Origin of the sequence: Pelomonas sp. Root405 (genome assembly GCF_001425165.1) — a bacterium.
Lineage (GTDB): Bacteria > Pseudomonadota > Gammaproteobacteria > Burkholderiales > Burkholderiaceae_C > Pelomonas.
The window spans coordinates 562,498-620,168 of record NZ_LMDU01000001.1; the positions used below are offsets into that span (position 1 = coordinate 562,498).

Sequence of the window (57,671 nt, forward strand, 5' to 3'; positions counted from 1 at the left end):
CACGCTACAAGTACGACCGGCCGGTCAGCCTCGGCCCACAGGTCGTGCGCCTGCGGCCGGCGCCGCATTGCCGCACCCCCGTGCTCAGCTACTCGCTCACCATCGAGCCGGCGGGGCACTTCATCAACTGGCAGCAGGACCCCTTCGCCAACTACCTGGCGCGGCTGGTCTTCCCCGAGAAGACGACCGAGTTCACCGTCACGGTGGACCTGGTGGCGGAGATGTCGGTCTACAACCCGTTCGACTTCTTCCTCGAAGAGCACGCCCAGACCTTCCCCTTCACCTACGACGAGGTGCAGCAGATCGAGCTCGCGCCCTATCTGCAGGTCGAACCGCTGACGCCCTTGCTGGCGGCCTACCTGAAGGACGTCCCGCTCGACCGGCGCTCGACGAATGATTTCCTCGTCGAGCTCAACCAGAAGGTGCAGCGCAGCGTCTCCTACCTGATCCGCATGGAACCGGGTGTGCAGACGCCGGAGGAGACGCTGACCAAGGGCTCGGGCTCCTGCCGCGACTCCGGCTGGCTGCTGGTGCAGTTGCTGCGCCACCTCGGCCTGGCGGCGCGCTTCGTGTCGGGCTATCTGATCCAGCTCACACCTGACGAAAAGGCGCTCGACGGCCCGAGCGGTACCGAGGTCGATTTCACCGACCTGCACGCCTGGTGCGAGGTCTATCTGCCGGGCGCCGGCTGGATCGGCCTGGACCCGACCTCGGGCCTGCTGGCGGGCGAGGGCCATATCCCGCTGGCCGCCACGCCCACGCCCGGCAGCGCAGCGCCCATCAGCGGGGGCGTGGACGAGAGCGAGGTGGAGTTCGGCCACGAGATGAGCGTCACGCGCATCTACGAGTCGCCCCGCGTGACCCGTCCCTACACCGAGACCCAGTGGGCCGAGGTGCTCTCGCTGGGCGAGCAGGTCGACCGCGAGCTGGTGGCTGGCGATGTGCGCCTGACCATGGGCGGCGAGCCTACTTTCGTTGCCATCGACGACCGCGACGCCCCCGAATGGAACATCGATGCGCTGGGCCCGACCAAGCGCGTTTACGCCCAGCAGCTGACGCACAAGCTGCGCGACGAATATGGCCGCGGCGGTTTCCTGCATTTCGGCCAGGGCAAGTGGTATCCGGGCGAGCAACTGCCGCGCTGGGCGCTGTCCATCTACTGGCGGGCCGACGGCCAGCCTTGCTGGCGCAACCCCGACTGGTTTGCCGACGAGCGCGAGGCCCACGCCTACACCAGCACGCATGCCGAGCACTTCATGAACGTGCTGACGCGCCGCCTGGGACTGCCGGCGACGCATGTGCAGCCCGGCTACGAGGACACCTTCTACTACCTGTGGCGCGAGCGCCGCCTGCCGGTCAATGTTGATCCCTTCGATGCGCGCCTGGACGACGAGATGGAGCGCACCCGCCTGCGCCGCGTCTTCGACCAGGGCCTGTCCCACGTCGTCGGCTATGTGCTGCCGATCGCCCGCGCGGGCGAGGAAGGCACGCCGCTCGGCGGCCCGCGCTGGCTGACCAGTCCCTGGTACTTCCGCGACGAGCGCCTCTACCTGCATCCCGGTGACTCGCCGATGGGCTGGCGCCTGCCGCTCGACGCGCTGCCCTGGGTCAGCAAGGGCGACTACCCCTATCTGATCGAGCAGGACCCGTTTGCGCCGCGCGGCATGCTGCCCGCCGCGGCCACCTTGCGTGCCCAGGTGCAGGGCGTGACGTCGGCCGGACCGACGCCGGGCCTGCGCAGCGGCGTCAGCTCGGCGCCCGCAGGTGCCGGCGCTGCTGGCGCTGCTGTCGATGCGGCGGCCAGCGCGGCGGCCATGCCGGCTCGCTTCCAAAGCGCCGCCGAACTCGCGCGCACAGCGCTCTGCGTCGAGGCCCGCGACCCCCGACGGGCCAACGGTCCCTCGGCCGAAACCAAAGGCAAGGCCAGCGGCGTCCTGTACGTCTTCATGCCGCCGCTCGAAAAGGTCGAGCACTACCTGGAGCTGCTCGCCGCCGTGGAAGGCGCCTGCGAGGACACCGGCTACCCCATCGTGCTGGAGGGCTATCCGCCGCCGCGCGACCCGCGCCTGAAGCTGCTGCAGGTCACGCCCGACCCCGGCGTCATCGAGGTCAACATCCACCCGGCGCACAACTGGCGCGAGCTGGTGGCACACACCGAGTTCCTCTACGAAGCCGCGCGCGTCACGCGGCTGTCGAGCGAGAAGTTCATGATCGACGGCCGCCACACCGGCACCGGCGGCGGCAACCATTTCGTGCTCGGCGGCGCCACGCCGGCGGACTCGCCCTTCCTGCGCAGGCCTTCGTTGCTGGCCTCGTTGCTGGCCTACTGGCACAACCACCCCTCGCTGAGCTACCTGTTCAGCGGCCTCTTCATCGGTCCCACCAGCCAGGCGCCGCGAGTCGACGAAGCGCGCAACGACCAGCTGCGGGAACTGGAAATCGCGCTCGCCGAGATTCACAAGGCCGAGGCCAGCTACGGCAGCGCGATGCCGCCCTGGGTCGTCGACCGCACGTTGCGCAACGTCCTCGTCGATGTGACCGGCAACACCCACCGCAGCGAGTTCTGCATTGACAAGCTTTACTCGCCTGACTCCGCGACCGGCCGCCTCGGACTGCTGGAGCTGCGCGCCTTCGAGATGCCGCCGCACGCGCGCATGAGCATCGTGCAACAGCTGTTGCTGCGGGCGCTGGTCGCGCGCTTCTGGAAGCAGCCCTACCGCGCGCCGCTGGTGCGCTGGGGCACCGAGCTGCATGACCGCTGGCTGCTGCCGCATTTCATCCGCGACGACTTCAACGACGTCATGCAGGACATGCAGGACGCCGGCTATGCGCTGGACGCTGGCTGGTTCGCGCCGCATTTCGAGTTCCGCTTCCCGAAATACGGCGAGTTCGCCGCCCGCGGCGTGCACGTGACGCTGCGCAGCGCGCTGGAGCCCTGGCATGTGATGGGCGAGGAGGGCTCGGCCGGCGGCACCGTGCGCTATGTGGACGCGTCGATGGAGCGCATCGAGGTGCATGTCACGGGCCTCATCGACACCCGCCACCGTGTGACCGTCAACGGCGTGGCCCTGCCGCTGCAGCCCACCGGCCGTGTCGGCGAGTTCGTCGCCGGCGTGCGCTACCGCGCCTGGCTGCCGCCCTCGGCCCTGCACCCGACCATCGGCATCCACGCGCCGCTGACGGTCGACCTGGTGGACACCTGGCAGGCCAAGAGCCTGGGCGGCTGCCGCTACTCGGTCGCCCACCCGGGCGGGCGCAGCTACGAGACGCTGCCGGTCAATGCCTACGAGGCCGAAAGCCGGCGGCTGTCGCGCTTTGTGGCGATGGGGCACACGCCGGGCAAGGTCGAGGCGGCCGAGCCGCAGCGGAGCCTGGAGTTCCCGTTCACCTTGGACCTGCGCAAGCTGGGTTGACCGGCTTCAGGCAAACTCGCGACATGCCCATCGATCTCGCCGAACTCCGCAAGCTGTCGGTCGCCGAGCGCATCCAGCTCGCGGAGGATCTGTGGGACAGCATCGCCCTTGACGCCTCGGCGCTGCCCGGCTTGACGCAAGCCCAAAGCCAGGAGATCCAAAGGCGGCTGCGCGCTCACGATGCCGATCCCTCGACCGCCGTGCCCTGGGAAGAGGTGCGTGTTGAGCTGATGGCAGGGCCGAGACCGCGCTGAACGATGCGCGTTCTCTTCCGGCCTGAGGCGCGGATCGAGCTGCTTGACGCTCAGCACTGGTACGAGGCCCGCGCGTTGGGCTTGGGGCTGGAGTTTGCCCGCGCCTTCGAGGCGGCGCTGCAATCCGCCTGTCGACATCCGGCCGGCTTTGCCGAAGTGGAGCCAGGCTGCCGTCGCGTCGTGTTGAGGCGCTTCCCGTATTCGCTCTACTACCGCATGACCGGCGAAGAATTGCTCGTTACGGCGGTCTTCCACCACCGGCGCCCGCCGTCTGCACGGCAAGGGCGCGGCTGACCACCCCCATCCATGCGCATCGAAATCCAACCCGGCATCCGACTCTTCGTCGACATCGAAGGCCTCGGCCATGAGCCCGACGGCCCGCAGCTGCGCGAGAAGCCCACCCTGGTCCTGGTCCATGGCGGCCCGGGCTTTGACCACACCGCCTTCCGGCCCTTCTTCAGCCGGTTCGCCGACATCTGTCAGGTCGTCTACTTCGACCTGCGCGGCCATGGCCGCAGCGACCCACGGCCGGCCGAGGAATGGGTGCTGGATGTGTTTGCGGACGACATCGTGCGGCTGTGTGATTCGCTGGGGGTGGTCAAGCCCATCGTGCTCGGCCAGAGCTTTGGCGGCTTCGTCGCACAGCGCTATCTGGCGCGACATCCTGAACATCCGGGCAAGGTCGTGCTGTCCAGCACCTCCCACCACTTCGGCCTGGCGCGCAAGATCGAGCGCTTCGGCGCCCTTGGCGGGCCTGATGCTGCGGCCGCCACGCGCGAGTTCTGGGAGAACCCCGGCCCGGCGAGCTGGGCGGTGTACGAGAAGCACTGCCGCCACCTCTACAACACTCAGCCCAGGAATCCCGATGCCGGCGGCTGGATGATGTTCAAGCCCGAGATTCTGTTCGCCCACACCCGCACCGAGCTGCGCGACATGGACCTGCGCCCGGGCCTGTCGCAGGTGCAATGCCCGGTGCTGGTCATGGCGGGCGAGGCCGACCCGGTCACGCCGCCCGAGGACGCCGAAGAAATCGTCGCGGCGCTGCCGGCGCAATGGGTGCAGTTCGAGCGCTTTGCCGGCGTGGGCCACGGCGCCTGGCGCGATGACCCGGTGGCGGCGGAGCGCGTGTTGCGCGCCTTCCTGTCGAACCGCGCGCAGTCCAGCGGCAGCGTCGTGCCCGACGCCCTCTAGGGTCGAGGACGCACGCGGCGCGAAATACGGGCGTTTGCCCGGGTCGGCCCCCAGGGCTGCGGCGCGGACATTGCTTGACAATGCCTCTCCGCCCAATGCGCCGCATGCCCGCCCCCGACCGACCCGCGATGTCTGAGCTGACACCCAGCCAGTGGAGCCTGCTCCCCGATGAGCCCGACGAACCGTCCGCCCCCGACCCGCTGGTCCAGGCTGCGTCGGCCGCGCTGCGCAGCCGCGACGGGCACTTCTACGAGCTGACCGGCCAGGTCAACCGCCCCGGCGAGCCCCAGGCCGGCCTGGCCGAGCGCTGGCGGCGCTTCTTCGCGGCGGGCGGCTCGGCCGGCTGGCAGGAGCTGTCGGCCAAGGCGCTGCGCGTGCAGCGCCGCGTGCTGGAGGACGGCGCCAGCTACAACGTGCACAGCGACGCCCCGCCGCTGCCGGGCCAGGACGAGCGCGACGGCACGCCGTTGGCGCGCCATTGGCCGCTCGAACTGCTGCCCATGCTGATCGAGCCCGACGAATGGCGCGACATCGAGGCCGGCATCGTGCAGCGTGCGCGCCTGCTCGACGCCGTCATGACCGACACCTACGGCGAGCGCCGCCTGCTGCAGAAGGGCCTGCTGCCGGCGTCGCTGGTGCTGGCCCATCCGCAGTACCTGCGCGCCATGCATGGCAGCCAGCCGCGCGGCGGCCACCTGCAGGTGCTGGCCTTCGACCTGACGCGCTGTTCCGACGGCAAATGGTGGGTGGTCGGGCAGCGCACCCAGGCCGCCTCGGGCCTGGGCTATGTGCTGGAAAACCGCCTCATCATTGCCCAGCAGTTCCCCGAGGCTTTTCGGCAGATGGCCGTACAGCGCCTGGCCGCCAGCTACCGTGACTTCATCCAGGCGCTGACCAGGCTGTCGCCCGCTGGCGAGCGCAGCCGCGTTGCGCTGCTGACGCCGGGGCCGCGCAACGAAACCTATTTCGAGCAGGCCTTCCTGGCCCGCTACCTCGGCATCACCCTGGTCGAGGGCGCCGACCTGACCGTGCGGGCCGACAAGGTCTACCTCAAGACGCTGGCTGGCCTGGAGCGCGTGCATGTGCTGCTGCGGCGCGTCGACGACACCTGGCTCGACCCGCTGGAGCTGCGTCCCGATTCCATCCTCGGCGTGCCGGGCCTGCTGCAAGCCGTGCGCGCTGGCGAGGTCGTGCTGGCCAATGCGCCCGGCTCGGGCTGGCTGGAAAGCCCGGGCCTGACGGCCTTCTGGCCCGGTGTGGCCGAGGAACTGCTGGGTGAAGACCTGCTGCTGCCCGCCATCCAGAGCTGGTGGTGCGGCGAGGACAGCGCCTGGCGCCGGTTGCGGCCGCGGCTGGCGGAGTTCATCGTCGTGCCGACCTTTTCGGCCAGCAGCACGACGAGTCACTTCGCGCCCATCGTGGCCGCCGAGCTGACGGCCGAGGCGCTGCGCGCCCTGGCCGAGCGCATCGATGCCGACCCCACCGCCTACACGCTGCAGGCGCGCGTCAAGCCGACGAAGTTGCCGGTCTGGACGCGCGGCGCGCTGGAGCCGCGCGTGGCCGTGCTGCGCGTGTTTGCCATGACGGATGGCAAGGCCGGCTGGAAGGTGCTGCCCGGCGGCCTGGCCCGCGTGGCGCCCAAGCGCGACCCGCTGGCCGATGCCTGGCTGTCCATCCAGCGCGGCTCGCTCAGTGCCGACACCTGGGTCATGACCGATGGCGAGGTCGACAAGACGACGCTGCTGTCCCAGCCGCTGCAGCCGGCCGACCTGCGCGACGTGCACTGGACAGTGACCAGCCGCGCCGCCGAGAACCTCTTCTGGCTGGGCCGCTACACCGAGCGCGCCGAGAACAGCGCGCGACTGGCGCGCCATGTCATCGAGGCCAGCGTGATGGTGCAGCGCGGCGCCATGCCGCCGCCCATGCTGCCGTTGCTGGACGAACTGGCGCGCCGCCATGGTCTGGTCGGCGCCGAGGCGCCCGCGGCCGAGGACGATCCGCGCGGCTTCGAGCGCGCGTTGCTGGCGGCGCTGTTGCCCAGCTCGGGCGCGCACAGCGTCGGCTGGAACCTGCGCGCGCTGCAGGGCTGCGCCCAGGCGCTGCGCGAGCGCCTGTCGCCCGAGGCCTGGAAGCTCATCCACGAGACGGCGGCGCAGTTCGAGCAGCATTTGCGCGCCGTGCTAGACCGCCCGGGTCCGTCGGCGTCGATGAGCGACGTGCTCAACGTGCTGGCCCGCGCGGACACGCACCTGGCCGCCATCACCGGCGCCCAGACCGACCGCATGACGCGCGATGACGGCTGGCGGCTGCTGTCCATCGGCCGCCAGATCGAGCGCCTGTCCTTCCATGCCGAGGTGCTGGCAGAGACCTTCGAGCACGACCTGGCACTGACCGAGGACGGCTTTGCGCTGCTGCTCGGCGTGTTCGACTCCACCATCACCTACCGCGCCCAGTTCCAGGCACGCCGCGAGGCACCGCCGCTGCTGCACCTGCTGGTGCACGACACCGACAACCCGCGCTCGCTGGCCTGGGTGGCGCGCACGCTGCGCGACCGCTTCGCCAAGCTGGCACGCCACGACCCGGGCTGGGCGGCCGACATTGCCGCCGACTTGCCCGTGCCCGAGGCCTGGTCGCTGGCCGAACTGGCCGCGCCCGGCCCGGCCCTGGTCGAGCACCTGCAGCGCGCTGCCGCCCAGGCCGGCGAGCTGTCCAGCCTTATCAGCCAGCGCTACTTCGCCCACGTGCTGGGCGCCGAACAGAGGGTGTGGCTGTGAGCCCAGCGCAAAACGTGCAGGGCGTGCAGGGTGTGCGATTGGCCGTGCACCACGTCACCGAATACACCTACGAAGCTTCGGTGGAATGGGCCCACCATGCCGCCTGCCTGGCGCCTCAGGGCACGCCCTGGCAGACGATCAGCGGCTGGCGGCTCAACATCACCCCGCTGCCCGACGGCTGGGGCACGGGCTGGAACGACGTCGGGCTGGAACTGGACGCGGCCGAACTGGCCGGCCACCTGCGCCGCGACCCCTGGGGCAACGGCCACCTGAGCTTCGGCCATGCGCGCGTGCATGAACGCCTGGTCGTCGACAGCAGCTTTGAAGCCGCGCTCAAGCCCCGGCCCCTGCCCGAGCCGACGCGCGGCCCGGCCTGGGAGGCGGTGGCCGCCAGCCTGCGCTACCGTGCCGGCCGGACCCTGCAGGCCGCGGACGAATTCGCGCTGGCGTCCACCTATGCCGCGCCCGATGCCACGCTGGCGGCCTATGCGCGCCGCGCCTTCTCGCCCGGCCGCACGCTGGCGGCGGGCGGCCTGTCGCTGATGCACCAGATCCACGCCGACCTGCGCTATTTGCCGCAGAGCACGACGGTGGCCACCCGCGCCGCCGACGCACTGGCCCAGCGCAGTGGCGTCTGCCAGGATTTCGCCCATGTCTTCATCGCCGCCTGCAGGGCGCTCGGCCTGGCGGCGCGCTATGTGTCGGGCTATCTGCTGACCCGCCCGCTGCCCGGCCAGCCGAAGCTCGTCGGCGCCGATGCCTCGCATGCCTGGGTGGAGCTGTGGTGCCCCGAGCAGGGCTGGCTGGCGCTGGACCCGACCAATGCGGTGCCCGCCGGCCTGGACCATGTCACGCTGGCCTGGGGCCGCGACTACGCCGACGTGGCGCCGCTGCGCGGCGTGCTGCGCGGCGGCGGCGTGGCCACGCTGCGCGTGGGCGTCAGCGTGGAGCCCGTCGGCGCCTGATCCGGTCAGGCCCGCAGCAGCGGCAGCACCGACACCACCATCAGCGCCGCGGCGCCCCAGTTGAAGGCCTGCAGTGCGCGCGGCCGGTGCAGCCAGCGGCGCATCTGTTCGCCCAGTAGCGCCCACGAGCCGCAGCAGGGCAGGTTGACGAGCACGAAGACGGCGGCCAGCGCGGCAATGCCGAGTTCGCCGTAGGCCGTCACGGCGGTCAGCGACATCGCCCAGGCTTTGGGGTTGACGGCCTGGAACAGGGCGGCGGCGCCGAAGCCCATGGGCCGGCCCTGGCCGCTGGGGTCACCGGCCGTGGGCGGCGCCGCGGTCGCCACCTTGTAGGCCAGGTAGAGCAGATAGGCCAGGCTGGCCCACTTCAGCACGTCATGCAGGCCGGGGTAGCGCGTGAACACCTCGCCCAGGCCCAGGCCGACCAGCACCAGCATGACGGCGAAGCCGAAGCTGATGCCCAGCAGGTGCGGCAGGCTGCGCCGCCAGCCGAAGTTGGTACCCGAGGCCAGCAGCATCAGGTTGTTGGGGCCGGGCGTGATCGAGGTGACGAAGGCGAAGCCGACCAGGGCATGCAGGGTGGCGGGGGTTTCCATGGCGTGCAACTTTAGGCAGGCTGGCATCGAATGGGCTTGCGTTTTGCGGTGGTGTTGCGGTCAGGCGTGCAATCATCGGCGGCCATGGATGCCATCGACGACAAGATATTGCGTGAACTGGTCCGGGACGGCCGCCTGACCAATGCCGAACTGGCCCAGCGCATCGCGCTCAGCCCTTCGGCCTGCCTGCGTCGCGTGCAGGAGCTGGAGCGGCTCGGCGTCATCAAGGGCTACCGGGCGGTGCTGGACCCGCTTCGGCTCGGCCAGGGCTTTGTCGCCTACGTGGCCATCGGCCTGTCGCGCCACACGCTGGACGAGCAGCTGAGCTTCGAGCAGGCGATGAGGGACTGCCCGGTCGTGCGCGAATGCCACAACGTGACCGGGGCGTTTGAATACCTGCTGCGCGTCGAGGTGGCCGACCTGCCGGCCTACAAGCGCTTCCATGCCGACGTGCTGGGCGGCCTGCCGCAGGTCAGCATGATCACGAGCTACATCGTGATGGACTCGCCGAAGGATGAGCGAGGCTAGGGGTCTTCCGGGTGCGAACGGCGACGCGTGAACTGCTTCACATGAGGTCGTGAAGTCGACGTCCGGCGATTGCTGCCCGTCAAACCTCAAGCCCCGGGATTCGGCATCCTGGGCTTGTGTGCACGTGCCGAAACGCCGCTTCGACGTGACGCCAGCAAGTCGAAGAAGGGACGGACCATGCTTTCACTCGGCGTTCGAGCGCAACTCGTCGGCTTGGCCGTCGTTTGCGCCATTCCCGGCGTCCTTGGCCTCGGGCTGTTCGCTGTGAACACCTGGAACGGCGCCATCGACACCGCCCACGTGCGCTCCCAGGCCGTGGCAACGCGGGTGGCCTCGTCCCTCGACCGAGGATTCAACGAATACAGCTACCTGCTGGGTCAATTGGCCAATCGGCCCGCCGTCCGGGCGTTGAATGCCAGCGCGTGCGACCCCCTGATCAGGGAGTACCCACCGCTGCATCCCGAATTGACGGCGATCACGCTGCGCGACCTCGATTCGAACCTGATCTGCACATCACTTGCCAACGCCACCAAGACGCTGGGCCCGAAGGAAGCAGGCCTGGCGGCAGACGGCGCGCGGTCAGGCGCATTCAAGGTGGTTGCGGTTGCGCGGGGTGAAGTCAGCGGGCGCACGGTGGCCAGAATGGTCCAGCCGGTGAAGAACGCTCAGGGCGTGATCGCCGCGCAACTGCTTGCCCCTCTGGATCTGCGGATCTACGGTGATCGGATCCTCAGCGACCTCCCCGAAAGCATTGTGGTCAGCGTCTTCGACACGGAGGGAACCATCCTCATGCGGTCACGCTCGGCCAGAGCCTGGGATGGCAGGCCGGTTCCAGCAGCATTGTGGAAAGTGCAAGACCGTAGGGAGGGCCGCGTCCGCGCGGAGGATGTCGAGGGTGTTCCCCGCATCGGCGCCTATGTCACGGTACCCGCCTCGCACTGGATCGTCGCGGCCAGCATGTCGGAAGCCGAGGCATTGGGGCCGCATCGCGTCGCCACCATGCTCGCGGCATCGGCCGCGCTGTTGTGCTTCTTCGTCGCCGTGCTGGCGGCATGGTTCATCGGGCGCAACGTCTCGGTTTCCATCGAGCGTCTCATCGAGGTCACGGGGCGAGTCATGTCGGGCGGCACGTCGGCTCGTGCAGCCGAAGGAGGCCCGCGTGAGATCAGGAAGCTGATCCGTTGCCTGAATGGCGTGTTTGACCGCATCGACGCGCGCAAGTAGCGGCCGCATGCAACACCCCCGCCTGCGTGACGGCGCATTCAATTAGGCCGTTGTCCCGGTGCTCATCGTTCTGGGGGCGATGGCGTCTATCGCGCTTCCCATCGTCCTGTCGATTCAACTTGCACGCACGCAAGGCTTGGACGAGCAACTTGACCTGGCACGTGCGTACGCCGAAGGCCTGGTTCAACGGGCGGACGCCGCCGCGGATGGGATCGATGAAGCCGTTCACACGCTGGCGGCGATCGCGGACACGGATCGGTGTTCCGGGGCACACCTTGCCGCCATGCGGGACATCCTGGTATCCCAGAGCCACCTTCAAGTCGTGGGGGCGGTATCGGGCGACGCCATTGTTTGTTCGTCGCTGGGCCGCACGGAGCCCATTCCCATCGGCCCGGTCAGCCTCGTCACGTCAAGAGGTGTCGGCATTCGGCCCTCGGTGACGCTGCCGTTCGCGCGTGACCAGCAGTTCCTGGTGGTCGAGGCAGGCGGCTTTGTGGCGGTGCTTCGCAAGGAGCTTCTGCTGGACTTCACGACGGTAGCGCCCGACGTCTCGCTCGCGCTGTACGCCCGTTCGACGGGGGCGACGCTGTCCGCCCGAGGGCATCTGGACGAAGATTGGGTCAAAGCGACGCGCAATGGCGCCAGCCTGGCTGCGCCGATGAATGGCTATGCAGTCGCCACCCATGCTTCACGCCGCTACGAGACGGGCGCCATCGCGGCCATTCCACTGGACCATGCGCATCAACGCTCGGTTCGGTTCGGGATGGTCCTCGTGCCCGTCGGCCTTCTGGCGGGGGTGTGCCTGGCCGGGGCTTTCCTGTATCTCTCGAAGCTGCGCTTGCGCCCAGCCACCGGCATCAAGCTGGCATTGCAGCGACGCGAGTTCTTCATGGCGTACCAGCCGGTCGTCGAACTCGCGACCGGACGGTGGATTGGCGCTGAGGCCCTGATTCGGTGGCGGCGGCCGAACGGCGAGATCGTCCGGCCAGATCTCTTCATTCCCATTGCCGAAGAGTCAGGTCTGATCGTCCAGATCACGCAGCGCGTGATGGAACTGATCGGACGTGACGCGAACCGTCTGTTCGGCGCGTTTCCGGATTTCCATATCGCGATCAACCTGTCCGCGGCTGACCTGCACGACATCGACATGCCCCAGCGCCTCAGGCGGCTCGCGGCCAAGACGGGAGCACAGAACAGCAACCTGATCGCCGAGGTGACGGAACGAGCCTTTGTGCAGGTTGACCGGGCAAGAAGCGTGTTGAGCGAGCTTCACCAGTTCGGGGTCGACATAGCCATCGACGATTTCGGGACGGGCTATTCCAGCCTGGCGCACCTGGAGAGCCTGAAACTCGACTATCTGAAGATCGACAAGTCGTTCGTCGATTCGCTCGCCACCGAGTCCGTCACCCGCCACGTCATCGATCACATCATCGAGATGGCGAAGTCGCTCGACTTGAAGATGATTGCGGAAGGCGTCGAGACCGAAGCTCAAGCGCAATTCCTTCGCGAGCACGGTGTCCAGTACGCGCAAGGGTGGCTGTTCGGAAAGCCGATTGCCTTCAGAGAGCTGGTCGACAGGCTCAAGCTCCAGAGCCTCGATCCGGAACTTCCTTGCCTAACGGCTCAACGCCCGTGACCGCCCCGCGCGCTTGTTGGCGAACATGGCTTCGTCGGCATGCCGCATCAGCGCATCGGGCGTGCGGCCGTCGGTCGGGAAGTGGGCCAGGCCCAGGCTGCTGCCCACGGCCACCTGTTCGCCGGAGCTCAGCGTGACCGGCTGGCTCAGCGCATCGAGCAGCCGGCCCAGCACGGGCTCGGCATCGGCCGGCGCCTGTTGCGGCGTCAGCAGCACGACGAACTCGTCACCACCCAGCCGGGCCACGGTGTCGCTGGCGCGCAGGCCGGCGTGCAGGCGCGACGAGACGGCCTTGAGCACCTCGTCGCCGGCATCGTGGCCGTGGTTGTCGTTGATCTGCTTGAAGCCGTTGAGATCGAGATAGGCCAGCGCAAACACATGGCCGTTGCGCTCCGCGCCGGCAATGGCCTGCTTCAGGCGGTCACCCAGCAGCAGGCGGTTGGGCAGGCCGGTCAGCGCGTCGTGCAGGGCTGCGCGCTCCATGCGCGCCTCGTGGGCCTTGCTCTGCGTGATGTCGACCATCATCCACAGTGATTCGCCGCCCCGATCACCGGATGCACCGGACAGCTCCACGCCGGACAGGTCCACCCAGATCAACGTGCCGTCCTTGCGGCGCATCTGCAACTGCGTGCGGAAGCGCCCGCCCGCCCTGAGCTGCGGGTATGCCAGCGCGCCGAGGGTCGCATAGGCGGTGTCGTCGGGATAGAGCAGGCGTGCAGGCTGGCCGAGCAGCTCGCCGTCGTCATAGCCGAACATGCGCTCCAGCGCATGGTTGCGCCAGACGGTCATGCGGTCGCGCAGCTTGGCGATGCCCACCAGGTCGCTCTCCAGCATGGCCTCCTGGTCCAGCGTCAGCTGGTGCAGCTGCAGGCGGATGCGATAGGTCTCGCTGATATCGAACATCACCGAGCGGCCGCGCAGGAACTCGCCCTCAGCGCCATAGACAGCCGTGGCCGACAGGCTGACGCGCCGCATTTCGCCATGGCGGCCGGTGATGTTGAACTCCAGCCCCGAGATGCGGCCGTCCTGCTTCAGGCCTGCATAAGCCTGGGCGAACAGCAGGCGGCCCTCTTCGTCGAAGAAGTCGGCCGGGCCGGCCTTGCCGACGAGCTGCTCGGCTGTGCAGCCCAGCCATTTCAGGCCGAGGGCATTGATCTGCAGGAAGCGAGCGTCGGGGTCCAGCGAGTAATAGGCGCAGGGCGCGTTGTCGTAGAGGTCCTGCAGGCTGGCGCGCGCCTCGTCGGCCTGGGCCTGCAGGGCCTTGCGCGCCGTGATGTCGGACTCGATGCTCATGAAGCCGGTAAGTTCGCCAGCCTCGTCGCGCAGCGGCTGGATCTCGATCTGCACCCAGTAGTCGCGGCCGTCCTTGCGGCGCTGCAGCAGTTCGGCCTCGCAGCCCAGGCCCACGTTCATCGACTCGCGCATGCCGTGCACCGTGTCGGCATGGGTCCGCTCGGAATGCAGCAGATCGCTGGGCTGGCGTCCCAGCGCCTCGGCCGGCGTGTAGCCGCTGATGCGCGTGAAACCGTCGTTGACCCAGGTGATGCGACGCTCGCCGTCGGTGATCATCACGGCGTTCGTCGTGTGGCTGGCCACTGTCGCCAGCCGGGCCAGGTCCGCCGTCATGCCGCGTGCGATGCGCTCGGCGCGTGACCGCCCGGCGGCCAGCAGGTAGACCGTGATCGCGAGCAACACGCTCAGCAGCGCGCCGCCCAGCTCCACGCCCAGGCCCGACAGACCCAGCAGGCGCTGGGTGGCTTCTCGCGTCAGGGCGGCTTCAAGGCGGAACTCGCGCCCGGCCGTCGTGAAGTGGGTGGCACTCGCCGTGGGCGCATCTTCAAGTACAAAGTCGACCGTCTCGGTCAATGGCAAGGCTGCGCCATCGTGCATGGCCAGCAAGGGGTGGAACTCGCTGTCCAGGCCACGCACCGACAGCTTGAGGTCCAGCAGCGCCGCCGCGGGCTCGGCAACGCCATGCAGCAGGTCCTTGGCCACCAGCGGCGCATACAGCAGCCCGAGCAGCGCCGCCCGACGGTCGGCCGGTGCGCCTGGGTCATGCCCCTGCCTGTAGACCGGCACCAGCAGCAGGAAGCCGGGCCCCTTGAGCGGGTCATGGACCAGGCGCACCGAGCTGGAGAGCGTCTCCTCACCGCTGTCGATGGCTTGTTCGATGGCCTGGCGGCGCACCGGGTCGGCGCCCGAGTCCAGCCCCCAGGCGGAGAAGTTGCGCGAGAACGGCGAGATCTGCGTGACGATGTAGAGCGTCTCGTTGGTGCCTGAGCCATGCACGCGGAACTGCGTGGCGCCGTCGCGCTGGCGGGCGGCGACAAAGCGGTCCAGGTCGCGGCGCGCCACCCGCTCGATGAGACCGAAACCACGCACGCCGGGGAACTCCTTGGCCAGGTCGCGCGATTCGACGTAGGCGTCAAAGGCGGCGCGGGTCACCTTGCCCTCCAGCGCTGCGAGAGCGCCGCGTGCACCCTTGAGGCCGTAGACGGGCATGGTCAGGCGCTTGACGAGGTCGGCCTGCAGCCGCTCCACCTGGCGCTCCTGCAGCGTGCGCGCCTCGGCGGCGGCGCGTTGCTGCTGCCAGATCGCCGCGCCGGCAGTCAGCGCCAGCCCAAGGGACAACACCGCGGCAGCAGCTACCCACGCCGTCGTGCTGACCATCTCTGGCCCGGTATAGCCGTCTCCGATGCGCAAGTTGCCTCTTTCGTCGCTTGGTTCTTTTGGCGCACGGGGATTGAAGCATGCCCGGCTGACGCCGTCAGCCCCGGCACCGCGCCGGCCCGCGCACAATCTCCGGCCATGCAGCTATTTCTGACCCAGGCCCGCGCCAACCGCCTGGCGAACCGGCGACTGCTCGCCGCCGTGGCCGCGTTGCCTGACGCCGAGTTCCATGCACCCCGCACCAGCTTCTTCCCCAGCCTGGCGCTGACCTTGAACCATGTGCTGGCCGTGGACCATTACTACCTCGCCGCCCTGCATAGCGACCCAGCCATGGTGAAGGTGTGGTCGGGCTATGTGCCGGCCGGAACGGCGTCCGAACTGGCGGCGCGGCAGGACGACAGCGACCAGCGGCTGATCGACTTCTGCGCCAACCTCGCGCCGGACGACGCCGAGCGCATCGTCGCCTTCGACCGCGGCGCCGGCATCGCGGCCGGGCCGCGGGAACCGGTGTGGCGCGTGCTGGCTCACCTCTTCATGCACCAGACCCACCACCGTGGGCAGGCCCATGCGATGTTGTCCGGGACGGCGGTCAAGCCGCCGCAGCTGGACGACTTCATCCTGCTGGGGGATTCGGTGCACCGTGGGGGCGACATGCTGGCCCTGGGGTGGGAGGAGCCTGTGTGAAGCAGGAACGAACCTGCTGGGCGATCACAGCTCCGCCACACCCTTGACCCGGACCGGCATCGCCACCGGCTGCGCAGCCACCTCGACCGCGCGGCCGTGGAAGCGGTCCAGCAGCGTCTGCCACTGCTGCTTCACCGCGACGACGTTGGCGTGCTTCACATGGCCGTAGCCGCGGATCTTCTCGGGCAGGCGGGCGAGGTCGACGGCGGCGTTGAGCTTGTCGGCCGTCAGCGAGGCCAGGATCTCGTCGATCAACGCCTCGTAGTCAGCGATCAGCTGCCGCTCCATGCGGCGCTCCTCGGTCTTGCCGAAGAGGTCGAGCGCCGTTCCGCGCAGGCCCTTCAACTTCGCCAGCCACTTGAAGGCGGTGAAGGTCCACGAGCCCAGCTCGATCTTCTTCGCGCGGCCATCGGCACCGGGCCTGGAGATCAGCGGCGGTGCGAGGTGGAAGCTCAGGCGCTCCCAGTTCTCGAACTGGTCCTTCATCGCCTTCTCGAAGCGGCCATCGGTGTACAGGCGCGCCACTTCGTACTCGTCCTTGATGGCCAGCAGCTTGGCGTAGTAGCGCGCCACGGCCTGGGTCAGGCGCTGGCCCTTGCCGAGCTTGGACTCTGCCGCGCGCACGCGGTCGACCAGCGTCCGGTAGCGCTGGGCATAGGCCGCGTCTTGATAGTCGGTCAGGAATTTGACGCGCCGCTCGATCAGGCCGTCAGGCCCGTCGAGCTGGTCGAAGTTGAAAAGCTTGACGACGTTGACGTCGCCAGCCAGGCGTGCAATGGCGTCGGGCGCGGCGATGGCCAGGCGGCCGAGCGCGAAAGCGGTCTTGTTGGCCTCGGCCGCCACACCGTTGAGTTCGATGGCGCGCATCAACGCGGCCTCGCTGACGGGGATGAGACCACGCTGCCAGCAGGCGCCCAGCATGATGATGTTGCTGGGCAAGGTGTCGCCCATCAGTTGCTTGGCAATGTCCTGCGCATCCACGGTTTCCAGCGCACCCTGCTCGCCGACAGCGAACTTCATCTTGGCCAGCAGCGAGTCGCCCTGCAGTGACGCATCCGGGTTGCGCACGAAGCCGGCGGTCGGCAGCTCGTGCGTGTTGGCCAGGATGACGGTACGGCCGGCCTTCACCGTGCCCAGTGCATCGGGCGATGCGCCCACCACCATGTCGCAGGCCAGCAGCACGTCGGCCTGCTGCGTGTCGATGCGCACCTGGTTGAGCAGGTCCAGCGTCGGCGCCACGCGCACGAAGCTCAGCACCGCGCCGCCCTTTTGTGCAAAACCCATGAAGTCCAGCACCGAGGCCTGCTTGCCTTCCAGATGCGCGGCCATCGTGACGAGCGCGCCGACCGTGACGACGCCGGTGCCGCCGACACCGGTGACCAGCAGGTCGAATGGGCCCGTCCACTGCCACGTCGCCGGGGGCGTGATGGCGGCCAGCTCGCGCGCCAGGTCCTGCGCCGTGTAGCTGGCGCCAGCCTTCTTCTTCAACACGGGTTCGTGCACCGACACGAAGCTCGGGCAGAAGCCGTTCACGCAGGAGAAGTCCTTGTTGCAGCTGGACTGCTCGATGGCGCGCTTGCGGCCCCAGTCGGTCTCGACTGGCACGACGCTCAGGCAGTTGCTGGCCACGCCGCAGTCACCGCAGCCTTCGCAGACCGCCTCGTTGATGAAGATGCGCTTGGGCGGGTCGGCGAACTCCTTCTTCTTGCGGCGGCGACGCTTCTCCGCGGCGCAGGTCTGGTCGTAGATCAACGCCGTGACGCCTTCTATTTCTCGAAGCTCGCGCTGCACGGCATCCATCTCGCTGCGGTCGTGGAAGGTGGTGCCGGCGGGGAACTGGCCGTGATGGCCGTCGTACTTGTCGATCTCGTCGGACACGACGCAAAGCCGCCGTACGCCCTCGGCCTCCACCTGCCGCGCAATCTGCGGCACGCTGGTCTGGCCGTCCACGGGCTGGCCGCCGGTCATCGCGACGGCGTCGTTGTAGAGGATCTTGTAAGTGATGTTGGTCCGGGCCGCGATGGCCTGGCGGATGGCGAGGTAGCCCGAGTGGTAGTAGGTGCCGTCGCCCAGGTTCTGGAAGACGTGCTTCTCCTTTGTGAAGCGCGACTGCGCCGCCCAGTCCACGCCTTCGGCGCCCATCTGGATGAGGCCGGACGTGCCACGCTCCATCCAGCTCGCCATGAAGTGGCAGCCGATGCCGGCCAGCGCGCGCGAGCCTTCGGGCAATTTCGTCGACGTGTTGTGCGGGCAGCCCGAGCAGAAATACGGCTGGCGGCGCACGCCGTCGGCGGCGTTGCTCAGCAGGCAGGGCGTCAGGAAGTCAACGACGAGATGGCGGCGGTCCAGCGCGGGGTTGAGACGCGCCAGCCAGTCGGCCACCGTGCCCATGATGCGGCTAGGGCGCAGCTCGCCGAGGGCGCTCAGCACGGCAGCGCCTTTCTCATCGGTCTTGCCGACAACGCGCGGGCGTTGGAAGTCGGGCAGGTGGTAGAGCAGCTCCTTGATCTGCCGCTCGACGACCGGGCCCTTCTCCTCGATGACCAGCACGTCGGTCAGGTTGCTGCAGAACTCGACGATGCGCGTCGGCTCCAGCGGGAACACCAGACCCACCTTGTAGACACGCACGCCGGCCGCGGCCAGCGCGTTCGGGTCCAGGTCGAGCCGGCGCAGCACTTCCATGAAGTCGTAGTGCGCCTTGCCGACCGTCACGATGCCGAGCGTGGCGGCGGGGCTGGTGACGATGTGCTTGTCGATGCTGTTGACCTTGGCGAAGGCGCGCACCGCGTCGAGCTTGTGCGCCAGTCGTGATTCCAGTTCGAGTGACGGCAGGTCCACCGAGCGGATGTGCAGGTCGGTCGGCGCCACGAAGTCGACCGGGTGCTCGAAGTCCAGCGCCACCGCGTCCAGGTCGACCGTCATGCCGCTCTCGACGACTTCGGAGATCGCCTTGAACCCGACCCAGGCGCCCGAGAAGCGGGACAGCGCCCAGCCATAGAGGCCGAACTCCAGGTATTCGGCCACGTTGGCCGGATGCACCAGCGGCATGCTCCAGGCCTGCAGCGCCTGGTCGCTCTGGTGCGGCGTGCTGCTGGACACGCAGCCGTGGTCGTCGCCGCAGACGACCAGCACGCCGCCCAGCGTGCTCGTGCCATAGACGTTGCCGTGCTTGAGCGCGTCGCCGGAGCGGTCCACTCCCGGGCCCTTGCCGTACCACATCGCAAACACGCCATCGACCGTGCGCTGCGGGTCAAGCCCGACGCGCTGCACGCCCAGGCAGGCGGTGGCGGCCAGGTCCTCGTTGATGGCAGGCAGGAACTCGACGTGGGCGGCGGCCAGGAACTTCTTGGCCTTCCACAACTGCTGGTCCACCATGCCCAGCGGCGAGCCGCGGTAGCCGCTGACGAAGCCGGCCGTCTTCAGCCCGGCACGCTCGTCCTGTACCTTCTGCGCGAGCAGCAGGCGCACGAGGGCCTGGGTGCCGGTCAGGAAGACCGCGCCGGTCGTTGCGGCGAGGTTGTCGCTGAGCTGGTAGGGGCGCAGGCTGGGCGTGGCAGTGGCGGACATCGGGGCTCCAGAAGAGGGAGAAATTCTTCCGCCTAGGGCGCGGAGGAACTTGCCTCAATGCCGGTCGAATGCCGGGTCAATGAGATGATTCTTCTCCAACTGAAGGAATTATGGAAACGAACGAGTTCGACCGCGCCAGCCTGCAGATCCTCGAAGCACTGCAGACGGACGCGCGGCTGTCGGTGCAGGCCCTGGCCGAGAAGGTCGGCCTGTCCGCCACGCCGGTGTGGCGCCGCGTCAAGGAGCTGGAGGATCGCGGCGTCATCCGCAGCCAGGTCGTGCTGGTGGACCGCGAGAAGGTCGGCCTGTCCATCCTCGTGCTCGCCCATGTCAGCCTGGTGCGGCACAGCGAGGGCGCGGTGGACCAGTTCGAGCGCCTCATCGGCAGCCGGCGCGAGATCATCGAATGCCATGCCATCACGGGTGAGGCCGACTACGTCATCAAGGTGGTGGCGGCCGACATGAAGGCTTACGACCTTTTCCTGCAGCAGCACATCTTCAAGCTGCCCGGCGTCTCCAGCGTGCGCAGCAACGTCGTGCTGCGCGAGGTCAAGTACGAAACCGCGCTGCCAGTCGGCTAACCTTGGCGGCGGCAACGCTAACGACCCAAGACATGGACTCCTTCTTCGCCCAGCTCTCCGAATCGGTCTCACGGGCCCGCACGCTGGAAGAACTGACCCGGCCGCTGCTGGAGATGCTGGAGGCCGTCACGGGCCTGGAGTCGACCTATCTGACGACCATCGATGTGGCCGAGGGCCTGCAGCACGTCGTCTATGCGCGCAACTCGCGCGACCTGCAGATCCCGGAGGGCCTGTCCGTGCCCTGGGGCGACACGCTGTGCAAGCGCGCGCTTGATGAAGGCCGGCCCTTCACCGACGACGTCGCCGGCATCTGGGGCGACTCCGGCGCGGCACGCGATCTGGGCATTCAGACCTATGTCAGCACGCCGGTGCGCACCGACGACGGCGGCCTGTATGGCACGCTGTGCGCAGCCAGCTCCCAGCGCCGCCCCTTGAGCGACACGGCCGAACATGCGCTGCGCTTGTTTGCCCGCCTCATCGAACAACACGTGACGCGTGAGCGCCTCGTCGAGAAGCTGCAGCATGTCAACGCCGAGCTGCTCACGCAGGCCCTGACCGACCCGCTGACCGGCCTGCCCAACCGGCGCGCGTTGATGCAGGAGCTGGCACGCCTCAAGTCACTGGCCCAGCGCACCGGCAGCTGGTTGCTGGCCGGCGCCATCGACCTGGACGGCTTCAAGCAGGTCAACGACAGCCATGGCCATGACGCCGGCGATGAATTCCTGTGCGGCATTGCCGCGCGTCTGAACACGGCGCTGCGCGGCGGTGACGTGCTGGCGCGCATGGGTGGCGACGAGTTCGTCGTCATCGGCCTGGGCCCCACGCTGGGCGCCGACGGCATGGCCGCGGCGCGGCTGCTGCAGGACAGGCTGGCCGCGGCCACCGTGGGCCGCTATGCCGCGGCGGCGGTCAGCATCGACTACGCCGGTGCCAGCGTCGGCGTGGCCTGCCTTGACCCGCATCAATGCAGCGCCGAGCAGGTGCTGCGCGATTCCGATGCGGCGATGTACCGCGTCAAGCTGTTGCGCCGTCAGCAGGGCTGAGACAGCGCTCAGAGCTCGCCGTAGCTGTGCAGCCCTGAGAGGAACATGTTGACGCCCAGAAAGGCGAAGGTCGTCACCAGCAGCCCCACCAGCGCCCACCAGGCCGACACGGCACCGCGCAAACCCTTCATCAGCCGCATGTGCAGCCAGGCCGCGTAGTTCAGCCAGACGATCAACGCCCAGGTTTCCTTGGGGTCCCAGCTCCAGTAGCCGCCCCAGGCCTCTGCCGCCCAGAAGGCGCCCAGGATGGTGGCGATGGTGAAGAAGGCAAAGCCCAGCGCGATGGCCTTGTACATGAGGTCGTCGAGCTGGGGCAGCTCGGGCAGGCGCGCACTCAGCCGGCCTCGCAGTGCGACGGCCAGCCCCAGGAACACGGCGACGCCGGCGATCTTGCGCGCCCAGCCGTCCATGCCGGTGATGGTGGCGGCCTCCAGCGTCGCGCCGAAGCGCACCGCCAGGATCAGCGCGACGATGGCGATCGGCATGGCGATCAGGCCGATGACGAGGGCGCGCGTCGTCGCCGTCTTCAGCAGATAGGCCAGGGCCACCATGGCCGCCAGCGCGAACGCGCCGTAGCCGACAAAGTTGGCAGGCACGTGGATCTTCATCCACCAGCTCTGCAGGGCCGGCACCAGCGGCTGGATCTCCTGCGCGCCACGCTCCAGCGTGTACCAGAGCAGGAAGGCGACCGCCGCGCTGACGACGAGCATCACATAGGCGCCCAGCGCACGCGTCGCAAAGCGCTGCTCGTAGTAGAGATAGAACAGCGTCGTCATCCAGCAGAACAGCACGAAGACTTCGTAGAGGTTGCTGACGGGGATGTGGCCGATGTCGGCGCCGATCTGGTGGCTCTCGTACCAGCGCACGAGGGTGCCGACCAGGGCCATGAAGACGCCGCCCCAGGCCAGCTTGGAGCCGATGGCCTCGGCGGCGCTGCTGTTGCCGGCGCGCGTGAAGAAGCCGCCCCAGTAGAAGAGCATGCTCATCGTGAAGAGCAGGCTCATCCACAGGATGGCGCTCTGGCTGGACAGCATGTATTTCAGGAAGAACACCTGCTCGCCCGCGGCGAGGTCGGCACCGAAGCCGTCGGTCTGCCTGGCGTACAGCGCGATGGCCAGCAGCGTGGCGGCACCGACCGCCAGGCTCAGCGCGCGCAGCGGTTTCCAGAACCAGCCCAGCGCGATCAGCGAGGGCAGGGCGAACAGCAGGATGCCCTGCTCGTAGACGTCCATGCTGCCGTTGTAGCGGCTGAAGGCATAGCCGCCACCAAGCAGCACCAGGGCGGCGAACAGCCAGTCGAAGACGTCGCGGCGCTGCAGCGCATGGCGGCGCGGCAGGTCGAAGGTGGTGGTATTCATGCGGAGTCCTTCAAGACAGCAGCCTTGATCTGGGCGAAGAGCGTAGCGTTGTCGGGCGATTCACGCGTGCTCGACATGGCCATACGGATATGCGAGCTGCCCGGGTCGGCACTGGGCGCGATCCAGACCCACAGCCGCCGCTCCTTGATGTAGAGCATCGCGAAAACGCCAATGATGAGCAGGATGGCACCCAGGTAGACCAGCTTCTGGCCGGGTGCGCGCGCGATCTGGAAGACGCTGGCCTGCACCTGCTCGAAGTCCTGCAGTTGCAGCAGCATGGGCGCTGGGTAGTAGAGGCTGTCGGACAGCGACAGCACCGCCTGCGTCATGAAGGCCTGCGTGGTGGTGTCGGCCGTGGCCGGCTTGAGGCTGGCGCGTTCGCGAGCGAGCTGGTTCAGCTCGAACAGGCTGCCGTTGAGGATGCGCAGCAGCACCTCGGAGACGCGCTGGCGGTCGGCCTCGGGCACGTCGCGTTCGATGAACTGCGACAGCGCGGGCAGGCCGCCCTTCACCTCGTCGCCAGGCTGGGCGGCGGCGCCGGAGAAAAGCGTCAGTGCGCGCTGGGCGGTGAGCTGCAGCTGCGGCGTCAGCTGGGGCTGATTGGGTGGCGTGGCCGACACGGCGTAGCGGCGCGCGGCGGCGTCGCGCAGGGCCGGCTCGGCCAGCGCCTGGCGCAGGCGCAGCCAGCCGGTCAGGTCGCCGTTCTCATCGGCCGGCATGCGCAGATAGCGGAAGTTCTCGGCCGGCGTGTCGCGCATGCCGGCGAGGAAGAGCTTCTGGCCGTCGAGCTCGACCGGCAGCATGTAGTTGCTGTATTCACGCGCCTGGCCGGCGGCGTCGCGCAGCTTGTAGCTGAAGCTGGGTCCGACGTTGTGCAGTGTCTTGGTCGTGTCGCCCTTGGCACCGCTGCCGAGGTGCTTGCTCAGGCGTTCGCCGAGGTCGACCTTGCGCACGTCGACGCCGCTGGGGTTGGCGCTGTCGCCGGCCAGGTTCTCGACGTTGATGACGCGCAACCCGTCGAGCTCCAGCGTCTGGTCGCCGAATGCCATCTTGCTGCCGACGCGGCCCTCGATGGGGCCGGGCTTGCCGCCCGTGAGCGGCAGCACCTGCAGCTTGAGTTTGGAACCGCCGTCCTCGAAGCTGCTCTGGTAGATGGCCAGGCCCTTGTGGATGACCGGCTCGTTGACCTTGACGGTGGCCTCGCGCCGCTCGTCGCCGTCATGGATGACGATGTCGCTGGCAAAGCTCTTGGGCATGCCGGTGGAGTAGTAGTCGACGTTGAACTTCTTGAGTTCGATGTCGAAGGGCAGGTCCTGCAGCACGACGCCGCTGGGCAGGCTGAGCACGGCGATGCCCTGGCGCTGTTGCTCGGTCACCGAGACATTGCCGCGGAAGCTCGGGTTGGCGGTGGACAGCCGGTGCTCCGGCTTGATCTCGGCGACGAAACCCGAGCCGGTGTAGAGCTGCTTGTCCTGCAGCCACATTGCCAGCTGCACCATGGCGTTGCCATCCAGCACGCCGCCGATCAGGATGAGCACGATGGACGAATGGGCCGCGAGGTAGCCGATCTTGTTGGCCGCGCCGCGTCGCGCCGCGATCATGGTGCCGTGGTCGCGCTGCTGGACGCGGGCCTTCCAGCCGAACTGGGTCAGCGTCGCACCGATCTCGGCCAGCGCCATCGGCGGGTTGCTGTGCACCTCGCCGATGGCCTTGTGATGGTGGGCCTGCAGCGACTGCTCGCGCACGCCTTCCTTGTAGCTGCGCAGGTCGACCAGGATCTTGGGTGCATTGCGGGCGATGCACAGGCTGGTCGACAGCACCAGGAAGGCGAGGATGGCGAGGAACCAGGGCGCGCTGTAGACGGTGTACAGGCCGACGCGCCCGAACACCTCGGCCCAGAACGGGCCGAACTGGTTGATGTAGTTGCCCATCGGCTCGCTCTGGCGCAGCACGGTGCCGATGACCGAGGCGATGCAGATCACGCTGAGCAGCGTGATCGCGAAGCGCATGGACGACAGCAGGTCCAGCAGTTCGCGGGCGATGGGGGGGTGGGAGGTGGTGGAGGACATCAAACGCGGTGGCGGGTAGCGGGCCCAGAAAAAAAGGCCGGTGCGGAACACCGGCCTTCGTTCCGCGAGGCGGTCGCGAGGTTCAGCGCAGGCCGGCGATGTAGTCGGAAACGGCCTTGATTTCCTTGTCGTTCATCTTGGAGGCGACGGTCGTCATCACCGGGTTGTTGGCGCGCGCGCCACTGCGGAAGGCCGTCATCTGCGCCTCCACATAGTCGCCATGCTGGCCGCCCAGGCGCGGGTACTGGGCCGGCATGCCGGCGCCGTTGGGCGCATGGCAGCCTGCACAGGCCGGCACCTGCCGGTCGGCGATGCCGCCGCGGTAGATCTTCTCGCCCAGGGCGACGCTGTCCTTGTTCTTGGCAAAACCCGGCTTGGCGGTCTTGGCCGCGTAGAAGGCCGACACATTGCGGATGTCCTCTTCCGACAGCGGTGCCGCCATGCCCTGCATGATGGGGTTCTTGCGCTTGCCGGTCTTGAACTCGACCAACTGCTTGACCAGGTACTCGGCGTGCTGGCCGGCGATGATGGGGTTGGCGGGGCTGCCGCGCGTGCCATCGGCCGTGTGGCAGGCCGCGCAGACCTGGGTGGAGATGGCGCCGCCCTTGGCGAGGTCGGGCTTGGCCATGGCGGCGGGCTCGTTCGCAGCCTGGGCCGTGGCGGCCAGCAACAGACTCGACAGGAGGAAGGCGACAGTCTTCATGGATTTATTCGGTCTCAAAGGGCGCAACCCGAGAATTTTACAATGCTGAATCACAGCCTCCGACCTAGCCATGACCGAACCCATTCCCGAGGCTGAAGCCATCACCGACAACACGCCCGAGATCGTCACCGAGAAGCTGGCCCTGGGCTGGACGCACACAGCGCGCTTCCTGACCACCGCCAGCCAGCTCGTGCACCTGCCGGCCACCGACCTGCCTGAGATTGCCTTCGTCGGCCGCTCCAACGCCGGCAAGTCCACCGCCATCAACACACTGGCGCAGCAGAAGCGCCTCGCCTTCGCTTCCAAGACGCCCGGCCGCACCCAGCACATCAACCTTTTCGAACTCGGCCCCAAGGACGCGGCCGACGCGCTGTTCGCCGACCTGCCGGGCTACGGCTACGCGGCCGTGGCCAAGGCCGCCAAGCTGCGCTGGCAGAAGGTCATGGCCGATTACCTGGAAGTGCGCCGCAGCCTGTCTGGCGTGGTGCTGATGGTGGACTCGCGCCTGGGCCTGACCGATCTCGACAAACAATTGCTGGAGTTCGTTGCGGCTCGCGTCGCGACGGGCGAGATCCGGTTGCTGGTGCTGCTGACCAAGTCCGACAAGCTCAACCGCAAGGAAGCCGACGCGGCGCTGCGCGCGACGAGCGAGTTCCTGGCCGGCATGACGACCGAGCATTCCGACGTCGCCGTGACGCTGTTCTCGGCGCTGAAGAAAAGCGGCGTCGGCGACGTGGCCGTTGCGCTGCGTGAATGGGTGCTGGCGCATCGGCTGCCCGAAGCCGTGCCGACGGCGGAGGCCGATCAGCCGGCCGACTGATCGGAGCGCGTCTAGCCGCCGTCGAGGTCGCTCATCAGCGTGTCGACAGCGCGCTGGACGACGCTGTCGTCTTCCAGCGCCGTGATCAGGCCGTTGGCCAGCAGCGCTTCGAGCGCGCGGCGGGTCAGCGGCATGCGCGCGTCGGCATCGCGCCCGACGAAGAGCATGAACTGACGTCCCTCGCTGATCCAGGCGACCTGCGCGGTGTGCCAGTTGCCCTGGATGAACATGTGGCACCACCGGCCGATCTGCAGGCCGTCGATCCAACGCTGAAGCGCGGCGCGGGCATCGGGCGAGTCATGTTCGTTGTAGAGCTGAACCGGCACCGTGGGCAGCTCGCCGCGGTCGACGTCGGCACTCAGCCAGTGCGACGGCACCTGGGAATCGCGCTCTTCCATCAGGCGCTGCACGATCTCGTCGGCCGACGGCGCGGCGCTCGGCGAGGCGGCCGTCTTGGGCTTTGGAGGCCGGTGCTCGGCCGGCTCGACGGCGGGCAGTCCGCGCAGCAGGCGGGCATGCTGGGCTGCCAGCTCGGTCAGCGGCGGCTCACGCTTGGCTTCGGGCAGTTGGATGCTGTCGCAGCCGGTGACGAGGCGCTCGACGAGCACCGGCAGTCGCATGCGCAGGGCATCGCGGTCGCCGAGGTCGCGCGGCGTGGTGAGGCTGTCGAGCACGGCATCGACCATCTCCATGGCCGCCTGCGCCTCGCGCGAATCGCGGCCGTGGCGCACCATGGCCGTGACGATGACGTCGACCCAGCTCGTCTGCAGGAAGCGATGCATGCGCGGGCCCAGCGGCGCATCGGCGATCTGGTGGTCGATCTGCTCGCGCAGTAGTTCGCGCCAGTCGTGGCGCTGATGTTCGCGTTCCAGCGCCGCCAGCGCGACCGCATTGCGCTCGCTGCTCTGGCGGGCCTGCGCATCGATGCGCGCATCGACACGCGCCAGTACTTGCTGGAACAAGGCCGCGGTGGGCGTCGGTGCATCAACGAGCAGCTGCGCCTCGGCGTCCATGAAGCGCACGAAGTCGACGAGGCGGTCGTCGTCGGCGCGCTCGAAGGCCATGCCGTGGGCGGCGACGCGGTTCAGCAGCGCCCAGGTCGGGTGGTCCTGGCGGCGCAGCAGCATGGCGTCGCTGCGCGCCAGGCGCACGACGGCAATCTGGAGCCGCGCGAGCAAGGCCTTCATCGGCGGCAGCAGGCGCGGATCGGCCAGGATCTGGTCATAGAGCCGGCTGAGCATGTCCGGCCCGGTAGTGCGCACGAAGGGCGCCGGCGCCAGCGGGTCGCGCTGTGTGGCCGCGCCGAAACCGCTCAAGCCTTGAGGCCGCGAGTTGACGACGTCGACACGGCGCAGCAGGCCGTCCAGCGTGCCGTGGGTTGTCGGCCGCGTGCTGACGCCGCGCGCGGCGGCCAGGCGTTGATGGGCCAGCGGATCGGTCTGGGCGTGGCCGTGCGAGGCCACCATGTCGCTGATGTCGGCATCGCGCAGCGTGGCGCAGGCCTCGGTGTAGAGGCGGTGCAAGGCGCGGGCCAGCGGCATGGCCGCGACGCGCATCAGCTCGTACTGCGCCTGGGCGGCGAGCGGGCTGGACGCCAACGCATGGTGGAGCGCATGGGCGTAGAGGGCGGGGCGCAGCGGGTTGTCGCGTTCGCGGGCCCGCGCGATGCCCCGCAGCGCGGCGAAGAAGTTGCCGATCTGGTGCAGCTCGGCCCGGCTCAATTCCTCGGACGTGCGCGCGACATGGGCGATGGCGACGTCCTGCAGCGCCTGATGCTCGTCGACGAGGCTGAGGCTTTCCAGCCCGCCCAGCTGCGAGGATGCGCGGTGCAGCGGGTCGTCGCCGCGGCGGCCGGCCTGTAGCATCTCGATCAGCCTGCCTTCAAAATCGGCCGCGAAATGGCCGCGCGCCTTGCGCCAGCCCTCGCGCAGCGGGTAGTGCTGAGGCTGGGCGTCTAGCTCGTCCTGCACGACGTTCAGCAGTTCGCGGGCCAGAGGGCCGGCCTCTGTCAACGCGTGGTCGAGCAGTTCGTGAGGATGCAGGCTGGAGCGCATGGGTGGCGTTAGGGCGGGGCGATGCGATTATCCGGCGCCAACCTGGTGCGCTCCGGCGTGTTGCCCTCTCTTACCGACCCCCGAACCATATGGCAGACGCCGCAATTCAGGACCTTTTCACGCTTTTTCAGGCTGGGCGGCATGCCGAAATGGCCGCGCGGGCGCGCAGCCTGCTCGCTGGGCGGCCGCAGGACGGCGAACTCTGGAAAGCCCTGTCCGTCGCCCAGCAGATGCTCGGCGAGGACGCGCTGCCAGCGTTGGAGCGCGCGATGACGCTGCGGCCGGCCGACGCTGAGCTGGCGGCCAATCTGGGCGCCCTGCTGGCGGGCCGAGGCCGCTGGGCCGAGGCGCGCAGGTCCTACGAACAGGCGCTTCGCCTGCAGCCGCGGCTGGCCGGCGCGCACAACAACCTGGGCAACGCCCTGCTGGCCCTGCAGGAGCCGGCCGAGGCGCTGGCTGCCTTCGACCGGGCGCTGGCCTTTCAGCCTGGGCTGGTGGCGGCATTGGGCAACCGCGGACGGGCGCTGCTGGCGCTCGGGCGTCATGTGGACGCCGCGCTGGCCTTCGAACAAGCCGTCGCTGCGCAGCCTCGCGATGCCGGCCTGCATGTGCATGCCGCAACGGCACTCGCCGCAGCCGGGCGCCCAGTCGATGCGATCACTCGGCTGCGCCAAGCCGTCGCCCTGGCGCCAGAACGCCCGGAGCCCTGGTTCATGCTCGGCAACCTGTTGAACGAGAGCGGGGCTGCTGACGCGGCAGCCCAAGCGTGGGAACGCGTGCTGGCCTTGGACGCCGGCCATGCGGAGGCGGCCTGCAACTTGGCGCTGCTGCAGCCATCGCGCGGCGAAGCCGTGCTGGGCGCGGCGCTCGCCATGGGGCTGACCGGTGAACGGCGCGCGGCCGTGCTGGGCAATCTGGGCGGGCTCCGGCTGCGGGACGGCCGCGTCATCGAGGCCGTTGCCGCCTATCGACAGGCCTTGGCCGAGACACCCTTGTCGCCGCAGGCGCTGAGCAATCTGGCGCAGGCGCTGAAGCGGCGGGGCGATCTCGAAGAGGCCGATGTCGTGCTGAGCCGCCTCATCGACACCGACCCGGCGCTGCTGACCGCGCGCAGTGACCGCCTGCTGTTGAGGGCCTATCGGCAAGCGCACGCCGAGGACGCGGGGCCGCTGAAGGATGAAGCGGGGCGCTTTGGGCAAGTGGTCCAGGCGCCGGCCGTCGTGCGACCCGCTCGTGCGCCGGGGCCGCTGCGCGTCGGCCTGGTGTCGGCCGACCTGCGCAGCCATCCGGTCGGTCGCCTGGCCGAGGCCTGGTTGCCGGCACTGGCGCAGCGTTGCGAACTGCATGTCTACGCCAGCCACCGCGCCGACGACGCGCTGACGCAGCGACTGCGCGCCGCCGCGCCGCGCTGGCAGGATGTGGCGGCTTGGGACGATGCGACGCTGGCATCGCGCATCGCCGCCGAGGGTGTCGACTTGCTGATCGACCTGAGCGGCCACACGGGCGGCCACCGGTTGGGTGCGTTTGCGCGCCGGCCGGCGCCGCGGCAGTTCAGCTGGCTGGGCTACGCCGGGAGCACGGGGTTGGCGGCGATGGACGGCTTCATCGGCGACCGCTGGCTGCTGCCGCCGAATGCCGAGGCTGGGTTCGTCGAGCGGCTGCTGCGTCTGCCAAACAGTTTCACGGTCTACGCGCCGCCGGCTGATGCGCCAGCGGTCACGCAGCGCGACGGCGAGCTGTGCTTTGGCAGCTTCAACGCGCTGCACAAGCTGGGTGACGAGGTGCTGGCGCTGTGGGCGCGGTTGCTGGATGCCGTGCCCCACAGCCGGCTGCTGCTGAAGGCGCCCGGCCTGCAGCACGAGGCCGAGCGCGCCGCGTTGATCGCCCGCTGGCCCGGAGACGCAGCGCGCTTGGTGCTGGAGGGTCCCGGGCCGCTGGCCGACTACCTGGCCGCCTTCGGCCGTGTCGACATCGCGCTCGACCCCTTCCCGCACGGTGGCGGCATGACGACGCTGGACGGCTTGTGGATGGGCGTGCCGGTTCTGACGCTGCCTGGGCCCGCGCCGATTTCGCGACAGGGCCTGAGCTTCATGCAGACCTTGGGCTTGGGACAGGGCTGGATCGCGACCGACGAGGCGGACTTCCTGCGGCTGGCGCAGGCCCGGTCACAGGATCGTGTGGGGCTCGCAGCGCTGCGCGCGGGCTTGCGTGAGCGCATGGCGACCAGCCCGCTCTGCGATGCTGATCGCCTCGCTGACGACCTGCTGGCAGCGATGACGGCATGATGCGGCGTCACCTCAACCGCATCGCCATGAAACCTCTACTGCTTGCCGTGAGCTTCGTTGCCGCCACGGCCCACGCCGACGACGGCGCCACGCCGCGTCGCCCGGATTTGCCGCTTTGGGAATTGGGTGTCGGCGCGGTCGGCGTCTCGCAACAGGCCTACCCCGGGTCCGACCAGCAGGCGCGGCGGGCGCTGGTGCTGCCCTACCTGATCTATCGCGGCAAGCTGCTGCGCGCCGACGGCAATGGCGCCGGGTTGCGCGCCGTGCGCACGGAGAGTTTCGAGCTGGACGTGTCATTCGGCGGGTCGCTGAGTTCTGGATCCGAGACGCTGCGCGCGCGCGAAGGCATGGCGCGGCTGGGTACGCTGCTGGAGGCCGGGCCGGTGGCGCGCTGGTTTCCTAACGGTCGCAGCGCCCGTGACCGCATCACCGTGGAGCTGCCGCTGCGAGCTGTCTTTGAGGCCCGCAACCCGGGCCGGCATCGCGGCTTCAGCTTCGAGCCGGAAGTCGGCATCCAGCGACGCACCGACTCGGGCCGGTGGGGTTATGGCGCCAGCGTGGGCGCGGTGCTCGGTGACCGGCGGTTGGGAGCGACGTTCTACGAGGTTGACGCGGGCGACGTGCGGCTGGACCGACCCGCCTTCGAGGCACGCGCCGGTCTGATCGCCTGGCGATTGGGCGCCAGCCTGAGCATGAATGCCACACCGGACCTCCGGCTCTATGCCTTTGGCCGCCTCGACAGCGTGGCCGACGCCGCCAACCGCGCCAGCCCACTGGTGCGGCAGACGACGGGCGCCAGCTACGGCATCGGCCTGGCCTATACGCTGAAGCGCTCGGCCACGCGCGCCAACGATTGAGCTTCAAGCGTCAATGGAAAAGGGGCTGCGCGAGCAGCCCCTTTTCGTTTGACACGACAGTCGCCAAGCGACCCGGTCGGTGCGGCAGTCGGCGTAGCGAGCAGGTGCTGGGCGGTGTGAAGCGCGGAACCGCACTCTCGTGCGGTGAGCACTGCAGCGCCGTCCAGCGCCTGCGCAGTAGCCGAATGCCGTACCGATTACATGTCCATACCGCCCATGCCACCCATGCCGCCCATGCCGCCAGGCATGCCGCCGCCAGCAGCTTCTTCCTTCGGCGACTCAGCCACCATGGCTTCGGTCGTCAACATCAGCGACGCGACGGAGGCAGCGTTCTGCAGGGCAGTGCGCGTCACCTTGGTCGGGTCCAGGATGCCCATTTCGATCATGTCGCCATAGGTGTCGTTGGCGGCGTTGAAGCCGTAGTTGCCCGAACCGGCCAGCACGGCGTTGACGACGACGGAGGCTTCGCCACCGGCGTTGTAGACGATCTCGCGCAGCGGCGCTTCGATGGCGCGCAGGACCAGCTTGATGCCGGCGTCTTGATCAGCGTTGTCGCCCTTGATGGCGCCAGCGGCTTGCTTGGCGCGCAGCAGCGCGACGCCGCCACCGGCCACGATGCCTTCTTCAACGGCTGCGCGCGTGGCGTGCAGCGCGTCTTCGACGCGGGCCTTCTTTTCCTTCATCTCGACTTCGGTGGCAGCGCCGACCTTGATGACGGCAACACCGCCGGCCAGCTTGGCCACGCGCTCTTGCAGCTTCTCGCGGTCGTAGTCGCTGGTGGCTTCCTCGATCTGGATGCGCACTTGCTTGACGCGCGCTTCGATGTCGGCAGCAGCACCGGCGCCGTCGATGATGGTGGTGTTTTCCTTGCCCACTTCGACGCGCTTGGCCTGGCCCAGGTCGGCCAGCGTGACCTTCTCGAGCGTCAGGCCGACTTCTTCGGCGATGACCTTGCCGCCCGTCAGGATGGCGATGTCTTCCAGCATGGCCTTGCGGCGGTCACCGAAGCCAGGCGCCTTGACGGCGACCACCTTCAGGATGCCGCGGATGGTGTTGACCACCAGCGTTGCCAGGGCTTCGCCTTCGACTTCTTCGGCAATGATCAGCAGCGGGCGGCCGGCCTTGGCCACTTGCTCCAGCGTGGGCAGCAGGTCGCGGATGTTCGAGATCTTCTTGTCGAACAGCAGGACGAAGGGGTTGTCCAGCAGCGCGGCTTGCTTCTCGGGGTTGTTGATGAAGTAGGGCGACAGGTAGCCGCGGTCGAACTGCATGCCTTCGACGACGTCCAGTTCGCTGTCCAGGCTCTTGCCGTCTTCAACGGTGATGACGCCTTCCTTGCCAACCTTGTCCATCGCCTCGGCAATGATGCGGCCGACTTCGGAGTCGCTGTTGGCCGAGATCGTGCCGACCTGCGCGATTTCCTTGGAGGTGGTGGTGGCCTTGGAGGCGGCCTTCAGCTGGGCGACCAGGGCGGTGACTGCCTTGTCGATGCCGCGCTTCAGGTCCATCGGGTTCATGCCGGCGGCCACGTACTTCATGCCTTCGCGGACGATGGCCTGGGCCAGGACCGTGGCGGTGGTGGTGCCGTCACCAGCGTTGTCAGACGTCTTGGAAGCGACTTCCTTGACCATCTGCGCGCCCATGTTCTGCAGCTTGTCCTTCAGCTCGATTTCCTTGGCCACGGACACACCGTCCTTGGTCACGGTCGGGGCGCCGAAGGAGCGCTCCAGCACGACATTGCGGCCCTTGGGGCCCAGGGTCACCTTGACCGCGTTGGCCAGGATGTTCACGCCTTCAACCATGCGGGCACGAGCCTCGCCGCCAAAGATCACGTCTTTTGCTGCCATTTGTATTCTCCAAATCTAGTGGGGTCAGAGTCGATGTGTCGACGTCCGAATCAGTGAGGAGAGAGCATCACCAGGTAGGTGACGGTCTGCCCTCGACGCATTACTTCTGAACGACGGCGAAGAGGTCTTCCTCGCGCATGACCAGCAGTTCGTCGCCGTCGACCTTGACGGTCTGGCCGGAGTACTTGCCGAACAGCACGCGGTCGCCAACGACGACGTTCAGCGCCACGAAGTCACCCTTGTCGTTGCGCTTGCCCGGGCCGACGGCCAGGACTTCACCCTGGTCGGGCTTCTCGGCGGCGTTGTCGGGGATGACGATGCCCGAGGCGGTCTTGGTTTCTTGCTCCAGACGGCGAACGATCACGCGATCGTGCAGGGGGCGCAGCTTCATGGAATCTCCTTCAAGGTTGTAACGCGGTGGTCGCAGCTTCTAGCTTCGACTTGCCGAAAGAACTGGGCTCGGAAATCCGCCCGATTCGTTAGCACTCACGATTGGTGAGTGCTAGCAGCAGAGGATTATAGGGATGAGATGTGGCGATTCAAGTCCTCTGATGCGGCCGACGACAACTGCGCGGCACAAAGAAAAACGACCGCCGCGGCGGTCGTTCTAGAAGTGAAGCGCTCTCAGCGCGTGGCGCGTTTGCGAGACCAGGCTAGGGCGCCCAAGGCGCTGATCGCCAGGGCCATGCTGGCCGGCTCGGGCAGTTCGCCGGAAGGGGCATCTCGCGTGACGAACCGCAAATCGTCCATCATCAGGCCCTGGTCGACACCAGTGACCATGATCGACTTGGCCACACCGCTGAACTTGATGCTGGTGGAGTACCAGTTGGGCTCGCAAAAGCTCAAAACGCCGGTGTCACAGGCGTCGCCGCTCAGTCCGTTCAACGACTGCAAGAGGTGGCCCTTGCCGTCTAGGGCGTCGAATACCTCGATTGTCACGTTGGATATCGACACAATGCCGTAGACAAACGAGAAGTCGACGATGTCTTTAGTGAAGTTGATCGTGAAGCTGGCATTGGTGCCTGGGGCGTCCAGCGGGTTGACGCCAAGTAGCAGCCCACCGCAACTGCCGGTGCGCGAGAAGGACGCAATGCCGGGGCAGCGGTTCTGGTTCGAACCAATCGACCATGCATCGCCGGTGAAAGTAACGCCTTGGGCGGCGTAGAAATTGCCGACCTTGCTGACGGAAGTTTCGTGCTCGAAATCGAGCGACACCACCCCCGCGACCGCCGGTTGCAGGGCTGCCGTCAAGGCGAGTGCCAGAATTTTGCTCGTCGCGCGCATGGCGTTCTCCGTCCAGGGTTTGTTTGAGTTGGGTTTGTGTGCCGGACTGTAAACAAGCGACCTCCTGTCCGGCCTGGCTGCGCCCCTTCAGTTGAGGGGGACGAGGCAACCTAGGGGCCGCGCTTAGGGGGGTGGGTTGGCGACGCTCGAAGAAGCCGCCCGGTGGGCCGTGATTGGCCATCGCTACACTGCCTCCGGTGGAAACCAAATGGCTTGAAGACTTCGTCAGCCTGGCCGAGACGCGCAGCTTTTCCCGCTCGGCTCAGCTGCGTCATGTGACCCAACCGGCGTTCTCGCGCCGCATCCAGGCGCTGGAGGCGTGGGCGGGGGTCGATCTCGTCGACCGCTCCTCATATCCGACACGGCTGACTGCGGCTGGCACCACGCTGCTGGCGCAGGCGGTCGACCTGCTCGGCAACTTGCAGGCGACGCGCAACATGTTGCGCAGCCACCAGGCGTCGGATCTCGACATGATCGAGTTTGCCGTGCCGCACTCGCTGGCCTTCAGCTTTTTTCCGCACTGGCTGATGGGCCTGCGCCGGGGCTTCGGCGCGATCAAGTGCCGGCTCAACGCGGCCAATGTGCATGACGCGATGCTGCAGCTCAGCGAGGGCAATTGCGACCTGCTGCTGGTTTATCACCACGCCAGCCAGCCGCTGCAACTGGACCCGGAGCGCTACCAGATGGCGTCGCTGGGTCATGAGACGCTGTCGCCCTACGCCAGGGCCGACGCGCAGGGCGAGCCGTTGTTTCGCCTGCCGGGCAGGCTGGGCCAGAAGATTCCCTTCCTGAGCTACGCAGCCGGCGCCTATCTCGGCCGCCTCGTTGAGCTGATCGTCAAGGAAGCCGATTGCGCGCTGAACCTGGATGCGATCTACGAAACCGACATGGCTGAAGGCTTGAAGGCGATGGCACTGGAGGGCCACGGGTTCGCCTTCTTGCCCGCCAGCTCGGTGCAGAAGGAACTGGTCAGCGGCCGTCTGGTGCCGGCTGCGGCACCTGGATCTTTCAGCGTCAGCATGGAGTTGCGCATCTACCGCGAGCGGCCCGAAATGTCGCGCCGCCAGAAGCCCGCGGCTCAAGCGCTGTGGGACTATCTTTCATCCGCGGCATGACCTCATCCCGCATGTGCATGCATCGTGTAAACCCGTATTCGGCCTGACCTTATGGCGTGGTCTGCTCACGGCTGTTACCGATATCCACTTCCTGTTGTTGGAGTCTCCATGAAGAAAGTTCTGCTCGTCGCAGCCCTGGTGGCCGGCGTGACCGCCGTGCATGCCCAAGACACCTTGAAGAAGATCAAGGACAGCGGCGTGATCACGATGGGTGTGCGCGAATCCTCCGGTCTTTCCTACACCATCGGCGATGGCAAGTTCGTCGGCTACCACATCGATGTCTGCGAGCGCGTCGTGGCCGACCTGCGCAAGCAGTTGGGCGGCAAGCTCGACATCAAGTACCAGCCGGTCACGTCAGCCAACCGCATCCCGCTGACCGTCAATGGCACGGTCGACCTGGAATGCGGCTCAACGACAAACAACGCGGCCCGCCAGAAGGATGTCGCCTTCGCCGTGACGACCTATGTCGAGGAAGTGCGCATCGCCGTGAAGGCGAACTCGGGCATCACCGGCATCAATCAGCTCAACGGCAAGACCATTGCCACGACGACGGGGACGACCTCGGTGCAGACGCTGCGCAAGCATGAGCGCGCTGCGAGCGTGGACTTCAAGGAGGTCTACGGCAAGGACCACGCCGACAGCTTCCTGCTGCTCGATTCGGGCCGCGCTGACGCGTTCGTCATGGACGGCTCCATCCTGGCCAAGAACATCGCCACGTCCAAGAACCCGGCGGACTTCAAGATCGTTGGCGAGGTGCTGGCCGTCGAGCCCATCGCCATCATGCTGCGCAAGGACGACCCCGCCTTCAAGAAGGCCGTGGACGACAGCATCAAGGCGCTGATCAAGGCGGGCGAGCTGGCCAAGATCTACGACAAGTGGTTCATGCAGCCGATCCCGCCGACCAACACCAAGATCGGCCTGCCGCTGTCCGCAGCGACCAAGGACGCCTGGGCCAACCCCAACGACAAGCCGGCAGAAGACTACGTCGCGAAGAAGTGATTCGCGCGTTGGTCTGAACGACCGCAAAGCGGGTGCCTGGCACCCGCTTTGCTTTAGGTAGAAGGCTCAAGGAGAAGCCATGAGTTGGGATTGGCAGGTGTTCTGCAAGAACACCCTGGATGGTGAGGTGATCGCCAGCTGCTTTGGCAGCGGCGGCGACATCACCTATCTGCAATGGATGTTGTCGGCCTGGGGCTGGACGCTGAGCGTCTCGCTGCTGGCCTTGGTGGTGGCGTTGTCGGTGGGGTCACTGATGGGCATCCTGCGGACGACGCCGAGCCGTGCGCTGGTGGCTATCGGCAATACCTGGACGGAGTTATTTCGCAACGTCCCGCTGCTGGTGCAGATCTTCCTCTGGTATCACGTGCTGCCCTCGCTGTTCCTCAGCCTGCGCGAGGTGCCGAGTTTTCTGCTGGTGGTGTTTGCGCTCGGCTTCTTCACGTCCGCCCGCATTGCCGAGCAGGTCAAGGCGGGCATCCAGAGCCTGCCCAAGGGCCAGCGTTATGCCGGCCTGGCCATGGGTCTGACGCTGCCGCAGACCTATCGTTATGTGCTGCTGCCGATGGCCTTCCGCATCGTCATCCCGCCGCTGACCAGCGAGAGCATGAACATCATCAAGAACTCGTCGGTCGCGTTCGCAGTGAGCATCGCCGAGCTGACCATGTTCTCCATCCAGGCTGGCGAGGAAACCTCGCGCAACATCGAGATCTATCTTGGCGTCACGGGCCTGTACTTCATCTCCGCGTTCACGATCAACCGGATCGCGCTCTTCATCGAAAACCGGGTGCGCGTGCCCGGCATGGTGGGGAGCAAGTGATGCTGCAACTTGACTTCGGTTTCCTGAGCTGGGGCGTCATTTCGAGCTTCGTCGCCAAGGGCTTCATCTTCTCGCTTCAGCTGACGCTGTTCGCCATGATCGGCGGCATCCTGATCGGCACGCTGCTGGCGCTGATGCGCCTGTCCGGCAAGCCCTGGCTGGTGATGCCGGCCGCAGCCTATGTCAACACGCTGCGGTCCATCCCGCTGGTGATGGTCATCCTGTGGTTCTTCCTGCTCATCCCGCTGATGACCGGCCGGCCCATGGGGGCGGAGCTGTCGGCGATGATCACCTTCACACTGTTCGAGGCGGCCTACTACTCCGAGATCATGCGGGCGGGCATCCAGAGCGTGCCCAAGGGCCAGGTCCACGCCGGCTACGCAGTCGGCATGGACTATCGCCAGACCATGCAGCTCGTCGTGCTGCCGCAGGCCTTCCGCAACATGCTGCCGGTGCTGTTGACGCAGACCATCATCCTGTTCCAGGACACGTCGCTGGTCTACGCCATTGGCGCCTACGACCTGCTGAAGGGCTTCGAGGTCGCCGGCAAGAACTTCAACCGGCCGGTCGAGACCTATCTGGTTGCTGCGGTCGTCTACTTCGTCATCTGCTTCGGCTTGTCCATGCTGGTCCGCCGCCTGCAGGCCAAGATCCAAATCATCCGTTGAGACCTTGAGCATCACGCCATGATCGACATCAAGAACGTTTCCAAGTGGTACGGCACCTTCCAGGTGCTGACCGATTGCACGACGACCATCCAGAAGGGCGAAGTGGTCGTCGTCTGCGGCCCGTCGGGCTCGGGCAAGTCGACGCTGATCAAGACGGTCAATGCGCTGGAGCCCTTCCAGAAAGGCGACATCGTCGTCGACGGCATTTCCATCTCGGACCCCAAGACCAACCTGCCCAAGCTGCGTGCGCGCGTCGGCATGGTGTTCCAGCATTTCGAGCTGTTTCCCCACCTGTCGGTGACCGAGAACCTGACGATCGCCCAGATCAAGGTGCTGGGCCGCTCGCAGGCCGACGCCAAGGTGCGCGGCCTGAAGATGCTGGACCGCGTCGGCCTGTCGGCGCACAAGGACAAGTTCCCCGGCCAGCTCTCCGGCGGCCAACAGCAGCGCGTGGCCATCGCGCGCGCGCTGTCGATGGACCCCATCGTCATGCTGTTCGACGAACCCACGTCAGCGCTTGACCCCGAAATGGTCGGTGAGGTGCTGGACGTGATGGTTCAGTTGGCCCACGAGGGCATGACCATGATGTGCGTGACGCACGAGATGGGTTTCGCCAAGAAGGTCAGCAACCGCGTCATCTTCATGGATGTCGGCAAGATCGTCGAAGACTGCAGCAGCGCCGACTTCTTCGGCAAGCCCGACGAGCGTTCGCCGCGCGCCAAGGACTTCCTCGCGAAGATCCTGCAGCACTGAACCGCCGCAGGAACGAAAACGGCGGCCGTCAGGCCGCCGTTTTCATTTCACACTTGGCGTCAGGGCTCGATGGCCGCGCCAACGACTGGTCCGCCCGCCACGGTGCCGATGCGCGTCGCCTTGCCCGAAGCCAGGTCAACCCGATACCAGACCGATTTGCCACCCGCCGTCACGGCGGAATACGCTGCATTGGACACGTCGGAAATGTCCAGCGTCGCGCGCTCGAAGGGGCCGATGCCTAGCGAGCCCACCGTGAACAAGCGGCCCGTATTGGGCGACACCGCCGGCTGCACACCTTCCTTGCTGCCCTGGTGCACCAGCACGCCTTGCCGGCCGTCGAGTGCGTAGTTGGTCGTGATTTTCTCGTTGTCCTTGTTGTAGGTGTAGCCGGCCGCAACCACGGCGGCCGCCTTGCTGGCACCCGCGTCCGCCGCATCGAAGACCAGCCGCCCGTCCATTTGCAGCCCTGGCAGGTTGGGGTCGGCGTCGACGATGGCGCCGGTGTCGGGGTGCAGGCGCATGTTGAAGCCGGCATCGTTGACGACGCGGATACGGTCCACCGCCGGGTTGAAGTCGAAGCCCCATTCGGTGGCACCGATGGGCAGACCCACGGGCGTGCCGACGGCGCTGGCCGCGCCGGTCTTGGTGTCGATGCGGTAGAGCTGCCCACTGGCGCCCAGGCCGAACAGCTGGCCCTTGGCGACGCGGTAGTCGATGCCCAGCAGCGTGTCGCCGCCAGCCAGCCCGGTCAGCGCCTTCGTGGACAGCGTCTTCTGTGGCTGGCCGGCGTTGAACTGGATCAGCTGGTTGGCCGCAGTCACCGCGTAGATCACCTCCTTGGCCGGCGGGCCAAGCGGCTCCATCGGTTCGGTGGCGCAGGCGGCGAGCAGGGCGGTGAGCGCTAACGCAAGGGCAGGGCGGGTCATGGCATCTCCGGAAATGGGACGAGCGGTTTATACGCGCCCGCCGCCACTCATGGATGCAATGCCCCCAAAGCGTTTCAGAGCTTGACCGGCCCCTCGATGGCCGCCGACCCCGACATGGCTGCCTTGGCCTGCTGCTGCCGCACGCGGTCCAGGTAGGTCTCCGAGCGCGCCAACTGCTCCTGGATCAGCTTGTTGTTGGTGCCCATCGTCTCGATGGCCTTGCTGCGGAAGTTGTCCATCGCGTCCATGGCCTGGAAGGTCTGGTCGAACATGGACTGGATCTGCTGGATGCCCAGCATCGGGTTGGCCGAGAACTCGGCCGTCGCGTCCACGTGCTGGTTCAGCGCGGTGCCGGTCTGGTTGATGAGGTCGCCGATGGTCGTGTTGACGCCTTGCAGCATCTTCATGACCTCGATCTGGTTGCCGGTGGCGCGCGCCACCGTCTGGGCCACTGCCAGCGCGCTCATGCCGGTGGTGGCGACGCGGTCGCAGCCGATCATCATTTCGCGGCCGGTCTTTTTCAGCACGTCCAGCGCCAGGTAGCCGTTCACGCAGACGGCCTGCTGGGTCTGGATGTCGGCCAGGTTCTGGCGCGCGTAGAACAGCACTTCCTGTTCCAGCGCCTTGGCCTTCATCGGGTCGCTGGCCTTGAGCTGCTGCACGCGCTCGTCCAGGCGCGTGTCCAGCGTGCGTGCGAAGCGGGCGGCGGCGGCCAAAGCCTGCATCGCCTCCCACAGCTTGCCGCGCGTGGATTCGATGTCGATGACGTCCTTCTGGATGTCGTCCTTGGCCGCGTAGAGCTGGGTCATGGCCGTCTGCAGCTGCGAACTGGCGGACTCGAATTTGCGGAAGTACGCCTCCAGCTTGTTGCCGAACGGGATCAGCCCCAGCAGCTTGCGCGGCTGCAGCAGGTCGCCTTCCTTGCCGGGGTTGAGCTCGTCGAGCTGGCCACGGATGGCGGCAATCGCCTTGTAGGCCGGCGTGTCCGTCGCGCCGACGAAGTTGCGCTGCATCAGGCTGCCCTGCATCAGGTTGGCCGCAAAGCTGATCTCCTGCCGGCCGAGCTGGAAGGCGCTGTCCAGCTTGGCCTTGAAGGGCTCGCTGTGCAGGTCTTCCTTTTCCAGCGCCTCGATGAAGCGGCGCACCTGCTCGTCCACCTTGGCGGTGACCTCGGCCTTCAGCGGCACCGCTTCGACGGCGGCGGCAGGTTGCACGGGCGTGATGACCTCGGGGGCGGTCAGCGTGAAGGTGGGGGTGGCGGTGGCGGTCGTGGTGTTCATGCGATGTCCTTGCTGCCGAACTTTTGCTTCAGGAATTCACTGTGGCGCAGGAAGGCCTGGGCGTCCTGCGAGGCGAGGTCGTCGCCGAGCTGCTCCACCTTCAGCTCCAGCTCGGCCAGCACGCCCTCGAAGGTGGTCTGCGCCGTCTTGCCATTGGCCAGCAGCTTGGTGGTGGCGAACTGCGCCGGGATGCTGAGGTAGGTGTTCAGCGCCTGCGGCAGATAGGTGATGGCGATGTGGCGCGCGTGGAAGGTCTCCTGCAGGCTGAGCTGGCCCTTGCTGCGCTCCCACTGGTTGAGCAGGCTTTCAAGCCGCTGGCAGAGCTGCTTGATGCGCTGCGCCAGCGGCGCCGGGATGCGCCCACCCGGGTTGTGCTCGGTCAGGCCGCGCACGCCGTTCAGCGCCCGGCCCATGGCCTCGCGGGCGTCGCCTTCGTCCTCGAACTTCAGCGCTTCCCAGGCGTCTTCCTGGGTGCTGGGCCAGCCCCACCACAGCGCGCCGGCCACCAGGCCGACCACGTAGCCGAGCGCCGCCAGGCCCAGGGCCCAGCCACCGAGAAAGCCCAGTGCCTTCAGCACCAGCACGCCCGTTGCGGTCAGCAGACCGGCCCAATTGGCCGGCGCGTTCAGCCATCGAAACAAGCCGCTCATTGCCGTGCACTCATTGATAAGCCCGGATGTCCTTGAACACCGCATACAGCGGCGTCTTGCGCGCATCGAAGACGCGGCCGCCGGTGATGTTCACGAGTTCCTTCAAGTCGGCTTCGCCCGCCTCGCCGAACAGCACCATGAAAACCGGGATGCCGCGCACGTCCTCGGGCAATTGCTCGTAGGCGCGCTTGAAGTCCTCCAGCTTTCGGCCGGCGGTGTTCTTGCCGTCGGTGAAGGCGACGACCGAGTACTGGTAGTCGGGGTTGCGCTTGCGCTCCTCCAGCATGTGCTGCAGGCCGGCCAGCACCGCGTCGTAGAGCGCCGTGCCGCCGGCCATCTTCAGCGCATCGGCGGCGTCGCGCACGCGCTGCAGCTCGGCGAGCTTGGCATCGGTGTCGACCTGCGGCAGCACGCCCTTGGCCACCTTGCTGCCGGCCGGGATCTCGAAAGGCACCGGCGCACGTGGCTTGTCGCTGAAGGGCAGGAACCACAGCCGCTCGCGGTTGGTCAGCTTGGCGACGCGGCCCGTCAGCGAATGGTCGGCACCAGCCAGGTAGTGGATGGCCTCGACCAGCTGCTCGCGCCGCTGGCCCTGCATGCTGCCGCTGGTGTCCAGCACGAAGGTGCTGGCGATGGGCTTGCGGAACTCGTTCAGGTAGGCGTCGATCAGGCCGTCGGCCAGCTGGCGGTCCGGCGAGAACGGCAGCTCGACCTGGAAACCGCGCGCCGGCAGGATGTCGGCCACCTGGGCGGCCAGCTCGGCCCGCATCGGCCGGCGCAGCGTCTGGCGCGCCAGCCACAGCTGGGCGGCATCGCCCTTCAGGTAGTCGACCACCTTCAGGTAGTCGGCCCTGCGCGCGTCGTTCAGCAGCATGAACGGGTAGTCGGCCGTCGACACGCCTTCAAACGGGTAGATCAGGTGGAGCGGTTCGCGCAGCTTGCCGCTGGCGTTGAGCGTCAGCAGCCAGCTCTCGTAGTTGATGAAGGCGTTCGCCCGGGTGCCTTGGCCCTTGATGAACTGCTCGGCCAGATAGGTCGAGTTGTCGCCGACGATGCGGTAGCCCTTGAGGAAGTCCGCGATGGCGCCCCGGTCCACGTCGGCGGCGCTCAGCGCCTCGCCCTTGCCGCCGGCCGCGGCGACGACGCCGAGCAGCGCCATGAAGCCCTGGTTGCTGGTGGCGGGGTTGGACAGCGCGTACTGCAGCTTGCCCTGCCTGGCGGCGCGCGCGATGTCGGCCCAGGTCAGCTTGGCGTCCGGCTTGTCCCAACCATTGCGGGCGGCGTCGCTCTTGCTGACGCCCACCGCAATGGGCGACAGCATGATCTTTTCCTGCACCTTCACCTTGCCCTGACCGGCCGCGTCGCTGAGCAGGTACTTGGCATTCGCGAACCAGGCCACGTCGGGCTTGGGCTTGCCGGCGCTGTCGCCGCTGAGCACTTCCTGCGTGCTCTCCATCGTGCCGCCGAAGCGGAACTGCACATCGACGCCGGTGGCTGACTTGATCTGCGCGGCCAGCGGCTCCAGGTCTTTGAGGTCGCTTGTAGCCAGCACATGCAGGCTGCCGCTCGACGGCGTCTCCGCCGCGGTCTGGGGCGCCGGCGACGATGACTCGGGCGCCTTGCCGCAGGCGGCCAAAAGGCTCAGGGCCAACAGGCCAAGGGTGCGACGGATCACTGGTTCATCTCCCGGCTGACGATGTCGATCATCTCGAACATCAGGTCGAACCCCGGTGGGTCGATGACCTGGTTCATGTTCACGTCCACGGCCAGGCCCGCCTTCTGCGCGGTGGCCGCGAACGCGGCCGTGTCGCCGGTGCGAAAGCCGTGCTCCAGTGCCACGGCCTGCAGCGTCTTGTTCGCGACCAGCAGCTCGGCCAGCTGCCTGGCGCGCTCGCTCATGGTCACCAGCACCAGCTTGTTGACGATGGTCGGCTGCGGGTACATCAGCACCATGTCGGGCTTGATGCCGCCGCCCTTCTGCGCCTGGGCCAGCATCTGGCTCTCGTAGATGAAGGCCAGCGGCGTCTTGCCCATGCCGATGGCCAGGTAGTCATCGAAGGCGCCGTTGACATAGTTCTCCTGGAACCCCTGGCGCTTGAACAGCTCGGCCAGTTGCACCGCGTACTTCTGCCCCGCCATGCGGTCGGCCACCACGTCGCCGTTCAGCGCTGCCGACGTCAGCGCCAGGTACATGGCCGCCGAGTTGCTGCGGCGGATGTCGGTGGTGCTCACCAGCACGCTGCGCGACACCGCGTAGTCGCCGCTCGCCTTGAGGTCGCGCCAGCGCTGCTTGGACAGCATGGCCTGGGTCAGCTTCTCCATGTCCAGGCCGTAGACCTTGGGCGCCATCGGCCGGGCCATGCCGTTGGCGGCCAGGATCTTGGCGACCGGCTCCCACGAGGCCACCACCAGCGGCGTGTGGAAGGGCGAGGTCTGCGTCGCCGTCTTGCCGGCCTTGCGCGCAGCGTCCGCAATCATGTTGGCCGCGACGACGCCGCTGGCGAGGAAGAAGTCCGGCTGGTCGGCGCCGCCGACCTTGGTCGCCATGTCGCGGCTGCCCACGCGTGCCACCTGCACCGGCAGCTTGGCGCCGGCCAGCGCCTTGATGACGCGCTCGTCCTTGAACAGCGGCTCCATCTCCACCGTGATGAAGCCCTTCAGCGGCTCGGCGCTGGCGATCGCCGCCTGCTCCTGCGCGATCTGCCTCGTTTCGTCGTTGCTGCGCAGCGCAAAGAAGAGGGCGCCGCCGAACGCGGCCAGCAGGACCAGGGTGCCGATCAGGCGTTTCGCGGTGTTCATGAGGGGAAGCGAGCTCCTTTCAATGAGAAGCGGAGTGTGCATCCTTCCGGCGACGACAATCGCGCGCCATGAGTGACATCCTTACCCTCACCCGGCCTGACGACTGGCACTTGCACCTGCGCGACGAGGCGGCGCTCGCCAGTGTCCTGCCCTACACGGCGCGCCAGTTCGCCCGCGCCATCGTCATGCCCAACCTGCGCCCGCCGGTCACCACCGCCGCGCAAGCCGTGGCCTACCGCGAGCGCATCCTGGCCGCCTTGCCCGAGGGCCTGGACTTCGAGCCGCTGATGACGATGTACCTCACGGACAACACGGCGCCGGACGAGATCAAGCGCGCCAAGGACGCAGGCGTTGTCGCGCTCAAGCTCTACCCGGCCGGCGCCACGACCAACAGCGATGCCGGCGTGACCGACATCCGCAAGACCTACGCGACGCTGGAGGCGATGCAGCGCGAGGGCCTGCTCTTCCTCGTGCACGGCGAGGTGACGGATGGCGACATCGACGTCTTCGACCGCGAGGCGGTGTTCGTCGACCGTGTGATGACCCCGCTGCGCGCTGACATGCCCGAGCTGAAGGTCGTCTTCGAGCACATCACGACCAAGGAAGCCGCGCAGTACGTGACCGAGAGCGACCGCTTCACGGCGGCGACCATCACGCCGCAGCACCTGCTCTACAACCGCAATGCCATCTTCACTGGCGGCCTGCGCCCGCACTATTACTGCCTGCCCGTGCTGAAGCGCGAGGAGCACCGCCAGGCACTGCTGAAGGCCGCCGCCTCCGGGCTGCCCAAGTTCTTCCTCGGCACCGACAGCGCGCCGCACGCCGCCCAGCTGAAGGAGAACTCGGTCTGCGGCGCCGGCTGCTTCACGGCGATCTCGGCGCTGGAGCTGTATGCGGAGGCCTTCGAGGGCATCGGCGCGCTCGACAAGCTCGACGCCTTCGCCGGCCACCACGGCCCCGACTTCTACGGCCTGCCGCGCAACACCGGCACCGTCACGCTCAAGCGCGAGCCGTGGACGCTGCCCAGCGCCGTGCCTTTCGGGGAAGCCCAACTCAAGCCGCTGCGCGGCGGCGAGACCTTGAACTGGAAACTGATCGCATGAAGAAAGTTGCCTTCCTCGTCGACTTCGACAACGTCGCCACCGACGTCATCGAACAGGCCCTCACCGCCGTGTTCAAGGACTACGGCACCGCCCACATTCGCCGCGCCTACTGCAATGCCGAGCAGGCGCAGAACCACCAGTCCTTCCTGAAGCGACTGGGCCTGCGGGCCATCGTCAATCTGGCCATCGGCAAGAACTCGACCGACATCGCCATGGCCGTCGACGCGATGGAGCTGGCCATCACCGAGAAGCCCGACGTCATCGTGCTCGTGTCATCGGACAGCGATTTCGCGCCCCTGGTGCTGCGCCTGCGCGAGAAGGGCGCCTGGCTGCGCGGCTTCGGCCAGCAGGGCAAGACGGGCGACGGCGTCATCGCCATCTACGACCAGTTCAACGAGCTGGCGCATGACAGCGGCAAGTCTGCCGCGAGGCGCGAGCCCGCCCGCAAGGCGGCTGCGCGGCGGCCGGCCGCCAAGAAGGCGGCTGCGCCCGCCAAGGCCGCGGCGCCCGCGCCAGCGCCAGCGCCTAAGCCGGCACCCAAGGCCACATCCGCGCCAGCGCCTGCGCCGAAGCCCGCTGCAGCCGCGGTGGCCAAGCCGGCGCCTGCGGCGGCCCCCGTGGACGCCAATGTCGCGGCCGCCCGCGAGATCAACGCCGTGCTGGCGCTGCTGCCCAAGCTGGCCGACGGCCAGTGGCATGACCTCGGCGCGGCGGCCAAGGCGCTGAAAGAAGCCGGCCTGCTGGCCAAGACGGCGCCGTCGACCAAGCTCTTCCGCAAGCACCCACAGGCCTTCCAACTGCAGCCCGAAAAGACTCCCAACCAGGTGCGTTTCGGGCACGGATGATCTCTCCCGATTGGCGGGCGCCCTGGTTCGCGCCCTACCGCGATGTGGCCGAGCCGGTCCTCGCGCGGCTTGCCGTCGGCATGCCGGTGCATGCGGCCCTCGGCCATCAGCGCTTCGAGCCCGCGGCCCCCTTGACGTCGGGCTACGAGCAGCACATCGCCGCCACCGGCAGCGTGCCGACGCGGCACAACGCGCATGACCTGTTCAACGGTCTGGTGTGGCTGCGCTGCCCGGCCCTCAAGGCGGCGCTGAACCGGGCGCACATCGCGGCGCCACCCGCCGCGTCCGGCCGTCGAGGGCCGCTGCGCGATGCGCTGACGCTGCTGGACGAAAGCGGCTTGCTGCTCCGCGCGCCGGCAGCATTGAAGGCGGCGCTGCGGGCTCAGGACTGGACGGCGCTGTTTGCAACGCGTCGCGAGCTCTGGCGGCACGCGCAGGCCCTCGTCGTCGGCCATGCTTTGCTTGAGAAACTTCTGGCGCCGCGCAAACCGCTCTGCGCCCGCGTCCTCTTCGTCGACGATATCGCCGCGCCGGGGCTGCCGCCCGCGTTGATGCCGGCCGACCTGCCGCCGCTGCCCGTACTCGGCATTCCCGGCTGGTGGACCGCGAATGCATCACGGGGCTTCTATGCCGACGACCAGGTTTTCCGGCCAAAGCGGCTAGCATCGGCGCCCGCACTGGGAGGTGTCGTTTGTTGATGAAGTCCTGTTTGAAGCCTCTGTTGGGCCTGGCCCTCGCTGGCCTGGCCTGCGTCGCTGGCGCCCAGTCGCCACCGCCTGCCGCCTCCGCGCCCGGAGCGCTCGCAGCGCAGTCACCCGCGCCGCCGCTGCCCACCGTGTCGGCCAGCGCCCGCCGCCTGTACGAGCGCAGCAAGGGTCAGCTGCTGCAGATCCGCACGCTGCTGAAGACCCAGGACAGCCAGGCCTCGGTCGGCTCGGGCTTTCTCGTCAGCGACGACGGCCATGTCGTCACCAACTACCACGTCATCAGCCAGTTCGCCCTGGAGCCCGACAGCTATCGCCTGCGCTACGCGACGACCGACGGCCAGAGTGGCGTGCTCGAGCTGCTGGACTTCGATGCCCGCCGTGACCTGGCGCTGCTGCGCGCGGTGGACGACGGCAAGGGCGGCGGCCTGAAGGGGCGCGGTGCCCTGGGTTTCAGGCCGCAGAACCAGCCGCTGGCCAAGGGCGAGCGCATCTACTCGATGGGCAACCCGCACGACGTCGCCTTCGCCGTCGTCGAGGGCAACTACAACGGCCTGGTGGACCGCAGCTTCGACCCGCTGATCTACTACGCCGGCGGTATCAACCCCGGCATGAGCGGTGGCCCGGTGCTGGACGAGGACGGCCTCGTCGTTGGCGTCAACGTGTCCGGCATGATGTTCGCGCAGCAGGTCAGCTTCCTCGTGCCGGGTGAGTTCGCCGAGGGCCTGGTCAAGCGCAGCCTCGGCGCCAAGCCCATCCGCACGGCCGCCTGGAGCCGGTTGCGCGACCAGCTCACCAAGTACCAGGACGAACTCGTCACCCGCTTCCTGGCGCTGCCCTGGGAGAGCGCCAACCACGACCGCTACCGCCTGCCGGTACCCAAGCAGGACTTCATGCGCTGCTGGGGGCGCGGCACGTCGGCCGACACCAAGGGCCTGGATTTCGAGCGCTCGCAATGCCGCATGGACCACGCGCTGTTCGTCAGTGGCAATCTGCAGACCGGCTGGCTGGACATGTCGCACGAGGCCTATGACGGCAGCAAGCTCGGCGCGCTGCGCTTCGCGCGCCAATACTCGGGCAGCTTCCGCAACGAGCGCCTGGGCAGTTCAGACAAGTCGCGCACCGCGCCCTATTGCAAGGAGCAGTTCGTCGACCGCGACGGCCTGCCGCTGCGCGCCGTCGTCTGCCTGCGCGCCTACCGCAAGCTGGAGGGCCTGCATGACCTGAGCGTGCTGGTGACGACGGTGGATGCGGCCAAGGCCGGTGCGCTGGGCCGCTTCGACGCCCGGGGCGTCAGCTTCGACAACGCGCTCAAGCTCGCGGCGCATTACCTGGAGGGCTTCGCGTGGACGAACAACAGCAAGGCCAAGTGATGCCCTCCGCGCCGCAAGCAGCCGTCGTTGAACTGCTGGGTCGCGACGGCCGCGCCGCCCTGGTGCAGCGCGTGGCGCATTGGCCGGTGCGCATCGGCCGCTCGCCAGCCTGCGACATCGTGGTGGACGACAGCCACATCGCCGCCGAGCATGCCGAGCTGCAATTGCAGCCCGATGGCCGCGTGCGGCTGGCGCTGCTGGACACGCGCAACGGCGGCAGCGTCGGCGGCCGCCGGCTGCTGGCCGGCGAGGACGCCGAACTGCCCAAGGGCGGCGCCTTCCAGCTCGCCGGCTGCTCGTTGCGCCTGCGCACCAGCGCCGATGAACTGGCGCCCGAGCAGGTCCTCGTCGTACACCCGGTGCGCCACTGGGCGCTGCTGCCGGCGCTGCTGCTGGCGATGCTGTTCTTCCAGTGGGTGGACCGCTGGAGCGCTGTCGACCCCGATGCCCGCTGGGTCGACTACGCGTCGCCGCTGCTCGGGCCGTTGGCCTTCGTGCTGGGCTGGGCCGGGCTGTGGTCGCTGGGCAGCCAGCTCTTCCAGCACCGCTTTCCGTTCGCCGTCCATCTGCGCCGCGCGCTGATCGTCATCGTGGGCCTGCAGGTGCTGGAGTGGCTGCTCCCGGCGGTCGCCTATTCGCTGTCATGGCCGCGGTTGATGGTGCTGGAGTCGCTGGCCGCGCCGGTGGCCGGTGCGGCGCTGGTTGCCTGGCATGCCCGTCTCGTCTGGCCCGGTGCACGGCGCACGCTCGACGGCGGCATCGCGGCGCTGCTGCTGCTGGGCCTGGGCCTGCAGGTGGGCGCCCGCCAGGAGCAGCAATACGTGTTCGGCCCGCCGTATCTGGCCAGCCTGCCGCCACCGGCGCTGCGCCTGGCCTCGCCGCAGCCGGCCGAGACCCTCATCGAGTCGCTGAAGCCGCTGAAGGCCGAGCTCGCCAAGCAGGCGCGCAAGGACAACGAGGGCTTCGACGAAGACGTCGGCGGTGAGTGACCGCTGTCAGGTCTGGGGCAGGAAGCCCTCGACCGACAGGTAGCGCTCGCCGGTGTCGTAGTTGAAGCCGAGCACCCGCGAACCTGCGGGCAGCTCGGGCAGCTTCTGCGCGATGGCGGCCAGCGTCGCACCGCTGGAGATGCCGACGAGCAGGCCTTCCTCGCGCGCGCTGCGCCTGGCGTATTCGCGCGCCGCCTCGGCCTCGACCTGGATGACACCGTCCAGCAGGGCCGTGTCGAGCACCGCGGGAATGAAGCCGGCGCCGATGCCCTGGATGGGATGCGGGCTGGGCTGGCCGCCGCTGATGACCGGCGAGGCGCTGGGCTCGACCGCATAGACCTTGAGCTGCGGCCAGGCCGCCTTGAGCACCTGGGCGCAGCCGGTGATGTGGCCGCCCGTTCCGACACCGGTGATCAACGCGTCCAGACCATCGGGGAAGTCACGCAGGATTTCCTGCGCCGTGGTCCTGGCATGCACAGCCGGGTTGGCAGCGTTCTCGAACTGCTGCGGCATCCACGAGCCGGGGTGCTGCTCCAGCAGCTCGCGGGCGCGGGCGATGGCGCCCTTCATGCCTTTCTCGCGCGGCGTCAGGTCGAAGCTCGCGCCGTAGGCCAGCATCAGGCGGCGTCGCTCGATGCTCATGCTGTCGGGCATGACGAGGATGAGCTCGTAGCCCTTCACCGCCGCGACCATCGCCAGGCCGACGCCGGTGTTGCCCGAGGTCGGCTCGATGATGGTGCCGCCTGGTTTGAGCAGGCCCTGTGCTTCGGCGTCCTCGATCATGGACAGCGCGATGCGGTCCTTGATCGAGCCCCCCGGGTTGCTGCGCTCGGACTTGACCCAGACCTCGGCGCCTTGGAACAGGCGCTGCAGGCGGATGTGGGGCGTGTTGCCGATGGTGTCGAGGATGCTGGCGGCTTTCATGAGGGGCTCCTTTTCGTCGTGCCGCAGTGTGCCTATTTCTTGCGGGGTTCGGCCAGGCCCGTGTCGCCAGCCTTCAGGCGTCCGTCGCGCATCAGGCCGACGCTGATGGCCACCGCGCGTGCGGCGCGCTTGACTTCTTCCTGCACGTCGTGGTCCTCGTCCAGCGCCTCGTGGCTCGTCGCATAGGGCTCGTAATAGCCGATGAAGCGGTCCAACCGGGCGCCGAAGCCGGCGTCGCGCAGGCCCATCCAGTCCAGCCAGTCCGACAGCGCGCGGCGCGTGCCCTCGATGCCGGCCACGTCACCATGCACGACAACGCCGTAGACGCGCCCGGCCAGGTGTTGCGGGTAGTCCCAGCCCTTCAATTCGATCTGTCGGGCGAGTTCGGCCTTCTTGCCCTGGGTCGAGGTCGGGTCGGGGTTGCCGCCGTCGGCGCAGACCAGGCGGTCCATCATCAGCTTGAGCGGGCTGGTGACCTGGTACCAGTGCACGGGCGTGAGCAGCAACACGCCGTGGGCGCGCACCCATTGCTCGTAGATCTCGGCCATCCAGTCGTTGGTCTGCCCGGCCGCGTGGTTGGGATAGCAGCTGCACGGCCAGTGGCACAGCGGCATCGCAGTGGACACGCAGCCCTTGCAGGGATGGATGTGCCGGTCGTAGTCGGACGTCAGGCGACTCAGGTCCAGCACGTCGACGGCCATGCCTTCGGCCTCGCAGGCCGCGCGGGCCATCTGTGTGAGCCGCCAGGTCTTGGACATCTCGCCGGGGCAGGTGCCGTCGTTGCGTGGCGAGGCGTTGATGACGAGCACGCGAGACGGCGTCGCGTGGTCCGCCCATTCGGCCTGGGCCTGCAGCAGGCGCCGTTGCGTGTCGCGCCATTCGATGGACAGGTCGTAGCCTGGGTCGGCGAAGCCGGCGCCCGCCTTGATGGTGGTCGGCGCCTTGCGGCCCTCGTGGAAGGCCTCCCAGGCGATCTGCTCCAGCCGCGCGAGCGCATCGCGCTCGGCGTCGAAGGCCGGGTCGACGAAACGCTGGCGGAAGCGTTCGCCGAAGGTCTGACGGTCCATGGACTGCGCCTGGCCGGTTCTCACGGGTGTCGTCATGCAGCGCCTCCGTCACAGGTCGGCTCAATGTAGCGAACGGGGCGTGCAGCGTCTGCAACGATAATCCGCGACGTGAAGCAAGCCAGACCGCCGCTGGGGCAAGCATGGAAACATGGCCCTGGAGGAAGGTCCGGACTGCACAGAGCGGCGTAGCAGCTAACGGCTGCCCGGCGAAAGCCGAGGATCAGAGCAACAGAGACGAGTCGACCAAACGTGCGGGGTTCGCCCCGCGGGACCGTGAGCGCAGCTCACGGGGTCGGGTGCAACGGGCAATCTCTACGCGCAGCAACACCAAGTAGGCCAGCGTTGATGCGGCTCGCAGAGCTGGCGGGTAGGTGGCACCGAGCCGGGCAGCGATGCCCGGCCCAGAGGAATGGCGGTCACATGGCCTAACCCGTTAGGGGAGGGCGATGCACAGAATCCGGCCTATCGGCTTGCTTCACACTTTTTTGCATTGCCCGAGGTGCAGATTCACCTCGACGGGTTCCGGGTGTTTGTCACGCCGGTCCACGCCAGCGCCCTTGCGGTTCTGCCCGCCATCGACCAAATTGCAGTGTCGGCCTCGGCCCGATGCACGCGAGCATCGGGTCGCTCAAGGCCTGGCAATGCCAAGGGAGATGAGATGAAGCTGAGCCAACTGCGCCTGCGGCCCAAACTGATGCTGGGCTTCGCCCTGCTGGCCGCTGTGGTGCTGCTCGTGGCCGGCCTGGCGCTGAGTTCGCTGAGCCGCGCGAACCAGCGCTTTACCGACTACCTCGAAGGCGTCGGCCATCGCGAGCGCATGGTCGACGAGGTCCGCGGCGCAGCGGCGCGGCGCGCGATTGCGGCGCGCAACCTGGTGCTGGTCACCGCAGCGGCCGACCTGGAGACCGAGAAGGCGGCTGTCACGAAGGCGCATGAGGACGTGCAGCAATCGCTGGCGCGGCTCAAGCAGGCCCTGGCCCACGCCGCCGACCTTGGCGACAGCGACGCCTCGCTGGTGGCCGAGATCGAGCGCGTCGAGGCCCGGTACGGGCCGGTCGCGCTGGCCATCGTCGGCATGGCGCTCGGTGGACAGCACGATGAGGCCGTGGCGAAGATGAACGCGGAGTGCCGGCCGTTGCTGGCCGCGCTGATGAAGGCGACCGATGACTACATCACTTATGAGGGCCAGCAGGCGGCGATGCGCGTGCAGCAGGCCGAGGCGGCCTTCGGCCGCGACCGCGCATTGATGCTTGTGGCCGCCGTGGCGGCCGTGGCCGCTGCGGTGCTGCTGGGCTGGGCGCTGAGCAATGCCATCACGCGGCCGCTGCAGCGGGCCGTGAACCTGGCCGAGGCCGTGGCGTCGGGCGACTTGAGCTCCGACATCGTCGTCGACAGCAGCGACGAGACCGGCCAGTTGCTGGCCGCGCTCAAGCGCATGAACGACGGCCTGATCGACATGGTCGGCCGCGTGCGCCAGTCGGCGGACAGCATCGCCACCGCGTCGCAGGAAATTGCCAGCGGCAACCAGGACCTCTCCAGCCGCACCGAGCAGCAGGCCAGCGCGCTTCAGCAGACCGCGGCGTCCATGCAGCAGATGACGTCGACCGTGCAGCAGACCGCCGAGAGTTCGCGCCAGGCGAGTCAGTTGGCCAGCGCGGCCACCGAGGTGGCCGGCCGCGGCGGTGATGTCGTGCAGCGCGTCGTTGTGACGATGGGTGAGATCAGCGAAGCCAGCGGCAAGATTGCCGACATCATCGGCACCATCGACGGCATCGCCTTCCAGACGAACATCCTTGCCCTGAACGCCGCCGTGGAAGCGGCGCGTGCCGGCGAGCAGGGCCGCGGCTTTGCCGTGGTGGCTGGCGAGGTGCGGGCACTGGCCCAGCGCAGCGCCCAGGCGGCGCGCGAGATCAAGAGCCTGATCGGCGCCAGCGTCGAGAAGGTGGCTGCCGGCAGCCAGCTCGTCGGCGAGGCCGGCTCCACGATGGGCGACATCGTCAGCCAGGTGCGCCGCATGACGGACTTGATGGCCGAGATCAACGCTTCGGCCAATGAGCAGAGCAGCGGCATCGGCCAGGTCAACCAGGCGGTCGCGTCCATCGACCAGGGCACGCAGCAGAACGCCGCCCTGGTCGAGCAGAGCGCTGCCGCGGCCGAAAGCCTCCAACAGCAGGCTGCGGGCCTGCTGGATGTCATTGCGCAGTTCAAGACGGCGTGAGGTGCCGCCCCTCGCCCAGGCGCACCCCGCTGAACGCGGCAAGCCTGGTCGGTCCCCCTCGGGGACGGCAATGCTTGCCGGATGGACCGGCAAGCACGCCGCCAGACGGGCCGGCTTGCGAGCGGCCCGGCGCTCGACCCTCGAAATCATCGACCGCCTGACGTGACCTTGCGGCGCCCACGGGCGCCAGCCCTAAACTGGCCGCCCACCTCCGAGCGCCTCCGATGAATCCTGAAGCCAGCCGCCTTTGGCGCGCGCCACGTTGGGCCCTGTCAGTGCTGTTGGCCTGTTTGGCCATGGTCGGGCCCTTCTCCATCGACACCTATCTGCCGGCATTCGCCGGCATCGCGGCGGCGCTGGATGCGACGCCGGTGCAGATGCAGCAGACGCTGTCAGCCTATCTGCTCGGTTTTGCGGTGATGAATCTCTTCCATGGCGCGCTGTCGGACTGCTTCGGCCGCCGGCCCGTCGTGCTGATCGGCCTGGCCGTGTTCACGGCGGCCAGCTTCGGCTGCGCGGTGGCCACCTCGATCGGCGAGCTGGTGTTCTGGCGCACGGTGCAGGGCATGTCGGCAGGTGCCGGCATCGTCGTGTCGCGGGCCATCATCCGGGACATGTTTCCGCCCAGCGATGCGCAGCGCGTGATGTCGCAGGTGACGATCTTCTTCGGCGTGGCGCCAGCCATCGCGCCCATCATCGGCGGCTTCCTGTTCGTGCATGCCGACTGGCATTCGATCTTCTGGTTCCTGACGGCGATTGGCGCAGTGCTGTTCGTCTCGAACTGGCGGCTGCTGCCCGAGACCTTGCATGCAGACATGGTGCAGCCCTTCAATGTGCGCTCACTGATGCGCGAGTACTGGCGGCTGTGCACCAGCCCGAAGTTCATGATGCTGGTGCTGGCCAGCGGCATTCCGTTCAACGGCATGTTCCTCTACGTGCTGGCCACGCCGGTCTTCCTCGGCGAACATCTGCAGTTCGCGCCGCAGCAGTTCGTCTGGTTCTTCCTGTGCTCCATTGGCGGCATCATGGCTGGCGCCGCGCTCAGCGGCCGGCTGGCGGGCAAGATGTCGGCGCAGCGCCAAATCATGCGGGGCTTCCGCATCATGGTGGCCGTGTCCGTGGCCAACATCCTGCTCAACCTGTTCGCACCGCTGAGCGCCTGGTGGGCGCTCCCCATGGTCGGCCTGTTCGCCTTCGGCTGGGCGCTGATGGTGCCGGTCGTCACGCTGCTGGTGCTGGACCAGGTGCCCGAGCGCCGCGGCATGGCGTCGTCGCTGCAGGCCTGCATCGGCTCGGCGGCCAACGGCCTGGTCGCCGGCCTGCTGGTGCCGCTGGTCATGCACTCGACCGTCGCCCTGGCCCTGGCTTCGGCGACCATGATGCTGATCGGGCTGACGGCCTGGTACGGCGTCAGGCGTTCCGTCGCGACTTGAGCGGGCGGAGGAGTCCCGCACATGCACCCTCAAGCCGGCGCGGCTTGTGCCGAAAACCTGGGGACATGAAAACGCGCGTCGCCATTGCCGCCTGCCTGCTCGCGCTTGGCGCCCAGGCGCAGGAGCCCAAGGAGCCCAAGGAACCGGTTGAGGTGCTGCGCCAGCGGCTGGCCGAGCGCCTGTCGACCCAGGCCGAGGGCGCTGCCAGCGCCAAGACCGCGCCCAGGGCGCTGAAACCGGCCAAGCCCGCCAAGACGGCTGGCAAGCCGCCCGCCCACTGGGGTTATGCCGGCGACATCGGCCCGGAGCGCTGGGCCGAGCTGGCCCCCGAGAACAAGCTGTGCGCCGTCGGCACGCGGCAAAGCCCCATCGACATCCGCGAGGGCTTGGCCGTCGATCTGGAGACGATCGCCTTTGACTACCGGTCCAGCAGCTTCTCGGTGCTGGACAACGGTCACACCGTCCAGATCAACGTCGCGCCAGGCAACGGCCTCACGGTGATGGGCCGGCGCTACGAGCTGCAGCAGTTCCACTTCCATCGCCCCAGCGAGGAACGCATCAACGGCAAGCAGTTCGACATGGCCGCCCACCTCGTGCACAAGGATGCGCAGGGGCGGCTGGCGATCGTCGCCGTGCTGCTGGAGCGCGGCAAAGACGACAAGCCCCAGCCGCTGGTGCAGACCGTCTGGGCCAATCTGCCGCTGGAGAAGGGCGAGGCCTTGCCCGCGCAGGTGCAGATCGACCTGAACCAGTTGCTGCCGGCCGAGCGCGGCTACTACACCTTCATGGGGTCGATGACGACGCCGCCCTGCAGTGAAGGCGTGCTGTGGATGGTGATGCGGCAGCCTGTGGCCATGACGGCCCAGCAGCTTGGCATCTTCGCCAGGCTCTACCCGATGAATGCGAGGCCGCTGCAGGCCGGTTCGGGGCGACTCATCAAGGAGTCGCTGGGCACGCCCTAGCCTCTACCGGTCGTGCGCGTTCCCGACAGCCAGTCGTGCAAGGTCGTGAACAGCTGTTCGGCCACGACAGGCTTGGCGACGTGGTCGTCCATGCCGGCATCCAGGCAGCGCTGGCGTTCCTCGTCGAAGGCATTGGCCGTCATGGCCAGGATGGGCAGCTTGCTGCCGCTGGGCAGGCGGCGGATCGCGCGTGTCGCGTCCAGCCCGTCCATGACGGGCATCTGCACATCCATCAACACCAGGGCGTAGTCGCCGGCCTGCACCATGTCGACGGCCTGCTGACCGTCGGCGGCCACGTCAACGCCCAGGCCGGCGCTGCCAATGAGGGCGACGGCAACCTCCTGGTTGACCGGGTTGTCCTCGGCCAGGAGGATGCGGCGCGGCTCGCTCTTGGCCAGCTCGGCCAGGCGTTCGCGCGCGGAATGATGCCGCGGCGGCGCAACGGCCACGGCCGGTGCATGCGCGGCGGCCTGCACATCCAGCGTGAACCAGAAGGTGCTGCCCTGGCCGAGCACGCTTTCAACGCCAACCCGGCCGCCCATCAGCTCGGCCAGCCGCCGGCAGATGGCCAGGCCCAGGCCGGTACCGCCATAGCGCCGCGTCGTCGAGCTGTCGGCCTGTTCAAAGTCGCGGAACAACCGCGCCTGCGCCTCGGAAGCGATGCCGATGCCGCTGTCCTGCACCTCGAAGCGCAGCGCCAGGCCGGCCTGCGGCTGACGCTCGTCCTGGCGCACGGCCAGCCGCACGAAGCCGTGCTCGGTGAACTTGACCGCATTGCCGGCAAAGTTCAACAACACCTCGGAGATGCGCTGCGGATCGCCGATGAAGGTGCGGCCGCGCAAGTCCGGTGCGATGTCGGTCTCAACCCGCAGGCGCTTGGCCGCAGCGGCCTGGGTCGTCATGTTGGCGATGTTGTCCAGCACCTGGTCGACCGTGAAGTCGCGTTGTTCCAATCCCACCTTGCCTGCCTCGATCTTGGAGAAGTCCAGCACGTTGTTGATGACGCTGAGCAGGTGTTCGGCGGCGTTGGCCACCTTCTGCAGGCGCTGCTGCTGCTCGGGCTCGATGGTGTCGCTCTGGGCCAGGTAGGTCAGGCCGATGATGGCATTCATCGGCGTGCGGATCTCGTGGCTCATGTTGGCCAGGAAAGCGCTCTTGGCGAGGCTGGCGGCCTGCGCCGCCTCGGTGGCATCCGCCAGCTCGGCCGTGCGCGCCTCGACGAGTTCTTCCAGGTGGTGGCGATAACGCTCCAGCTCCAGGGCGTCGCGACGCTGGCGCGAGATGTCGGTCAGGAAGCCGTGCCACAGCACGCTGCCGTCGGCCTCTCGCTGGGCGATGGCGTTGCCATACAACCAGCGCTCGCTGCCGTCGGCCTGGGGCGTACGGAACTCCTGCTGCCAGGGGCTCAAGGACCGCGCGGAAGCCAGCAGGCTGTCGCGCACGGCGGCGCGGTCCTCGGGGTGGATGCGCTCGAACCAGGGCGTGGCGCTGCGGCTGAGCTCGGCGCTGCCGAGCAGGAAGTACTCGCGCACCGCCTCGCTGACATAGGCAAACGAGAACTCGCCATTGACTGCCAGTCGCAACTGGTAGACAACGCCGGGCACCGTCTCGGCCATGCCGCGCAGCCGCTCGATCAGGCTGCG

At 68.0% G+C, this 57,671-nt stretch carries 46 protein-coding genes and 1 other RNA gene (2 of these 47 only partly in view); 29 read left to right on the forward strand and 18 right to left on the reverse strand.

What is annotated here, in order from left to right; translation table 11 throughout:
* The 6 genes from ASC81_RS02505 to ASC81_RS02530 all read left to right on the forward strand — a co-directional run.
* On the forward strand, positions 1-3,413 hold the 3' portion of the coding sequence (locus ASC81_RS02505; RefSeq protein ID WP_056262282.1) for a DUF2126 domain-containing protein. Its footprint begins 31 nt before the window's first position; only the last 3,413 of its 3,444 coding nucleotides appear in the window; its start codon lies off the left edge, out of view; it ends in the stop codon at positions 3,411-3,413.
* Between the two features lie 23 nt (positions 3,414-3,436).
* Positions 3,437-3,667 (forward strand): addiction module protein, encoded by a 231-nt coding sequence (locus ASC81_RS02510; protein ID WP_056262284.1) that lies wholly within the window; start codon positions 3,437-3,439, stop codon positions 3,665-3,667.
* Positions 3,668-3,670: 3 nt separating this feature from the next.
* Positions 3,671-3,961 (forward strand): type II toxin-antitoxin system RelE/ParE family toxin, encoded by a 291-nt coding sequence (locus tag ASC81_RS02515; RefSeq protein WP_056262288.1) that lies wholly within the window; start codon positions 3,671-3,673, stop codon positions 3,959-3,961.
* 12 nt (positions 3,962-3,973) lie between these two features.
* On the forward strand, positions 3,974-4,858 hold the full coding sequence (locus ASC81_RS02520; RefSeq protein ID WP_056262292.1) for an alpha/beta fold hydrolase: 885 nt from the start codon (positions 3,974-3,976) through the stop codon (positions 4,856-4,858).
* Between the two features lie 128 nt (positions 4,859-4,986).
* On the forward strand, positions 4,987-7,632 hold the full coding sequence (locus ASC81_RS02525) for a circularly permuted type 2 ATP-grasp protein (protein ID WP_235533547.1): 2,646 nt from the start codon (positions 4,987-4,989) through the stop codon (positions 7,630-7,632).
* The gene (locus tag ASC81_RS02530; RefSeq protein ID WP_235533548.1) at positions 7,629-8,597 is read left to right on the forward strand and encodes a transglutaminase family protein; all 969 of its coding nucleotides are present in this window, start codon (positions 7,629-7,631) and stop codon (positions 8,595-8,597) included. Before ASC81_RS02525 ends, ASC81_RS02530 begins: the two co-directional genes overlap by 4 nt.
* A 5-nt stretch (positions 8,598-8,602) precedes the next feature.
* On the opposite strand, the gene ASC81_RS02535 is transcribed toward ASC81_RS02530, so the two are convergent.
* Entirely contained in the window at positions 8,603-9,193 is a 591-nt protein-coding gene (locus tag ASC81_RS02535; RefSeq protein WP_056262300.1) for a LysE family translocator, read from the reverse strand.
* An 84-nt stretch (positions 9,194-9,277) separates the two neighbouring features.
* On the opposite strand from ASC81_RS02535, the gene ASC81_RS02540 reads away from it, so the two are divergent.
* From ASC81_RS02540 to ASC81_RS02550, 3 genes are all read left to right on the forward strand, one after another.
* Positions 9,278-9,721 (forward strand): Lrp/AsnC family transcriptional regulator, encoded by a 444-nt coding sequence (locus ASC81_RS02540; RefSeq protein ID WP_056264187.1) that lies wholly within the window; start codon positions 9,278-9,280, stop codon positions 9,719-9,721.
* A 177-nt stretch (positions 9,722-9,898) separates the two neighbouring features.
* A complete protein-coding gene (locus tag ASC81_RS02545; protein WP_082536203.1) occupies positions 9,899-10,945 on the forward strand; it encodes a cache domain-containing protein in 1,047 nt (348 codons plus the stop codon).
* Positions 10,946-11,003: 58 nt separating this feature from the next.
* The gene (locus ASC81_RS02550; RefSeq protein WP_056262304.1) at positions 11,004-12,581 is read left to right on the forward strand and encodes an EAL domain-containing protein; all 1,578 of its coding nucleotides are present in this window, start codon (positions 11,004-11,006) and stop codon (positions 12,579-12,581) included.
* Here the strand turns inward: ASC81_RS02550 and ASC81_RS02555 are convergent.
* The gene (locus tag ASC81_RS02555) at positions 12,561-15,284 is read right to left on the reverse strand and encodes a CHASE domain-containing protein (RefSeq protein WP_156391674.1); all 2,724 of its coding nucleotides are present in this window, start codon (positions 15,282-15,284) and stop codon (positions 12,561-12,563) included. The genes ASC81_RS02550 and ASC81_RS02555 overlap by 21 nt on opposite strands.
* A 105-nt stretch (positions 15,285-15,389) precedes the next feature.
* On the opposite strand from ASC81_RS02555, the gene ASC81_RS02560 reads away from it, so the two are divergent.
* The gene (locus tag ASC81_RS02560; RefSeq protein WP_056262310.1) at positions 15,390-15,935 is read left to right on the forward strand and encodes a DinB family protein; all 546 of its coding nucleotides are present in this window, start codon (positions 15,390-15,392) and stop codon (positions 15,933-15,935) included.
* 24 nt (positions 15,936-15,959) lie between these two features.
* Here the strand turns inward: ASC81_RS02560 and ASC81_RS02565 are convergent, their stop codons facing one another.
* Positions 15,960-19,502 carry an indolepyruvate ferredoxin oxidoreductase family protein gene (locus ASC81_RS02565; protein WP_056262313.1) on the reverse strand — a complete coding sequence of 1,181 codons (3,543 nt, stop codon included), beginning with the start codon at positions 19,500-19,502 and terminating at the stop codon, positions 15,960-15,962.
* Between the two features lie 110 nt (positions 19,503-19,612).
* Between ASC81_RS02565 and ASC81_RS02570 the strand changes: the two genes are divergently transcribed.
* Both ASC81_RS02570 and ASC81_RS02575 read left to right on the forward strand, forming a co-directional pair.
* On the forward strand, positions 19,613-20,083 hold the full coding sequence (locus ASC81_RS02570; RefSeq protein ID WP_056262315.1) for an Lrp/AsnC family transcriptional regulator: 471 nt from the start codon (positions 19,613-19,615) through the stop codon (positions 20,081-20,083).
* A 32-nt stretch (positions 20,084-20,115) separates the two neighbouring features.
* Entirely contained in the window at positions 20,116-21,126 is a 1,011-nt protein-coding gene (locus ASC81_RS02575; RefSeq protein WP_056262318.1) for a sensor domain-containing diguanylate cyclase, read from the forward strand.
* Between the two features lie 8 nt (positions 21,127-21,134).
* On the opposite strand, the gene ccsB is transcribed toward ASC81_RS02575, so the two are convergent.
* The 3 genes from ccsB to ASC81_RS02590 all read right to left on the reverse strand — a co-directional run bounded on the left by ccsB (position 21,135) and on the right by ASC81_RS02590 (position 25,256).
* Complete coding sequence (gene ccsB, locus ASC81_RS02580) at positions 21,135-22,484, reverse strand: c-type cytochrome biogenesis protein CcsB (protein ID WP_056262319.1); 1,350 nt, start codon at positions 22,482-22,484, stop codon at positions 21,135-21,137.
* Complete coding sequence (locus tag ASC81_RS02585; protein ID WP_056262322.1) at positions 22,481-24,553, reverse strand: cytochrome c biogenesis protein ResB; 2,073 nt, start codon at positions 24,551-24,553, stop codon at positions 22,481-22,483. The genes ccsB and ASC81_RS02585 overlap by 4 nt, the downstream gene beginning before the upstream one ends.
* A gap of 82 nt (positions 24,554-24,635) precedes the next feature.
* Positions 24,636-25,256: a cytochrome c gene (locus ASC81_RS02590; protein WP_056262323.1), complete on the reverse strand. Its 621-nt coding sequence runs from the start codon at positions 25,254-25,256 to the stop codon at positions 24,636-24,638.
* Positions 25,257-25,326: 70 nt separating this feature from the next.
* On the opposite strand from ASC81_RS02590, the gene yihA reads away from it, so the two are divergent.
* Positions 25,327-26,076, forward strand: a complete 750-nt coding sequence (yihA, locus tag ASC81_RS02595; RefSeq protein WP_082536204.1) for a ribosome biogenesis GTP-binding protein YihA/YsxC — start codon at positions 25,327-25,329, stop codon at positions 26,074-26,076.
* 11 nt (positions 26,077-26,087) lie between these two features.
* On the opposite strand, the gene ASC81_RS02600 is transcribed toward yihA, so the two are convergent.
* Complete coding sequence (locus ASC81_RS02600) at positions 26,088-28,130, reverse strand: DUF1631 family protein (RefSeq protein ID WP_056262327.1); 2,043 nt, start codon at positions 28,128-28,130, stop codon at positions 26,088-26,090.
* Positions 28,131-28,279: 149 nt separating this feature from the next.
* Here ASC81_RS02600 and ASC81_RS26860 point away from each other — a divergent pair, with 149 nt between their 5' ends.
* Positions 28,280-30,415, forward strand: coding sequence for a tetratricopeptide repeat protein (locus tag ASC81_RS26860; protein WP_056262329.1), 2,136 nt, complete (start codon positions 28,280-28,282; stop codon positions 30,413-30,415).
* A 26-nt stretch (positions 30,416-30,441) separates the two neighbouring features.
* Positions 30,442-31,272, forward strand: coding sequence for a MipA/OmpV family protein (locus ASC81_RS02610; protein WP_162245850.1), 831 nt, complete (start codon positions 30,442-30,444; stop codon positions 31,270-31,272).
* Positions 31,273-31,469: 197 nt separating this feature from the next.
* Here ASC81_RS02610 and groL read toward each other — a convergent pair whose 3' ends face one another.
* From groL to ASC81_RS02625, 3 genes are all read right to left on the reverse strand, one after another.
* On the reverse strand, positions 31,470-33,119 hold the full coding sequence (groL, locus tag ASC81_RS02615) for a chaperonin GroEL (RefSeq protein WP_056262334.1): 1,650 nt from the start codon (positions 33,117-33,119) through the stop codon (positions 31,470-31,472).
* Between the two features lie 100 nt (positions 33,120-33,219).
* Positions 33,220-33,510, reverse strand: a complete 291-nt coding sequence (locus ASC81_RS02620) for a co-chaperone GroES (protein ID WP_056262336.1) — start codon at positions 33,508-33,510, stop codon at positions 33,220-33,222.
* Between the two features lie 233 nt (positions 33,511-33,743).
* Positions 33,744-34,403, reverse strand: coding sequence for a hypothetical protein (locus ASC81_RS02625; RefSeq protein ID WP_056262338.1), 660 nt, complete (start codon positions 34,401-34,403; stop codon positions 33,744-33,746).
* 197 nt (positions 34,404-34,600) lie between these two features.
* Here ASC81_RS02625 and ASC81_RS02630 point away from each other — a divergent pair, with 197 nt between their 5' ends.
* From ASC81_RS02630 to ASC81_RS02650, 5 genes are all read left to right on the forward strand, one after another.
* Positions 34,601-35,518: a LysR substrate-binding domain-containing protein gene (locus tag ASC81_RS02630; protein ID WP_056262341.1), complete on the forward strand. Its 918-nt coding sequence runs from the start codon at positions 34,601-34,603 to the stop codon at positions 35,516-35,518.
* A 108-nt stretch (positions 35,519-35,626) separates the two neighbouring features.
* On the forward strand, positions 35,627-36,517 hold the full coding sequence (locus ASC81_RS02635) for an amino acid ABC transporter substrate-binding protein (RefSeq protein ID WP_056262343.1): 891 nt from the start codon (positions 35,627-35,629) through the stop codon (positions 36,515-36,517).
* A 79-nt stretch (positions 36,518-36,596) separates the two neighbouring features.
* Positions 36,597-37,334, forward strand: coding sequence for an amino acid ABC transporter permease (locus tag ASC81_RS02640; RefSeq protein ID WP_056262346.1), 738 nt, complete (start codon positions 36,597-36,599; stop codon positions 37,332-37,334).
* Positions 37,334-38,002, forward strand: coding sequence for an amino acid ABC transporter permease (locus tag ASC81_RS02645; protein ID WP_200946678.1), 669 nt, complete (start codon positions 37,334-37,336; stop codon positions 38,000-38,002). The genes ASC81_RS02640 and ASC81_RS02645 overlap by 1 nt, the downstream gene beginning before the upstream one ends.
* A gap of 18 nt (positions 38,003-38,020) precedes the next feature.
* Complete coding sequence (locus tag ASC81_RS02650) at positions 38,021-38,755, forward strand: amino acid ABC transporter ATP-binding protein (RefSeq protein WP_056262348.1); 735 nt, start codon at positions 38,021-38,023, stop codon at positions 38,753-38,755.
* Between the two features lie 59 nt (positions 38,756-38,814).
* Here the strand turns inward: ASC81_RS02650 and ASC81_RS02655 are convergent, their stop codons facing one another.
* The 5 genes from ASC81_RS02655 to ASC81_RS02675 form a co-directional block, all read right to left on the reverse strand.
* Positions 38,815-39,681 carry a DUF4394 domain-containing protein gene (locus tag ASC81_RS02655; RefSeq protein WP_056262351.1) on the reverse strand — a complete coding sequence of 289 codons (867 nt, stop codon included), beginning with the start codon at positions 39,679-39,681 and terminating at the stop codon, positions 38,815-38,817.
* 74 nt (positions 39,682-39,755) lie between these two features.
* Positions 39,756-40,961 (reverse strand): toxic anion resistance protein, encoded by a 1,206-nt coding sequence (locus ASC81_RS02660; RefSeq protein WP_156391679.1) that lies wholly within the window; start codon positions 40,959-40,961, stop codon positions 39,756-39,758.
* Entirely contained in the window at positions 40,958-41,611 is a 654-nt protein-coding gene (locus ASC81_RS02665; RefSeq protein WP_056262354.1) for a hypothetical protein, read from the reverse strand. The genes ASC81_RS02660 and ASC81_RS02665 overlap by 4 nt, the downstream gene beginning before the upstream one ends.
* Before the next feature lie 10 nt (positions 41,612-41,621).
* Positions 41,622-43,286, reverse strand: a complete 1,665-nt coding sequence (locus ASC81_RS02670; RefSeq protein ID WP_056262357.1) for a substrate-binding and VWA domain-containing protein — start codon at positions 43,284-43,286, stop codon at positions 41,622-41,624.
* The gene (locus ASC81_RS02675; protein WP_056262360.1) at positions 43,283-44,410 is read right to left on the reverse strand and encodes a hypothetical protein; all 1,128 of its coding nucleotides are present in this window, start codon (positions 44,408-44,410) and stop codon (positions 43,283-43,285) included. Before ASC81_RS02675 ends, ASC81_RS02670 begins: the two co-directional genes overlap by 4 nt.
* A gap of 68 nt (positions 44,411-44,478) precedes the next feature.
* Between ASC81_RS02675 and pyrC the strand changes: the two genes are divergently transcribed.
* Genes pyrC through ASC81_RS02700 form a run of 5 tightly spaced genes read left to right on the forward strand, consistent with a single transcriptional unit; the run spans position 44,479 to position 49,424 of the window.
* On the forward strand, positions 44,479-45,513 hold the full coding sequence (gene pyrC / locus ASC81_RS02680; RefSeq protein WP_056262361.1) for a dihydroorotase: 1,035 nt from the start codon (positions 44,479-44,481) through the stop codon (positions 45,511-45,513).
* Positions 45,510-46,358: an NYN domain-containing protein gene (locus ASC81_RS02685; RefSeq protein WP_056262364.1), complete on the forward strand. Its 849-nt coding sequence runs from the start codon at positions 45,510-45,512 to the stop codon at positions 46,356-46,358. Before pyrC ends, ASC81_RS02685 begins: the two co-directional genes overlap by 4 nt.
* Positions 46,355-47,056: a DUF3025 domain-containing protein gene (locus ASC81_RS02690; RefSeq protein WP_056262366.1), complete on the forward strand. Its 702-nt coding sequence runs from the start codon at positions 46,355-46,357 to the stop codon at positions 47,054-47,056. The genes ASC81_RS02685 and ASC81_RS02690 overlap by 4 nt, the downstream gene beginning before the upstream one ends.
* Positions 47,057-47,067: 11 nt before the next feature.
* The gene (locus ASC81_RS02695) at positions 47,068-48,435 is read left to right on the forward strand and encodes a serine protease (protein ID WP_235533549.1); all 1,368 of its coding nucleotides are present in this window, start codon (positions 47,068-47,070) and stop codon (positions 48,433-48,435) included.
* Positions 48,435-49,424 (forward strand): FHA domain-containing protein, encoded by a 990-nt coding sequence (locus ASC81_RS02700; protein WP_056262372.1) that lies wholly within the window; start codon positions 48,435-48,437, stop codon positions 49,422-49,424. The genes ASC81_RS02695 and ASC81_RS02700 overlap by 1 nt, the downstream gene beginning before the upstream one ends.
* Positions 49,425-49,430: 6 nt before the next feature.
* Here the strand turns inward: ASC81_RS02700 and cysK are convergent, their stop codons facing one another.
* Both cysK and ASC81_RS02710 read right to left on the reverse strand, forming a co-directional pair.
* Complete coding sequence (gene cysK / locus ASC81_RS02705; RefSeq protein WP_056262374.1) at positions 49,431-50,348, reverse strand: cysteine synthase A; 918 nt, start codon at positions 50,346-50,348, stop codon at positions 49,431-49,433.
* Positions 50,349-50,380: 32 nt separating this feature from the next.
* Complete coding sequence (locus tag ASC81_RS02710; protein WP_082536205.1) at positions 50,381-51,451, reverse strand: flavodoxin family protein; 1,071 nt, start codon at positions 51,449-51,451, stop codon at positions 50,381-50,383.
* Positions 51,452-51,525: 74 nt separating this feature from the next.
* Here ASC81_RS02710 and rnpB point away from each other — a divergent pair.
* From rnpB to ASC81_RS02725, 4 genes are all read left to right on the forward strand, one after another.
* Positions 51,526-51,896: RNase P RNA component class A (rnpB, locus tag ASC81_RS06855), an RNA gene on the forward strand.
* A gap of 177 nt (positions 51,897-52,073) precedes the next feature.
* A complete protein-coding gene (locus ASC81_RS28145; RefSeq protein ID WP_056262381.1) occupies positions 52,074-53,633 on the forward strand; it encodes a methyl-accepting chemotaxis protein in 1,560 nt (519 codons plus the stop codon).
* A 224-nt stretch (positions 53,634-53,857) separates the two neighbouring features.
* A complete protein-coding gene (locus ASC81_RS02720) occupies positions 53,858-55,066 on the forward strand; it encodes a multidrug effflux MFS transporter (RefSeq protein ID WP_056262384.1) in 1,209 nt (402 codons plus the stop codon).
* A gap of 65 nt (positions 55,067-55,131) precedes the next feature.
* Entirely contained in the window at positions 55,132-56,028 is an 897-nt protein-coding gene (locus ASC81_RS02725; protein WP_082536206.1) for a carbonic anhydrase, read from the forward strand.
* Here the strand turns inward: ASC81_RS02725 and ASC81_RS02730 are convergent.
* Positions 56,025-57,671 carry the 3' portion of an ATP-binding protein gene (locus ASC81_RS02730; protein ID WP_156391680.1) on the reverse strand. The gene runs 672 nt beyond the window's last position, so only the last 1,647 of its 2,319 coding nucleotides appear in the window; its start codon lies off the right edge, out of view; it ends in the stop codon at positions 56,025-56,027. The genes ASC81_RS02725 and ASC81_RS02730 overlap by 4 nt on opposite strands.

Coding starts and splice junctions, on each gene's coding strand:
- yihA (WP_082536204.1), top strand. CDS start 25,327: ATGACCGAACCCATTCCCGAGGCTGAAGCCATCACCGACAACACGCCC.
- ASC81_RS02620 (WP_056262336.1), bottom strand. CDS start 33,510: ATGAAGCTGCGCCCCCTGCACGATCGCGTGATCGTTCGCCGTCTGGAG.
- ASC81_RS02675 (WP_056262360.1), bottom strand. CDS start 44,410: ATGAACACCGCGAAACGCCTGATCGGCACCCTGGTCCTGCTGGCCGCG.
- ASC81_RS02685 (WP_056262364.1), top strand. CDS start 45,510: ATGAAGAAAGTTGCCTTCCTCGTCGACTTCGACAACGTCGCCACCGAC.
- ASC81_RS02690 (WP_056262366.1), top strand. CDS start 46,355: ATGATCTCTCCCGATTGGCGGGCGCCCTGGTTCGCGCCCTACCGCGAT.
- ASC81_RS02700 (WP_056262372.1), top strand. CDS start 48,435: ATGCCCTCCGCGCCGCAAGCAGCCGTCGTTGAACTGCTGGGTCGCGAC.
- ccsB (WP_056262319.1), bottom strand. CDS start 22,484: ATGAATACCACCACCTTCGACCTGCCGCGCCGCCATGCGCTGCAGCGC.
- ASC81_RS28145 (WP_056262381.1), top strand. CDS start 52,074: ATGAAGCTGAGCCAACTGCGCCTGCGGCCCAAACTGATGCTGGGCTTC.
- ASC81_RS02660 (WP_156391679.1), bottom strand. CDS start 40,961: ATGAACACCACGACCGCCACCGCCACCCCCACCTTCACGCTGACCGCC.
- ASC81_RS02525 (WP_235533547.1), top strand. CDS start 4,987: ATGTCTGAGCTGACACCCAGCCAGTGGAGCCTGCTCCCCGATGAGCCC.
- ASC81_RS02665 (WP_056262354.1), bottom strand. CDS start 41,611: ATGAGCGGCTTGTTTCGATGGCTGAACGCGCCGGCCAATTGGGCCGGT.
- ASC81_RS02645 (WP_200946678.1), top strand. CDS start 37,334: ATGCTGCAACTTGACTTCGGTTTCCTGAGCTGGGGCGTCATTTCGAGC.
- ASC81_RS02565 (WP_056262313.1), bottom strand. CDS start 19,502: ATGTCCGCCACTGCCACGCCCAGCCTGCGCCCCTACCAGCTCAGCGAC.
- ASC81_RS02535 (WP_056262300.1), bottom strand. CDS start 9,193: ATGGAAACCCCCGCCACCCTGCATGCCCTGGTCGGCTTCGCCTTCGTC.
- ASC81_RS02650 (WP_056262348.1), top strand. CDS start 38,021: ATGATCGACATCAAGAACGTTTCCAAGTGGTACGGCACCTTCCAGGTG.
- ASC81_RS02590 (WP_056262323.1), bottom strand. CDS start 25,256: ATGAAGACTGTCGCCTTCCTCCTGTCGAGTCTGTTGCTGGCCGCCACG.
- ASC81_RS02585 (WP_056262322.1), bottom strand. CDS start 24,553: ATGTCCTCCACCACCTCCCACCCCCCCATCGCCCGCGAACTGCTGGAC.
- ASC81_RS02515 (WP_056262288.1), top strand. CDS start 3,671: ATGCGCGTTCTCTTCCGGCCTGAGGCGCGGATCGAGCTGCTTGACGCT.
- ASC81_RS02575 (WP_056262318.1), top strand. CDS start 20,116: ATGGACTCCTTCTTCGCCCAGCTCTCCGAATCGGTCTCACGGGCCCGC.
- ASC81_RS02570 (WP_056262315.1), top strand. CDS start 19,613: ATGGAAACGAACGAGTTCGACCGCGCCAGCCTGCAGATCCTCGAAGCA.
- cysK (WP_056262374.1), bottom strand. CDS start 50,348: ATGAAAGCCGCCAGCATCCTCGACACCATCGGCAACACGCCCCACATC.
- ASC81_RS02540 (WP_056264187.1), top strand. CDS start 9,278: ATGGATGCCATCGACGACAAGATATTGCGTGAACTGGTCCGGGACGGC.
- ASC81_RS02600 (WP_056262327.1), bottom strand. CDS start 28,130: ATGCGCTCCAGCCTGCATCCTCACGAACTGCTCGACCACGCGTTGACA.
- ASC81_RS02720 (WP_056262384.1), top strand. CDS start 53,858: ATGAATCCTGAAGCCAGCCGCCTTTGGCGCGCGCCACGTTGGGCCCTG.
- ASC81_RS26860 (WP_056262329.1), top strand. CDS start 28,280: ATGGCCGCGCGGGCGCGCAGCCTGCTCGCTGGGCGGCCGCAGGACGGC.
- ASC81_RS02545 (WP_082536203.1), top strand. CDS start 9,899: ATGCTTTCACTCGGCGTTCGAGCGCAACTCGTCGGCTTGGCCGTCGTT.
- ASC81_RS02635 (WP_056262343.1), top strand. CDS start 35,627: ATGAAGAAAGTTCTGCTCGTCGCAGCCCTGGTGGCCGGCGTGACCGCC.
- ASC81_RS02655 (WP_056262351.1), bottom strand. CDS start 39,681: ATGACCCGCCCTGCCCTTGCGTTAGCGCTCACCGCCCTGCTCGCCGCC.
- ASC81_RS02520 (WP_056262292.1), top strand. CDS start 3,974: ATGCGCATCGAAATCCAACCCGGCATCCGACTCTTCGTCGACATCGAA.
- ASC81_RS02510 (WP_056262284.1), top strand. CDS start 3,437: ATGCCCATCGATCTCGCCGAACTCCGCAAGCTGTCGGTCGCCGAGCGC.
- ASC81_RS02725 (WP_082536206.1), top strand. CDS start 55,132: ATGAAAACGCGCGTCGCCATTGCCGCCTGCCTGCTCGCGCTTGGCGCC.
- ASC81_RS02710 (WP_082536205.1), bottom strand. CDS start 51,451: ATGACGACACCCGTGAGAACCGGCCAGGCGCAGTCCATGGACCGTCAG.
- ASC81_RS02560 (WP_056262310.1), top strand. CDS start 15,390: ATGCAGCTATTTCTGACCCAGGCCCGCGCCAACCGCCTGGCGAACCGG.
- ASC81_RS02625 (WP_056262338.1), bottom strand. CDS start 34,403: ATGCGCGCGACGAGCAAAATTCTGGCACTCGCCTTGACGGCAGCCCTG.
- groL (WP_056262334.1), bottom strand. CDS start 33,119: ATGGCAGCAAAAGACGTGATCTTTGGCGGCGAGGCTCGTGCCCGCATG.
- ASC81_RS02610 (WP_162245850.1), top strand. CDS start 30,442: ATGAAACCTCTACTGCTTGCCGTGAGCTTCGTTGCCGCCACGGCCCAC.
- ASC81_RS02640 (WP_056262346.1), top strand. CDS start 36,597: ATGAGTTGGGATTGGCAGGTGTTCTGCAAGAACACCCTGGATGGTGAG.
- pyrC (WP_056262361.1), top strand. CDS start 44,479: ATGAGTGACATCCTTACCCTCACCCGGCCTGACGACTGGCACTTGCAC.